General features: G+C 61.6%; 55 protein-coding genes and 2 pseudogenes (1 of these 57 running past the window's edge). 37 read left to right on the top strand and 20 right to left on the bottom strand.

The window, feature by feature from the left end; translation table 11 throughout:
- Positions 1-167: 167 nt before the first annotated feature.
- Positions 168-611 (bottom strand): carboxymuconolactone decarboxylase family protein, encoded by a 444-nt coding sequence (locus ASF66_RS15855; protein WP_056844508.1) that lies wholly within the window; start codon positions 609-611, stop codon positions 168-170.
- A 116-nt stretch (positions 612-727) separates the two neighbouring features.
- On the opposite strand from ASF66_RS15855, the gene ASF66_RS15860 reads away from it, so the two are divergent.
- Entirely contained in the window at positions 728-1,642 is a 915-nt protein-coding gene (locus tag ASF66_RS15860; protein WP_056844509.1) for a LysR family transcriptional regulator, read from the top strand.
- Between the two features lie 68 nt (positions 1,643-1,710).
- Here ASF66_RS15860 and ASF66_RS15865 read toward each other — a convergent pair whose 3' ends face one another.
- A complete protein-coding gene (locus ASF66_RS15865) occupies positions 1,711-2,625 on the bottom strand; it encodes an alpha/beta hydrolase (protein ID WP_056844510.1) in 915 nt (304 codons plus the stop codon).
- 261 nt (positions 2,626-2,886) lie between these two features.
- Here ASF66_RS15865 and ASF66_RS15870 point away from each other — a divergent pair, with 261 nt between their 5' ends.
- Positions 2,887-3,903 (top strand): SMP-30/gluconolactonase/LRE family protein, encoded by a 1,017-nt coding sequence (locus ASF66_RS15870; protein ID WP_056844511.1) that lies wholly within the window; start codon positions 2,887-2,889, stop codon positions 3,901-3,903.
- Positions 3,904-4,035: 132 nt separating this feature from the next.
- Here ASF66_RS15870 and ASF66_RS15875 read toward each other — a convergent pair whose 3' ends face one another.
- The 7 genes from ASF66_RS15875 to ASF66_RS15905 form a co-directional block, all read right to left on the bottom strand.
- Entirely contained in the window at positions 4,036-6,456 is a 2,421-nt protein-coding gene (locus tag ASF66_RS15875) for a TonB-dependent siderophore receptor (protein ID WP_056844512.1), read from the bottom strand.
- Positions 6,457-6,565: 109 nt separating this feature from the next.
- Positions 6,566-7,519 (bottom strand): FecR family protein, encoded by a 954-nt coding sequence (locus ASF66_RS15880; protein ID WP_056844513.1) that lies wholly within the window; start codon positions 7,517-7,519, stop codon positions 6,566-6,568.
- The gene (locus ASF66_RS15885) at positions 7,516-8,013 is read right to left on the bottom strand and encodes an RNA polymerase sigma factor (protein WP_056844514.1); all 498 of its coding nucleotides are present in this window, start codon (positions 8,011-8,013) and stop codon (positions 7,516-7,518) included. Before ASF66_RS15885 ends, ASF66_RS15880 begins: the two co-directional genes overlap by 4 nt.
- Before the next feature lie 109 nt (positions 8,014-8,122).
- The gene (locus tag ASF66_RS15890; protein ID WP_056844515.1) at positions 8,123-8,962 is read right to left on the bottom strand and encodes an alpha/beta hydrolase; all 840 of its coding nucleotides are present in this window, start codon (positions 8,960-8,962) and stop codon (positions 8,123-8,125) included.
- A 173-nt stretch (positions 8,963-9,135) separates the two neighbouring features.
- Positions 9,136-9,423, bottom strand: coding sequence for a type II toxin-antitoxin system RelE family toxin (locus tag ASF66_RS15895; protein WP_056844516.1), 288 nt, complete (start codon positions 9,421-9,423; stop codon positions 9,136-9,138).
- Positions 9,413-9,652, bottom strand: coding sequence for a type II toxin-antitoxin system RelB/DinJ family antitoxin (locus ASF66_RS15900; protein WP_056844517.1), 240 nt, complete (start codon positions 9,650-9,652; stop codon positions 9,413-9,415). The genes ASF66_RS15895 and ASF66_RS15900 overlap by 11 nt, the downstream gene beginning before the upstream one ends.
- A gap of 83 nt (positions 9,653-9,735) precedes the next feature.
- A complete protein-coding gene (locus ASF66_RS15905; protein ID WP_056844518.1) occupies positions 9,736-9,969 on the bottom strand; it encodes a DUF1127 domain-containing protein in 234 nt (77 codons plus the stop codon).
- Positions 9,970-10,064: 95 nt separating this feature from the next.
- Between ASF66_RS15905 and ASF66_RS15910 the strand changes: the two genes are divergently transcribed.
- A complete protein-coding gene (locus ASF66_RS15910) occupies positions 10,065-10,919 on the top strand; it encodes a LysR family transcriptional regulator (protein ID WP_049861623.1) in 855 nt (284 codons plus the stop codon).
- Positions 10,920-10,953: 34 nt separating this feature from the next.
- Here the strand turns inward: ASF66_RS15910 and ASF66_RS23290 are convergent.
- Both ASF66_RS23290 and ASF66_RS23295 read right to left on the bottom strand, forming a co-directional pair.
- Positions 10,954-11,373: pseudogene (locus ASF66_RS23290) on the bottom strand (methyl-accepting chemotaxis protein); the annotation flags it as partial.
- Between the two features lie 447 nt (positions 11,374-11,820).
- Positions 11,821-13,026, bottom strand: a pseudogene (locus ASF66_RS23295) (FIST signal transduction protein); the annotation flags it as partial.
- A 208-nt stretch (positions 13,027-13,234) separates the two neighbouring features.
- Between ASF66_RS23295 and ASF66_RS23050 the strand changes: the two are divergent.
- On the top strand, positions 13,235-13,834 hold the full coding sequence (locus tag ASF66_RS23050; protein ID WP_082484690.1) for a type II toxin-antitoxin system HicB family antitoxin: 600 nt from the start codon (positions 13,235-13,237) through the stop codon (positions 13,832-13,834).
- A 271-nt stretch (positions 13,835-14,105) separates the two neighbouring features.
- On the opposite strand, the gene ASF66_RS15925 is transcribed toward ASF66_RS23050, so the two are convergent.
- From ASF66_RS15925 to ASF66_RS15935, 3 genes are all read right to left on the bottom strand, one after another.
- A complete protein-coding gene (locus ASF66_RS15925; protein WP_056844520.1) occupies positions 14,106-16,061 on the bottom strand; it encodes a hypothetical protein in 1,956 nt (651 codons plus the stop codon).
- Between the two features lie 57 nt (positions 16,062-16,118).
- Entirely contained in the window at positions 16,119-16,451 is a 333-nt protein-coding gene (locus ASF66_RS22510; protein WP_156463203.1) for a hypothetical protein, read from the bottom strand.
- A 268-nt stretch (positions 16,452-16,719) separates the two neighbouring features.
- Complete coding sequence (locus ASF66_RS15935; RefSeq protein ID WP_056844522.1) at positions 16,720-17,664, bottom strand: hypothetical protein; 945 nt, start codon at positions 17,662-17,664, stop codon at positions 16,720-16,722.
- A 432-nt stretch (positions 17,665-18,096) separates the two neighbouring features.
- Between ASF66_RS15935 and ASF66_RS15940 the strand changes: the two genes are divergently transcribed.
- Positions 18,097-18,366 carry a hypothetical protein gene (locus ASF66_RS15940; protein ID WP_056844523.1) on the top strand — a complete coding sequence of 90 codons (270 nt, stop codon included), beginning with the start codon at positions 18,097-18,099 and terminating at the stop codon, positions 18,364-18,366.
- Positions 18,367-18,507: 141 nt separating this feature from the next.
- Positions 18,508-19,632, top strand: a complete 1,125-nt coding sequence (locus tag ASF66_RS15945) for a Fic family protein (RefSeq protein WP_056844524.1) — start codon at positions 18,508-18,510, stop codon at positions 19,630-19,632.
- Between the two features lie 32 nt (positions 19,633-19,664).
- Here ASF66_RS15945 and ASF66_RS15950 read toward each other — a convergent pair whose 3' ends face one another.
- A complete protein-coding gene (locus ASF66_RS15950; protein ID WP_056844525.1) occupies positions 19,665-20,444 on the bottom strand; it encodes an IclR family transcriptional regulator in 780 nt (259 codons plus the stop codon).
- Between the two features lie 214 nt (positions 20,445-20,658).
- Here ASF66_RS15950 and ASF66_RS15955 point away from each other — a divergent pair, with 214 nt between their 5' ends.
- The 7 genes from ASF66_RS15955 to ASF66_RS15980 all read left to right on the top strand — a co-directional run bounded on the left by ASF66_RS15955 (position 20,659) and on the right by ASF66_RS15980 (position 25,188).
- Positions 20,659-21,423 carry an ABC transporter substrate-binding protein gene (locus ASF66_RS15955; RefSeq protein ID WP_056844526.1) on the top strand — a complete coding sequence of 255 codons (765 nt, stop codon included), beginning with the start codon at positions 20,659-20,661 and terminating at the stop codon, positions 21,421-21,423.
- A gap of 14 nt (positions 21,424-21,437) precedes the next feature.
- Positions 21,438-22,106 carry an ectoine/hydroxyectoine ABC transporter permease subunit EhuD gene (ehuD, locus tag ASF66_RS15960; protein WP_049861617.1) on the top strand — a complete coding sequence of 223 codons (669 nt, stop codon included), beginning with the start codon at positions 21,438-21,440 and terminating at the stop codon, positions 22,104-22,106.
- Entirely contained in the window at positions 22,103-22,855 is a 753-nt protein-coding gene (locus tag ASF66_RS15965; protein ID WP_056844527.1) for an amino acid ABC transporter ATP-binding protein, read from the top strand. Before ehuD ends, ASF66_RS15965 begins: the two co-directional genes overlap by 4 nt.
- Before the next feature lie 5 nt (positions 22,856-22,860).
- On the top strand, positions 22,861-24,129 hold the full coding sequence (locus ASF66_RS15970; protein ID WP_056844609.1) for an NAD(P)/FAD-dependent oxidoreductase: 1,269 nt from the start codon (positions 22,861-22,863) through the stop codon (positions 24,127-24,129).
- Between the two features lie 95 nt (positions 24,130-24,224).
- The gene (locus ASF66_RS22150; protein ID WP_134722775.1) at positions 24,225-24,500 is read left to right on the top strand and encodes a hypothetical protein; all 276 of its coding nucleotides are present in this window, start codon (positions 24,225-24,227) and stop codon (positions 24,498-24,500) included.
- A 184-nt stretch (positions 24,501-24,684) separates the two neighbouring features.
- Positions 24,685-24,921, top strand: coding sequence for a colicin E3/pyocin S6 family cytotoxin (locus tag ASF66_RS22155; protein WP_082484692.1), 237 nt, complete (start codon positions 24,685-24,687; stop codon positions 24,919-24,921).
- Positions 24,922-24,930: 9 nt separating this feature from the next.
- The gene (locus ASF66_RS15980) at positions 24,931-25,188 is read left to right on the top strand and encodes a hypothetical protein (RefSeq protein ID WP_056844529.1); all 258 of its coding nucleotides are present in this window, start codon (positions 24,931-24,933) and stop codon (positions 25,186-25,188) included.
- Positions 25,189-25,220: 32 nt separating this feature from the next.
- On the opposite strand, the gene ASF66_RS15985 is transcribed toward ASF66_RS15980, so the two are convergent.
- Positions 25,221-26,243 carry an ABC transporter substrate-binding protein gene (locus tag ASF66_RS15985; RefSeq protein ID WP_049861612.1) on the bottom strand — a complete coding sequence of 341 codons (1,023 nt, stop codon included), beginning with the start codon at positions 26,241-26,243 and terminating at the stop codon, positions 25,221-25,223.
- A 184-nt stretch (positions 26,244-26,427) separates the two neighbouring features.
- Between ASF66_RS15985 and ASF66_RS15990 the strand changes: the two genes are divergently transcribed.
- From ASF66_RS15990 to ASF66_RS16000, 3 genes are read left to right on the top strand one after another with little or no spacing between them, the layout of a single operon-like run.
- Positions 26,428-27,801, top strand: a complete 1,374-nt coding sequence (locus tag ASF66_RS15990; RefSeq protein ID WP_082484693.1) for a CHASE2 domain-containing protein — start codon at positions 26,428-26,430, stop codon at positions 27,799-27,801.
- Positions 27,798-28,157, top strand: coding sequence for a hypothetical protein (locus tag ASF66_RS15995; protein ID WP_056844530.1), 360 nt, complete (start codon positions 27,798-27,800; stop codon positions 28,155-28,157). The genes ASF66_RS15990 and ASF66_RS15995 overlap by 4 nt, the downstream gene beginning before the upstream one ends.
- Positions 28,158-28,165: 8 nt before the next feature.
- The gene (locus tag ASF66_RS16000) at positions 28,166-29,752 is read left to right on the top strand and encodes a M48 family metallopeptidase (RefSeq protein ID WP_082484694.1); all 1,587 of its coding nucleotides are present in this window, start codon (positions 28,166-28,168) and stop codon (positions 29,750-29,752) included.
- 12 nt (positions 29,753-29,764) lie between these two features.
- On the opposite strand, the gene ASF66_RS16005 is transcribed toward ASF66_RS16000, so the two are convergent.
- On the bottom strand, positions 29,765-30,391 hold the full coding sequence (locus ASF66_RS16005; RefSeq protein WP_056844531.1) for a glutathione S-transferase family protein: 627 nt from the start codon (positions 30,389-30,391) through the stop codon (positions 29,765-29,767).
- 320 nt (positions 30,392-30,711) lie between these two features.
- Here ASF66_RS16005 and ASF66_RS16010 point away from each other — a divergent pair, with 320 nt between their 5' ends.
- Entirely contained in the window at positions 30,712-31,347 is a 636-nt protein-coding gene (locus tag ASF66_RS16010) for a TetR/AcrR family transcriptional regulator (protein WP_375143239.1), read from the top strand.
- A gap of 141 nt (positions 31,348-31,488) precedes the next feature.
- Here the strand turns inward: ASF66_RS16010 and ASF66_RS16015 are convergent, their stop codons facing one another.
- On the bottom strand, positions 31,489-34,224 hold the full coding sequence (locus tag ASF66_RS16015) for a beta-glucosidase (protein WP_056844533.1): 2,736 nt from the start codon (positions 34,222-34,224) through the stop codon (positions 31,489-31,491).
- A 483-nt stretch (positions 34,225-34,707) separates the two neighbouring features.
- On the opposite strand from ASF66_RS16015, the gene ASF66_RS16020 reads away from it, so the two are divergent.
- The 20 genes from ASF66_RS16020 (at position 34,708) to ASF66_RS16115 (ending at position 54,077) form a co-directional block, all read left to right on the top strand.
- Positions 34,708-34,938, top strand: a complete 231-nt coding sequence (locus ASF66_RS16020) for a hypothetical protein (protein ID WP_056844534.1) — start codon at positions 34,708-34,710, stop codon at positions 34,936-34,938.
- A gap of 78 nt (positions 34,939-35,016) precedes the next feature.
- The gene (gspE, locus tag ASF66_RS16025) at positions 35,017-36,741 is read left to right on the top strand and encodes a type II secretion system ATPase GspE (protein WP_236707115.1); all 1,725 of its coding nucleotides are present in this window, start codon (positions 35,017-35,019) and stop codon (positions 36,739-36,741) included.
- Positions 36,742-36,743: 2 nt separating this feature from the next.
- On the top strand, positions 36,744-37,946 hold the full coding sequence (gspF, locus tag ASF66_RS16030; RefSeq protein ID WP_056844535.1) for a type II secretion system inner membrane protein GspF: 1,203 nt from the start codon (positions 36,744-36,746) through the stop codon (positions 37,944-37,946).
- A 10-nt stretch (positions 37,947-37,956) separates the two neighbouring features.
- Positions 37,957-38,382 (top strand): type II secretion system major pseudopilin GspG, encoded by a 426-nt coding sequence (gspG, locus tag ASF66_RS16035; protein WP_056844536.1) that lies wholly within the window; start codon positions 37,957-37,959, stop codon positions 38,380-38,382.
- 2 nt (positions 38,383-38,384) lie between these two features.
- Positions 38,385-38,822, top strand: coding sequence for a GspH/FimT family pseudopilin (locus tag ASF66_RS16040; protein ID WP_049861602.1), 438 nt, complete (start codon positions 38,385-38,387; stop codon positions 38,820-38,822).
- The gene (locus ASF66_RS16045) at positions 38,819-39,187 is read left to right on the top strand and encodes a prepilin-type N-terminal cleavage/methylation domain-containing protein (RefSeq protein ID WP_156463204.1); all 369 of its coding nucleotides are present in this window, start codon (positions 38,819-38,821) and stop codon (positions 39,185-39,187) included. The genes ASF66_RS16040 and ASF66_RS16045 overlap by 4 nt, the downstream gene beginning before the upstream one ends.
- Positions 39,184-39,807, top strand: a complete 624-nt coding sequence (locus tag ASF66_RS16050; RefSeq protein ID WP_056844537.1) for a prepilin-type N-terminal cleavage/methylation domain-containing protein — start codon at positions 39,184-39,186, stop codon at positions 39,805-39,807. Before ASF66_RS16045 ends, ASF66_RS16050 begins: the two co-directional genes overlap by 4 nt.
- A 14-nt stretch (positions 39,808-39,821) precedes the next feature.
- A complete protein-coding gene (locus ASF66_RS16055; RefSeq protein WP_056844538.1) occupies positions 39,822-40,544 on the top strand; it encodes a type II secretion system protein GspK in 723 nt (240 codons plus the stop codon).
- The gene (locus ASF66_RS16060) at positions 40,541-41,572 is read left to right on the top strand and encodes a type II secretion system protein GspL (protein ID WP_056844539.1); all 1,032 of its coding nucleotides are present in this window, start codon (positions 40,541-40,543) and stop codon (positions 41,570-41,572) included. Before ASF66_RS16055 ends, ASF66_RS16060 begins: the two co-directional genes overlap by 4 nt.
- Positions 41,562-42,182, top strand: a complete 621-nt coding sequence (gene gspM / locus ASF66_RS16065; protein ID WP_056844540.1) for a type II secretion system protein GspM — start codon at positions 41,562-41,564, stop codon at positions 42,180-42,182. Before ASF66_RS16060 ends, gspM begins: the two co-directional genes overlap by 11 nt.
- On the top strand, positions 42,179-42,694 hold the full coding sequence (locus ASF66_RS16070; protein WP_056844541.1) for a DNA utilization family protein: 516 nt from the start codon (positions 42,179-42,181) through the stop codon (positions 42,692-42,694). Before gspM ends, ASF66_RS16070 begins: the two co-directional genes overlap by 4 nt.
- Positions 42,691-44,967 (top strand): type II secretion system secretin GspD, encoded by a 2,277-nt coding sequence (gene gspD, locus ASF66_RS16075; RefSeq protein WP_056844542.1) that lies wholly within the window; start codon positions 42,691-42,693, stop codon positions 44,965-44,967. The genes ASF66_RS16070 and gspD overlap by 4 nt, the downstream gene beginning before the upstream one ends.
- 225 nt (positions 44,968-45,192) lie before the next feature.
- The gene (locus tag ASF66_RS16080) at positions 45,193-46,245 is read left to right on the top strand and encodes an ABC transporter substrate-binding protein (protein ID WP_082484695.1); all 1,053 of its coding nucleotides are present in this window, start codon (positions 45,193-45,195) and stop codon (positions 46,243-46,245) included.
- A 274-nt stretch (positions 46,246-46,519) separates the two neighbouring features.
- Positions 46,520-47,440, top strand: a complete 921-nt coding sequence (locus ASF66_RS16085) for an ABC transporter permease (protein WP_049861595.1) — start codon at positions 46,520-46,522, stop codon at positions 47,438-47,440.
- Positions 47,440-48,237 carry an ABC transporter permease gene (locus ASF66_RS16090; RefSeq protein WP_049861594.1) on the top strand — a complete coding sequence of 266 codons (798 nt, stop codon included), beginning with the start codon at positions 47,440-47,442 and terminating at the stop codon, positions 48,235-48,237. Before ASF66_RS16085 ends, ASF66_RS16090 begins: the two co-directional genes overlap by 1 nt.
- 253 nt (positions 48,238-48,490) lie before the next feature.
- Positions 48,491-49,951, top strand: coding sequence for an NAD-dependent succinate-semialdehyde dehydrogenase (locus ASF66_RS16095; RefSeq protein ID WP_056844543.1), 1,461 nt, complete (start codon positions 48,491-48,493; stop codon positions 49,949-49,951).
- Positions 49,952-50,102: 151 nt separating this feature from the next.
- On the top strand, positions 50,103-51,191 hold the full coding sequence (locus ASF66_RS16100) for an ABC transporter ATP-binding protein (RefSeq protein ID WP_056844544.1): 1,089 nt from the start codon (positions 50,103-50,105) through the stop codon (positions 51,189-51,191).
- 264 nt (positions 51,192-51,455) lie between these two features.
- Positions 51,456-52,748, top strand: a complete 1,293-nt coding sequence (gene gabT, locus ASF66_RS16105; protein WP_056844545.1) for a 4-aminobutyrate--2-oxoglutarate transaminase — start codon at positions 51,456-51,458, stop codon at positions 52,746-52,748.
- 112 nt (positions 52,749-52,860) lie between these two features.
- Positions 52,861-53,547 carry a hypothetical protein gene (locus ASF66_RS16110; protein ID WP_056844546.1) on the top strand — a complete coding sequence of 229 codons (687 nt, stop codon included), beginning with the start codon at positions 52,861-52,863 and terminating at the stop codon, positions 53,545-53,547.
- Between the two features lie 38 nt (positions 53,548-53,585).
- Positions 53,586-54,077, top strand: a complete 492-nt coding sequence (locus tag ASF66_RS16115; protein WP_043191751.1) for an Lrp/AsnC family transcriptional regulator — start codon at positions 53,586-53,588, stop codon at positions 54,075-54,077.
- Between the two features lie 31 nt (positions 54,078-54,108).
- On the opposite strand, the gene ASF66_RS16120 is transcribed toward ASF66_RS16115, so the two are convergent.
- Together ASF66_RS16120 and ASF66_RS16125 are read right to left on the bottom strand one after the other, a co-directional pair.
- Entirely contained in the window at positions 54,109-54,819 is a 711-nt protein-coding gene (locus ASF66_RS16120) for a cupin domain-containing protein (RefSeq protein WP_056844547.1), read from the bottom strand.
- A gap of 30 nt (positions 54,820-54,849) precedes the next feature.
- A protein-coding gene (locus tag ASF66_RS16125) for an NAD(P)/FAD-dependent oxidoreductase (protein ID WP_056844548.1) crosses the window boundary here: on the bottom strand, positions 54,850-55,835 show its 3' portion. 298 nt of this gene lie beyond the right edge of the window; only the last 986 of its 1,284 coding nucleotides appear in the window; its start codon lies off the right edge, out of view — the gene reads right to left on this strand; its stop codon occupies positions 54,850-54,852.

Here is a 55,835-nt window from a genome sequence, read left to right on the forward strand (position 1 = left end):
TGGTCAACGCTCTGCTACGCTTTTTGCCTAGCAAAAGAATTGCTTTGACCACCGCCTTAGTTAGCTCCCTGTAAAAAGTGCCTCTGCAGCGATTCTCCTCGCGAGAGCCAGCCTGACAAACACCCAAATCACCGTAACAAGCGCCACTCACCCCAAAGCGAAAACAATCACTCCGCCGGCTGCATACCAAACCCAACGCCAAAACGATTCCAAGCATTGATAGTGGCAATGGCAAAGGTGAGATCGGTTAACTCACGATCGTCGAACTGCTCGGCCACCACCGTGTAGATTGTTTCCGGGGCGCCCTTGTCAGCCAGCAGGGTCAGGGTCTCGGTCCACAGCAAAGCAGCGCGTTCACGGTCTGTGAAAAATGGAGTTTCATGCCAGGCCGAAAGGGCAAAGATACGCCGTGGGGTTTCTCCAAGCGCGATGGCATCGCTGGTGTGCTTATCGATGCAGTAGGCGCATGCGTTGAGTTGGGAAGCGCGTATCTTGATCAACTCGTGCAGCGACTTTTCCAGCGACGATTCGCCCATCGCTTTTTCCAAACCCAGCAGGGCTTTGTAAGTGTGTGGGGCAACATGTGCATAATTCACGCGTGGAGCGGTCATGGTGATGTCCTTTAAAGTGGCCCGGTGGATGACCGGGAGCACGCTCACTTTATTGGTCAGGATATAATCCATAAATCGGCTAAAATCGTAAGCATTAGACGACTATCCGGACAATCATGGCCTTTGACCGACTGGAGGCGATGCGTGCGTTTTGCCGCATTGTTGAATTGGGCAGCTTTACCCGCGCCGCAGAGGCGCTCCCCATAGCAAAGACTACGCTGTCGGGCCAGATTCGGGCTTTGGAGGATCAGCTGGGCCTAAAGCTGCTGCACCGCACTACTCGTCGTGTGACTGCCACCACGGACGGCGCTGCCTATTACGAACGGGCACGCAGGGTGCTGGAAGACATCGACGAGTTGGAAGCCAGCGTCTTGCAAACGCGCTTCGTCGCGCGCGGCAAGGTCAAGGTCGATATGCCTTCGCCCGTAGGCCGTTTCTTATTGATCCCCGCGCTGCCGAGCTTTGTGAGCGACTACCCTGATATCCAATTGGATCTGGGCTGCAGCGAGCGGGTGGCTGATTTAGTTCAGGAAGGCATCGACTGCGCTATCCGCGGCGGCCTGGTGACGGATCCGGACCTGGTGTGCCGACCTATCGGGCAGATGCGGTTTGTGCTGTGCGCATCGCCTGGCTATTTGAATGAACATCCGCCGGTAAACAGTCCGCAAGACCTCACGCAGTTGCGCTATCTGGCTTTTGTGTTTCCCGCCAGCGGCAGGCAAAACCTGGTGCGTCTGGAATGTAGTGGTCAAAGCGTGCTGATCGAGCAGACTCCAGCTATGCGATTCAACAGCGGTGGTGCCTACGTGGCGGCGGCGCAAGCAGGATTGGGCTTTGTGGCCTTGCCGCTGTGCGAGGCACAGGCGTTGTTGGCAGATGGCAAGCTGGTGCAGCTACTGCCGGAGTGGCACTTGCCAAGCATGCCAATGAGTTTGGTATATCCCTATTCAAGGCGCCTGTCCGCCCGGGTGCGTGCGTTTGTAGAATGGGCAACGGCAACGATGGGGCAGGATCCGCTCTGGCGTTTGTAGGGCTTGAGCCCGGCAGGAACCGCGGGTGGCCACAAGCTTAGTTACAGCCACATCCTGATCACCGTAGGTCAACCCGTTCCCAACCTCCCCAACCACTCTTCATACCGCCCCGGCCACTCTCCAGTCGCCGTCCCCCTCCTCCCCAACCCAAATCCATGCCCCCCTGTCGCATACCGATGCATCTCCACAGCCACCCCACGCTGCTCACACGCCGCAGCCATGATCAGCGTATTGTGCGGATCCACAACCGAGTCATCCTCCGCCTGTACCAAGAACTCAGGCGGTGTAGTTCCAGTCACCCGATTCTGCACAGACCACTCAGCCTCCTCTTGCATCGACGCGTCTGGCCCCACCAGCACCTTGTGAGTCGAGGTATGTGTATAAGGCCGTTCCAACGTGATAGGTGGATAGATCAACGCCGCTCCTTCAACCACGGCGGCTATCGAATCGATGCTGTCCTGCGCTGCATAGGTCTGAGAATCGCCCAGCGTTGCGGTCATGCCCATCAGATGTCCACCGGCTGAAAAGCCCAGTAGCGAGACGTGGCTTTCCCGGCTGCGGACTATGCGTAGCGCGCGCTGCGCATCTTGCAGTGCGACGATGTTGCCGGCGTTCCAGCCTTCACTCGGCAAGCGGTACGCCAGCACATACGCGGTGTACCCGCGCTCCGTGAGCCAATCCGCCAAGGGCCATCCCTCGATCCCCAGTTCGATTCGTTTGTACCCGCCACCGGCAGCGACAATCACCGCTTTTCCGTTGGGTTTGACGGGTCTGAAGATCTGTAGGTATGGACGGGTGACGTTGCTTAGCGAGCCATGGGATGTGAGCAGGTGGTTGCCCGAGGGTCCGCCGCCCCCTGGCGGGACGTCGCTCCACAGCTGGACTGTTTCACTGTTGGCCGTTGGATCTTTGGCCTGAATGGCCGCTACTTTCAACATCAACACTGCCGTGCCGGCGCCTAGAATGAAATTGCGGCGATTCATGAAAGCTCACTCGGTCTATGAACAAGGGTTTTGCTTTTCCAGCCTGGGGGCTTGTCTGGTGCGTTAGAAACACTACCTCAAATTTGACCAACCTACCTGCTCCGGAAAGTTATTCCTGCTGTGATGTGTCGGCGCTCGGTCCCTGACCCGCACCGTAGGCGATGAACCCAATGTTCAGTTGATCATCAAACTCAAGCCAGATGCGGCTGAAAAGCGCACCAACGGCAGCTGTGCCTACTGATTTCCAACGGACCTGAACACATGAATCCAACCTTTAAAAAACTGTTCCTGAGCCCTTCGTCCTGGTTGTTAGGCAGCGCGATTCTGGTCGCAGGTTCTGCCAGCGCAGCCACTGCAGCGGCGCCTGTCCGGCAAGTGGTCACGGATCCGGCGTTCAGCCAGTTGGTCGACGCCAAGGCCCGGGTCGAGCTGCTCACCGATCAGGCGAAGTGGGCCGAGGGGCCGCTGTGTCTGCAGGATGGTCGTTTGATATGGAGCGATATCAAGGCGAACAAGGTCAGCGGTTGGCAAGCGAAGGATGGCGTATCGACCTGGCTGGAACCGGCCGACTTCCAGAACGGGCATACGCTGGATGCGCAGGGCCGTGTGGTCGCGGCGTCTCACGGCAAGCGCGGTATCGTGCGGCAGGAGGCCAACGGTGAGTGGCGGACCTTGGTCGACACGTACCAGGGCAAGCGGTTGAACAGCCCGAACGATGTGGTGGCCGATAACAGCGGCACTCTCTGGTTTACCGACCCCACCTTCGGGGTGCTGAGCAAAAGCGAAGGCTATGGCGGCACACCCGAGCAGGGTGGGGAGTTCGTCTATCGCTATGTGCCCGATACCGGTGAGATCACCCGTCTCGAGACGCCAGAAGTGCACTCACCCAACGGGCTGGCCTTCTCGCCGGATCAACAGCTGTTGTATGTGGCCGACTCGCAAATGGCCCATGACTTCAGCAACAAGACGTTGGCCCACCGCATCATGGTCTATCAGGTCCGCGACGGTCGTTTGAGCAACGGCAAGGTCTTTGCCGAGATCGAATCCGGCATTCCCGACGGTATCAAGGTGGATGCCCTTGGCAACGTCTGGAGCAGCAGCAAGGAAGGCATCCAGGTCTTTTCCGCAGCCGGCAAGTCGCTGGGCAAACTTTTGGTAAGCGCGAGCGATACCAGCAACTTGACGTTCTGCTCGGATGAACAAGGCAGTTGGGCCTATATCACCGCTGCCAACAAGGTGCTTCGCGTGCAAGTGGCGAAGGGTGTTATCGGGCGCTAGGCCAATGGCGAGGAGCGGGTGGTGACCGTCCTGTTGCAGACGCTCACCACATCCCTCGAAGAAGTCCGTTTAGCCCACCGATAGCGTCGACGGGTTAGCTTGCCGGGTGATGACCAAGCGGTCCCCCGCAGCTCAATACTTCCACGTCACCGACGCCGTCAAATTGCGCGGCGCCCCGTAGTTGGTGGAACCGGACGATTGATACAGCGACAGCAAGTACTTGCGATCGGTGACGTTGTTCAGGTTCAGCGACGTGCTCCAGTTGTCGTCGATGTCGTAACTGGCCATCAGGTCCATCAGCGCATAGGCGTCTTGTCGCACATTGCGGTTGGTGTCCACTTCGGTTGCGCTTTGCCATTGAAAACGGGTGCCCACTCTGACACTGGGCATCTCGGGCAGGCGGTAGGTCAGGCTGCCGCGCAGGCTATGGGTGGGGATGTACTTGCGGGTTTCATCGCCATTGGCGTCTTCGATCTGCACGAAGGTATAGCCACCTGCTATGTCCAGGCCTGGTAACGCTTCTCCCGATGCACCCAGCTCGAAGCCACGGCTTTTGAGGTTCGTGCCGCGATACAGGTACTGACCGCCGACGATTTCTCCAGTGAGTTCGGCAACGTTCTGCTGATCGGTTTTGAACGCCGCGGCGGTCAGGGTGAGTCGCTCGTCGAGCACGAGTCCCTTGATACCGACTTCCAGGCTCTTGCCTTCAAGTGGAAGGAGCAAGCCACCGCCGGTACTGCGCAGGTATTGCGGTTTGAAGATTTTCGTCCAGCTGGTGTAAAGGCTCCACTGTGGGGTGAGGTCGTAGACTAGGCCGGTGTAGGGGGTGACTTTGCCGTGCACTCGCGTATCGTGGGGCGATCCATACCCGGCGCCATCGCCGTCGGCGCTGAGCATGCGCGCGCCGGCAATCCAGTGCAGGTCATCGACAACGCTGAAGCGGGCGCCGGCGAACAGGCTTTTTTGGCGGTCGGTGAACAGCTGGGTATTGCGGTCGTCGGTGTAGTTGAGCGGCGGTTGCACGACATTGCCGGACAGCGCGTCGGCCAGGCTCACCATCTGGTAGCCGGATGAGTCCCTGTAATGGCCGACCTCGTCGTGGTGGGTTCGCCCGTAGTTGGCACCCAGAGTCAACTCATGTTGCCTGCCGAACAGCGCGAAGGGGCCGGACAGTTTCGCTTCAGCCGTGACCTGCTCTTCCTTGCTGGTGGTGCGGTTGATATAGGCGTAGGCCTCGTCGGCGGTGGCGGGGATGGCGTAGAGCATCTTGGTGTCGGAATCTTGCTTCATCCCAGCCACGGTAAGGGTGCTGTTCCAGCCGTTGTCGAAAGCATGGGTCAGCTCGGCGAATGCACGCTGAGTCTTCACGTCCCAGGAGGTCCAGGGCTGGCCGACACTTGAACTGCGGCTGCTGTAGTGAATGCGGTTACCTTGGTAATCGGCGATGGGCAAGGCGCCCCAGGTGCTGCCGTTGGAGTAGCTGTTCTGCTGGGTGAAGCCTACGGTGAGGGTGTCGGCCTCGGACAGGTCGAAGGTCAACAGGCCCGCCGCCACGTTGACCTCATGGCCGTACTGGTCGAGGTAGGAATTGCCTTTGTCATGGGAGGTGATGAAGCGTCCGCGAACATTGCCGCTTTGACTGAGTGGACCGGACACATCAAAGCCCAAGCGGCGGTTGTCCCATGAACCCACGCTGCTATCGACCCGCGCCTGGAACGTATCCGTAGGGCGCTTGCGCACCAGGTTGACTGTGGCGGACGGATCGCCGGTGCCGCTCATCAGCCCGTTGGCGCCATGCAGCACGTCGACCTGCTCGAACTCGGTCATGTCCTGATCGCCGACCAGCACACCGCCGGAGAACGGCAGGCTCATGCCGTCGAACTCGAAGTTTTCGATCTTGAAGCCGCGCGAAGTAAAGGCGGTGCGATCGGTTTCGAACTGTTCGACGGTCACCGACGGCGCGTTGCGTAGCGCATCCTTCACGCTATTGAGCTGGAAATCGTCCATCTGCTGGCGGGTCACCACGGTGATCGCCTGCGGCGTTTCCTTGTCGCTCAGGCCTAGGCGAGTGGTGCTGGATACAGGGTTTGCCCGGTAGCTCTGGCTTGGGCTGACGCCTGCGTTGTCTTGATACTGGATCTGCGTGGGCGCCAGCAGGATTTCGCTGTTGGCCTGCCCGGCTTGAACCGGGACCAGGTAAACGGTCGTGGCATCGGTTCGGGCGAAGGTGTAGCCACTGCCCTGCAACAACCTGGCGAGGGCCTCTTCCGTGGAGTAGCGACCTTCCACTGCGGTGCTGCGCAGGGCACTGTCCAGGTTGCCGTCGAGCAACACGTTCTGGCCCGACTGCTGACTGAACAGTAGCAAGGCCTGACGCAGAGGTTGGGCAGCGATATTGAGGGGTAGACGCTCTACGGACGCCGTCGCCGGATGGACCTGTGCCCCATGAGCCTGAAGCGCGCCGACGAACAGCGTGCACGCCAATGCGGTGCCCAGTGCGTGACGCTGCCAGCGGCTGTCGATTCTGGATTCATGGTTGAGTTGCGTTGCCATTGCGGTCGTTCCCCAGGAAGTGCTTCGAAGATGCGAATACCAATCAGTCAGGCTAAGACGCATGAGCGAGCGCAATTCCCTAAGGTCGCGTGAATTATTTACAGCGGGATCAGGTGGGATAGATCAGGGTGATCAGGTCGGTGTAGCGATCCACTCGAACGGCCAAGGCTTTGGTGATGGCGTCGAGCATCTGCTCGGGCTTGTTCAGGTTGAGTATCAAACTGACTCGGCGCATGGCCAGTTGCTTGTCCATGATGAAGATTCGGCCTTCGCGCCAGCGTTGCAACTCATCGATGACGGTGAGCAAAGGCTTGTCGAAAAACACCAATCGTCCGCTGCGCCAGGCGAGGATCTGCTCAAGCTCGGCATGCTGGATGGCGCCGGTACGATCACTGCTGAAGCGCACCGACAGGCCCTCTCCCAAATCGACCTGCTGGTTGGCCGTCACCACACGGACCGTCTTGCGGTTCACCGCCAGCAGCGCCGAACCTTCATCGCATGACAGACAGAATCCAGCGTCGGCGGCCACCACCTGCCCCGATCGGCTGTTGACCGTGAACTCGCCGGCCGCCGAGGGCAGCACATTGAAATAGGCCTCGCCGTGAAGCAGTTCCACGGCGCGCCGGGTCGGTGAAAAATCCACATTCAATGCAGTGTTGCCGGCGAGATCGACAGAGGACCCATCGGGCAACGTGACGGTACGACGCTCGCCCACGGCGCTGCGGATATCGGCGAACGGCAGGCCCATATCGTTGAGCCATAGCGCCGATGCACAAGCGGTGACGGCGACGGCACTGGCGGCGATGCCCAAGCCGACGAAACGTCGGCGGGAAAGTTGTGGGGCGGTCGGTGCTAAGGTCTGAGGGTACAGCTGCGCGGAAGCGGCCCACAGGTGCTCGAGCTGGGCGTAGGCCTCGGCATGCCGGGGGTCGGCATCGAGCCATGCTGCCAACTCCGCCCGCTCGGCGGCAGTGGGTGAGCCGCCCTGAACCAAAGCGAACCAGGCGCTCGCCTGATGGCTGATGTCGTCAACACGCGACACTGATGGAGGTTCGACGCTCATTCGGACATACCGATCTTGATCAAGTCCAAGGCACGAACCATGCGGCTGTAAGCGGTCTTCGACGGGATCCCCAGGCGCTGGCCTATTTCCACGTAGGTCAGGCCTTCCACGCGCACCATCAGAAACACTTCGCGACACGGCGCGGGCATATTCTGAATCACGTCGTTCAACGTATTCAGCTGTTGATGGGCAATCGCCGCTTGTTCAAGGGTGGGCGTGGACGGCTCGAAACTGGAGGTTGTCTGGGGATCGAGGGTCTCGCCTTTGCGATGTTCCTGGCACCGGGTGTGATCGATGAACAGATTGCGGGCGCTGGAGAACAGATAGGCGCGAAAATTGGCAATCGGGGTGCGACCCATTTGCTCGGACAGGCGAATGAAGGTGTCCTGAGTCAGGTCGGCGGCGGTCTCTTTGCAACGCAAGCGACGATCCAGGTAATCCTGGATTTCGCTGCGGTGGGCGAGGTACAGCGCCTTGAGATCTGAGCCGGACATGAACGCAACCTTGAAAGGCGGAGTGGCAAGGGCAGGAAAATATCACAAAGAGAATCATTTGCGCTTGCGCGCTCCTGCCCGCACTCACACAACCATGTATATCCCTGCCTTAAAAGCGCCTAGCCCCGATCAGCTCACCCAGCACCTGGTTGGGGATGCGAAAGGGTATGGACGCATGGTCTTCGCCAGCTTCGACCCTAAAGCCGCTTCGCAGTCCAAAGCCTGACAATGCTTGCAGGCGTGAATACAACGCGCTGGCATCCTGGATCGCCTGAACCGAATCGCGCTCGGCCATCACGATGCTCAGGCTTGTCTGCGTCATATCGAGTTGTGCGGCGCGGACGCGCTCGGCGAAAGCGCGTTCAGACGCTAACAGGAACTGGTCACGCCACCACAGGCTGGGGCTGACCGCTACAACGTGTTGAAACAGGGTGGGCCGAGTGAACACCGCGTACACACCCAGCATGCCGCCAAATGAGTGCCCGACCAGGCTGCGTTGATCCTCGTCGACTTTGAAATGCTCGGACACTTTGGGCATCAAGCGTTTCTGGATGAAGTCGAGAAACAGATCCTGGCCACCCTGTGCCGGCGTGTTGCGATCTTGCGGTGCAGGCGGTGTCAGATCGAACGCGCGTCTGTTGAAGTCCAGCGGCGTGTCACTCGGATACCCGATCGCCACCAGGATCGAGCCGCGCAATTTGGCCTGCGCGCGCTTGGCGGCATGGAACGCGGGGAAATAGGCATTGCCATCCAACAGGTAAATCACCGGGTAACCACCGGTATAAGGAACATCGCCCTCGGGCAGGCTGATCATGATGCGGTATTCCAGCCCTCCTTCGCTTTTCATCGCCCATTGCTCGGTGCCGTCCAGCGCAACCGGCTGCGCCTGAGCGGCCATCGTTGCACCGAGCAACCATGCGCTCAATACGGTAAATACTCTGCGGATCATGTTTCTGGGTGTTCCTTACTGTGCAGGCACGTGAGCGTAGGGCGTTGACCTCAGAAGAAGCCGAACGGCAAACCTACGCGGTGGAGAATGCGCTCGGTTGCCAATAAGACGGATGACGGCGTCGTTTGTCTTGATCTGGCGATGGCCGAGCGGATTATCCCGTTTCCTGCTCGCTAACTCAGCCGCTCAGCCGCCTTGCGATATACGGCCTCCCGCTCACGCTTATCAACGGCCACGATAAACACCACTACCTCTTGGTCGATAACTTGGTAAACGAGGCGGTATCCACTGCTGCGCAGTTTGATCTTATAGCAGTCGGGCAAGCCATGCAGACGGTTGGCTTCATTGCGGGGATTGAGCAGAATCGCGACCAGTTTCTTCTTGAGTTGCTGGCGTACGGTATCCCCCAACTTGTGCCATTCCTTTAGCGCCCGCGCGTCGAACTCGAGGCTATAGGTCATCCAGCGAAACCTTGACTCGCTGAGGATTCGCCAACCGTTCCCGCACCGTTTCAAGCAAGGCTTCATCGTCCTCGGTCATCAAAACCGACTTGAAGGGCAACTGGCCTCGCTCCGCCACGTACTGCAGGGTTTGCCGCATCAGTTCAGATGGGGTGACGCCGAGTTTTTCCAGCTCGTGGTAAGCGCGCGCTTTCAGCTCGTCGTCGATACGTATGTTGATAGACGCCATGGGAAGTTCTTCTGTAATGACAACGGTCATTACAGTGAAGCAAAAAGTGCGTTTGGGCAAGCTACCCCCGGTCGACTTTCTCCTCACTTGCAAAACGGATCATCCCAAAACGGGCGCTCGATCTCCTTGTAGATATCCGCCCGGCTCAAACCCAGGTCCTTGAGCCCGGCGTCACTCATCTGCTCCAGTTGATGCCGTTGCCGGGCCAGTTCATACCAGCGCGCGATGCGCTTCCATGGATTGGCAAAAGATCTCGCTGATTCACTTTGGGTGCAGCAGCTATGCGAAGCACAGGCACTCACTGTTTGACCTTTCATCTGCTCATCCTCCGGGTTGATGGCTTGATTCTCGGTTCAGGCTTAACATCAATCCAACGAATGTTTTGAATGCAGTGCATCTCAGAGATTGATCAATGTCCCACTACCAGAGCATCGATTCGGAAGTCCTGCGTACTTTCGTGGCCATCGCCGATGAGGGCGGTTTCACCAAGGCCGGTGAGCGGGTGAATCGCACCCAGTCGGCGGTGAGCATGCAGATGAAGCGGCTCGAGGAAGACGTGCTGTGTCGGCAACTGTTCGAGCGCGATGGCCGGCAGGTGAAGCTGACGGCTGAAGGGCAGATTCTGTTGGGTTACGCGCGCCGCATTCTCAAATTGCACAGCGAAGTGTTCACCACCTTGCGCGAGCCGCACATGGTCGGCACGGTGCGCATCGGTACTCCGGACGACTACGCCATGCGCTTTCTGCCGGGGATCTTGTCCGGCTTCGCTCAGGCATTTCCGCTGGTGCAGGTGGAAGTGCATTGCGAGAGCTCCCGGCAGTTGATGCAACGCAAGGATCTGGATCTTACGATCGTTACCCGTGAGCCAGGGCGCGAGGTAGGCCAGTTGCTGCGTCAGGAGCGCTTCGTGTGGGCCGAAGCCGAGGGCTTTTTTCTTCACGAACAAACGCCCGTGCCACTGGCGATGTTCAATACCGATTGTTTTTGCCGGATATGGGCGTGCAATGCCCTGGACGCCGGGCAGAAGCCTTACCGGATCGCCTATTCCAGCCCCAGCCTCGCGGCGATAATGGCCGCGGTCGGCGTTGGCCTGGCGGTCACCGCGCAGCTGCAAAGCCTGATCACGCCGGGGCTACGGATCATCGGCGAAGCCGAGGGCATGCCCTTGTTGCCATTGGCGAGCATCATGCTGCTGCGCAACCCCGATACCCGGTCGCCGATGATCGATGCGTTGGCCGAGCATATCGTCGAGGGGTTCAGGCTTTGAGCGGTGGGCCCATCGCTTACCTGCTGGAACTCCCCTACCGCCGCGTCAACTCGGTCAAGGTATCCGCAATCCCCTTGGTCCGTCTCGCCGTCCCCTCGGTTGCCTGGCTCGACGCCTCCAAGGTGTCCAGCATCTCCCTCAACGCACTCACTCCTGTGGACTGATCTTCGATCTGCTGAGCCACTCGCTGGATCTCGCTCGACAGCAGATCGACATCCACGCCGATGTCCGCTGCATTCTTGCGGGTGATTTCCGCCAGTTTGCGGACCTCGTCGGCCACCACGGCGAAGCCCCTTCCCAGATCGCCCGCGCGGGCTGCTTCGATGGCGGCGTTGAGCGCGAGCAGGTTGGTCTGGCCGGCGATCTGCTGAATCACCTGGACGATGGATTGAATCTGCAGGCTCGAACTGGCCAGGGCGCGCGCGCCGATCACCGCTTGGTCGGCCTGCCGGGCGAGATCTTCGACGGTGCTGCCGGCCTGGGTTGAAACGGTATTCTGCCGGTTGATGGTGGCCGCCAGGTCGTCCATGGAGAGGTGCAGCTCGCCGGAATAATGGTTGATCTGGGTGGCCATCTGCTGTTGGTGTTCGCCAGCGTCGGCGAGCACCTGGCCCAGAGCGGCGAGGCCTTTGAAAACGGGGAGGATGCCGGTGTCCAGGCCCCGGGTGTCGAGGGCGCTGGTGAAATCGTTGCGTTTGAAGGCTTCGATCTGTTTCACCACCACGTGGTTGAGGCCGATCATCTTCTTGAGCTGGCGGCGCAGGAAGAAGGCTTTGAACTCGCCATAGTGGGCGATGAAGTTATCCACATACTCGTCGGTGAAGGATGCGCCCTTGGCGACGCGGAAGAAGAAAATCGCGGTCAGGGTCTGGTTGAGATTCAAGCCGAGGATTTCACCGAAGGTAGAGAAGCCCACCACTGGCACGTCGCCAAACAGGCCGCGCATGCTGCCCAGGTCATTGGCGTTGTTGAGCCTGCGCAGGATGCAGTCGTTGAGAATGGCAGCCACCGGTTGGCCGCCCTTGCCTTGCAGGAACTGTCGGTAGTCTTTTTCCGTGGCCTGACGCAGCGGCGTGCGCTTGACCATGACCAGCTCTTCGCCCGGCGCAACGTCGCAGAACAACTGGATGATCTGTTGGGTATGGTCGATACGGGCAATGGAACGCACGAACAATTCGCTGCCGACGCGGATGGCAAAAGAGTACTCGGCGAGGTTCTTTTCCAGGGAATGGCTGTCGCACTTGAACGCGTTGCACAGGGCCTGGACCATGCTCATGATGTTGCCGCTGCTGTCGATCACCTGATCGATGGTGCGGTCTTCGACGGAGGCGGTGAGCACGCTGAACGTCAGCCCGGCCGGCTCGAAGTTCTGGCTCTTGAACACACCGAAACGGATATCCGATGCGGTCTTGAGAAAGACGATCTGGGCGTGATTCTGGTAGCTGCGCTTGCCATCGTGGATCAGGGTTTTCTGGAAGTCCGACTTGCCGCCCGCAGAGCCGCCGACGAACAGGCAGGGGAAGCGGCCCGACTCGTAAAGCGCTTCCATGAAGAACGATTCGGAAGCCGACAGCCCGTCGAAAACCACGTAGGCCAAGGTATCGCGGTGGTCGATGGGCGTACTGACCTGGACGCGCTTGATGTTGGCGACCAGCTTCGCGATGCGCTCGCGCATCTCCATGCGTTTGCCACCGTTGCGGATGTCTTCGCACTCCAGCGGCACCATGACCACTTCCGCCGAGGCAATCACATTGCGCTCGAAACACTGCAGCACGATGCGGTCCCAGTGCTCGCCCGCCGCGCAGTACAGACCATCCGCGCTGTTGCACAGCTCGCCTGAAGTGGTGCACAGACTGATGGTGCCATTGGGGAAGCGCTGCCGAACGCTGGCCGCGACCTTGTCGATGTCCAGGTGAGGCGAGACGAAGCCTGTCACCAGCACAGGATCCGCGCGCAAACCGGCCAAACCGCGGTCCAGCTCATTGGCCGTGCAGCTCAGGCTCACGGCACCCTGGCTGAGTGCGCGGGTGGGGTTGAAGCGTTTGAAGAGGTTCATCACATGGCTCGCTGGAAAGGTTGCACAGCGCACGCGGGGCGTGGCTTGCATTGCTGTCGCTATCGGCCATGGGGAGGTGGACTTGATGCAGGTGGTCGGGTTTGTGGGGATCTAGGCTGCTGGTTGGACATTTCTGGAAACGCCAGGGTTTTCAGGCGAAACGGCATACCCGTTATCTTGAAAAGGCTTGGGGCAAATCAGGGAAGCCCAAGCGCATTCAATTCTAAAAACCTATGTACAAAAAGTGTCTGGAGATGCCATGCGCTACCCAATCTGCATCGAGTGGGGCGATGAAACTACGGCCGTCGGAATTCAGGTGCCCGACATTCCTGGCGCCATCACCGCTGGCGACACATTCGAAGAGGCCTACAGTGCTGCGGTTGAGATCGCCCATATCATGTTGGAAGAAATCGCGGCTCGTGGAGAGCGTATTTCTCTCCCAAGCGCGACTGCAGTCCTTCGTAACGAAGCCGAATACACGGACATGAGCTGGGGAATGCTCGATATCGATATAACGCCTTACTTGGGCAAGACCGAAAAGGTCAACGCCACACCGCCTGGATTTGTAATTACAAGAATAAGTCACGAAGAAAAGAACGGAGATAATAGTTCTATGCGTCGTGTAATGATAATTGGCCAGCCTGGCTCAGGTATAAGTACCTTGGCTCACAAGATGGGTACACTCACGGGCCTACCTGTTTTTCACATCGACACCATTCATTGGCAGTCAGGCTGGATCGAAAGAAGCACGCAGGAGAAACACGCCTTTGCAACGAAATCGCGGCCAAGGATCTGTGGATATTCGAAGGCGGGCACTCTACGACATGGGATAACCGAATCGCTCGAGCTGATCTGTTGATATGGATTGATCGCGCGCCAGCACTTCGGTTCTGGCGTGTGGTACTCACAACGTTAGTCCAACGAGGTCATACCCGTCCCGGCCTGCCTGAGAACTGTCCTGAGTCCGTAAGCAATCTTCCGACTTTTCTGACCTTCATGTGGAAAACTCGGTACAGCGCACGCCTCAAGATGAAGCAGGTCTCAGCCACCGCTCCTATGACCTGCCGGGTTGTGTACCTGCGTTCCAACCGCCAAACCGAACGCTTTCTTGCAAGCATTCACAAGCATCATCAATAACCGTGAAGCTCCCGAAATGCCTGGCCCTTATGGTATTCAACCCACTCCTCCACATCGTAAGGAATGTACAACTGGTGCCGAGCGCGGGAAATTGCGACATACACTGCACAAATTCGCTCATCGAATTCGGCGGCATCCTTGAAGGTTTCGGTGGTAAGCAGCTCGGGGGTAAGCAGCACCTGGTCGAACTCCATTCCGCCAGCGTCTTTGGCCATCATCAGCATACAACTGCTGCCGGGCTGACCTTGCAAGCGGTTCAGCCGCGTTATGTCCGCAACGTTGAACCCTTTCTCCAGTATTGCTTCTACCCATAAGAACGCATTGTCGTATCGATTAGCTTCGCGGACTTGGGCCCAGTCAAGCAATTCGTTAAGTTCCGGGTGTACGCCTTTGCCATTGTGGTCAAGGCTGTAATATTGGGGCTTGTAGAGTGCGACGGCCGTGGACATGAATTGCTGAAGGTCGTCCTGAGCCTTTTTGTTCAAGAAACTGAAGCAACAGTTGGCATCGTGAAGCTGCATGACCCATTTCATGGTGTCCCAGTGCGAAGCCGTCAACACCGCACAGCTTTCGGGCGGCACGAAGCCCTCGTGATAATGTTCTACTCGTACATCCGCATTACGAGCCCCCTCGAAATACACTTTGCTCTTGGCCGAGTGCCGAGAGATAAGCGGGTTGACCAACCGCTCCACGTTGCGCCCCGAACGTACCGAATAGCTAATATCGCTGCGCCGTACTCCACGACGGCGTGGCACCGTTGCACCCTTGATCTGCTGATACTCGTCGCCAAGGGTGATTAACACTTGTTTGCCACGCTCAATGATCTGCAATAACGACGCAGGTATGTCCTGGCTTTCATCGATGAGCACATGGGTAAACCGTGCCGGTACAACGCAGTCCGCCAAGCTGGCACGTTTGATCATCAACAGCGTTGCGAAAACTCCATGACCCGCCCATGCCGGAGTTGAGTCCAGGTACCGCCATAGGCGTCTGGCATACTCGAGCAGCACCTTGGTATCCTCACTGGCCAGTTCCTGCTGGAAATGCGGAAGATGTGCAGCGCTCAAGCTGTAGTCTCTGGAAGCGCTGTAGTTTTCCAGTATCTTGAGGCAAAGGCCTAAGGTAGTAAGCCCGTCATATTGGCGCATTCCCAGGATGTTGAGCTCCAGAGCAAGTGCCTGCTTCGTAGGCAATCTGGCCGGAGCCGTTGCCGTGTTGAACCTGGAGTGCTTCAGCAGCGCGTGCGCAAAGCCCTGGAAGGTGGAACCGGCTTGTCTGTCGCGATCGCCGCCCATGTGCTTGCGCAACACTTCAAGCTTGCTCTTTGAGCGCGCCAATACCAAGGTGGTTTCGGGGCGCAGGAACTCTAGCAGTGCACCCAGCAAATGGCTCTTCCCGACGCCGGCATAACCTTGAACGTGCAGGTCCTCATTCAGATTGGCGCGGAAGGTACGCAACAGTTTGTCCTGCTCGTCGCTCAACCAGCGCTCCCGATGCCGTGGCGTAATCACATGCTCGCGGTAAGGGTTGTTCGCTCGGTAGTGTCGAATACTGAAGCTGCTATCCCACTCCCCCCCAGGCAAGAGGTAATCCTGGGTGGCGACCTCTTCGGCTTCAAGCAAACGCAGTTTCAGGGGTTTGATCGCCTCAAGGCCGTAATAAAGCTTACCTTGGTCGAACAACCGTTGTGCTTCAGATAACAGACCGGTCGGTTGTCTAGAGGCCACGGCCCATCCGATCAGCCTGGCCAATATTCTTTCGGCCCCAGCAGCGTTCAAGTCTTTCTCAGCGGCCTGTACCAGGTTTTGAATGACGAGCACGGCAGCCAACTCTGGATTGCTCAGAGATTCGAGCTGGGCGGCACCATCCTCGGCGAGCAGGCGTACACAGGTTTCCTCGGCGACAGGCAGGAAAACGGGATGGGATAAATCAACATGTTCGGCGTGCATAGACTCTCATTGCCAGGCGGTACATTTCATGAGGGCCGTTGTTGCGCCACACATCACTCATCGTGCAAACGTCACTATACGGGTAGTACCGTAACTGACGTGCCAACCGGTTCGGGGGCCGCTCCCATGCGCAGAATCGTAGCAGGTGCGCCGAACGTCTTTGAGCCAGTTTAACTGCATCAGCCTGGACCCTACCTCCGATGTCGATACACCCAAAGTGATGCTTAAATCGGTCACAATGCGTTGCGCCGTTTCGATATTGTGGCGTTGGTGGTCGACGTAGAGGCGGCCATGCCCACGCCATTTGACATCGTAGTGCTTGAGCAAAGGCGTCAGATGACGATCAAGAACGTATTCGTCACTCCACTGGTCGATCTTGCTTTCGTCCATTCAATGCACCTCCCACAGGTAGGCACAGGAGTATGCCACCTTGATTGGATCGATGCCCGGATCCGCAGGTTGGAGAGGGAGAGAATCTTTAACGGACGTTTCAAGCGGCGTCGCCACGTGGGCTAAGCACTAGACAGTCTCAAACCTACACGATCTTTTCACTAGCCTGTGTTGGACCAACACAGGCTGTGCACTGGAGCCAACCGGACGCCCGCTTGTAGCTTTTAAACCTAACAGGACAATCTTTCCGGATGGCGCGCTGAATTCGCTATTTCTGCTGTAGGTGATGCGTATAGCAGGGCCGATGAAGCCGCTTCGCGCGTCGAATACCCCGACGAATTTTGGGCAGTTCATGTATAGGTGAGACGAGGACCCGCACGCTCCAATATACCCATCCTACCGTTTTTCGAAGCAATAGGCGGTCGCCGAGATCGTGTAACTCCAAGACTTCCGAAATAAACCTATAGAAGGCTGTATTACTAAGGTACTGATCATTTATGGACTCCAGCAATACATCGCCAACTGACTTCAGCGAGCCAAGGATGACTGCGCAGGGCAACACACAAACGGCAATAATGATAACCAGCCAAAACAGCTCAGTCATCGCCAAAGCGGTATCAACATATTCATTGATAGAACCAAACACGGCATCGGGCGTCATAGTTGCAATGACGATACCTGCCACTACCGCAAGGATACCAGTGACATAAGCTGCAAAGTTAGACGCCGAAGGAAACTTAAAAAAACCAGAAGCACGTATCAGCCAGGTTTCTTTGCACCGAAGCTTGATTTTCTCGCGCCACTCCCATTCATCGACTAGCTCAGCGGCGAATCTCATCAAATCATCTTCAATACGAAAAACCCCCTTCAAATAAACCGTTTTTTCATTGGTAAAATTCGAAAAAGATCGCCGGAAGCCGAATAATACGGCATTAGGATTGTATAGCCGAAATCGGCGCACGCTGCCCGCATAATAAGCCTGTCCAATGCCAAACATTACAGGTATCTCTGCCGAAAGCAGTGAAAATTGGAAGCCTGTACTTAGGAGAAAATTGTCATGCGCAATCCTGATGTAAAGATCGCCGAAGAACAGCAAAAGGATAAGCATTGTGAGAGCTATGGAAAGCCATAGGACCAAGCTTCCCATAGCATAGGAGACTGGCGGACGAAAGGTTTTTCGGTAGTGACGAATCTTATCGCTAATGGCTTGCATGACAACTCCTGTGATCTGGCTACTCCATCTGTTGGTCATCATACTACCAAAGCGTCTCGCCGTAGCCGGTGATAAATTTATCTGACTGGCTCTCGCAGGGGCGGCCAGTGTACACACCGCTATGCGACTCTCTCCTCAATAGGTAACACCTAGGTAGTTCGTGAATTTTATTAGTTTGGCCAGCCCTGATAGAAACTTTCACACGCATAAAACATCAAGCTGAGTACTTGTTGCACTTCATAGGTAGCAGCCTTTGCTCTTAACTTCCATCACGTCCTTCAACCCCAAAAACTAAGTACTCCTTAGTATGCAGGGTATAGGGCTATGGCAGACTGAACAGGTCAATCGCCGACTGCAAGGAAGGATCCTTGCAGATAGTTTGACCCACTTAGCCCAAGATCAAACACCCACCTCTTCGCAAGGAACGCCTCAATGCTCAAACACCTGGACGTCCCAAACCCAGTGTCCCAAGCCACGCTTGAGCAATGGCTGAGCGGACTCAATGCCCTCAGTCAGGCACTGGAAAGCATCCAGCCTGCGATTCAGCAGGTGGTGGATGTCACCGATGCACTGGCATTGACCGGGCAGTTACTCGGTGCGGACCATACCACGGCACTGGATGCCGACAAGATGCGCTGCCTGCTCGACCCGCTGTGCGAGCGGTTGGAGTGTGCGGGCGAGCGGATTTGTCAGGTGTTTTGAAGACGAACTGTGGATCGGCGGGCTAAAACAGCGCCTCGACGAAGATCCTTGATATTCAGCGTGAGCCGAATAGACTCAACATTCGGCTCACCATATGAGCCGAATAAGTTTATCAACCGGCTCATCAAGGCAAAAACGCTTATGCCCCAGTGGATCTGGCAGCAACCTCAATGGCCGCAGTTCTCCTGGCAATCCGACAAGCTGGCTGACCTGCTGCGTCAGTGCACGAGTGAGCAGGGGCGGCTATTGGGCAGGCTTGGCGCCGTTGGTGATGAGAGCAGCCGACAGGGCATGCTCGATACGCTGCTGCAGAACATCATCACGTCCTCGGCGATCGAGGGCGAGACGCTCAATGCAGGCTCGGTGCGGTCTTCCCTGGCTCGCCGGCTTGGCGTGCATGAGCCGGAAGAGGCACAGCGCACTTCACGCAGTGAAGGGTTGGCGCAATTGATGGTCGATGCAACGTGCAATCACGCTCAACCTTTGAGCGTGGAGCGTCTGTTGCAGTGGCATTCGTTGCTGTTTCCAGCGGATGACTCGCGTTGGCTGCACAGGCCAATGCGCGTGGGCGAGTGGCGTGGCGATGAGCCGATGCAGGTGGTGTCGGGCCGGCTGGATCGGCCAACGGTGCATTTCGAAGCCCCGCCCCGGCATGGGTTGGAGCAGCAGCTGGAAACGTTCGTTGACTGGTTCAACGTGGAGTCGGCCACGCTGGATCCCCTGTTGCGCGCTGGTATCGCTCATTTGTGGTTCGTCACTCTGCACCCTTTCGACGACGGTAATGGTCGTTTGACCCGCGCGCTCACCGACCTGGCGCTTGCTCAGGGCGATAACCAAGCCGTACGTTTCTACGCGATGTCAGCGAGCATTCTGGACAACCGGGCGGGTTACTACACGGTTCTGGAACAAACGCAGAAAGCCGACATGGACGTCACGTCTTGGCTGGTGTGGTTTCTTCGGACGTTGTTCGCGGCAATTGCCGAGGCGATCAGGAACATCGATCGAGTGCTGGCCAAGGCCCGCTTCTGGCAGGCGCACCGTGCGCTGCCGTTGTCGAAGGAGCAGTTGAAGGTAATCAATCGGCTGCTCGATGGTGGTGCCAAGGGATTCGAAGGAGGCATCAGCGCCGCGCAGTATCAAGCGGTGGCGAAGGTCAGCAAGGCAACCGCCACACGCCACCTCGCGGATCTATTGGAAAAGGGGCTGCTGCAACGGTTGCCAAGTGGGGGTAGGAGTACGCGCTATCAAATCACTCTGCCTCGCTGAGGCTGACGTCTGTATCTATCCTCTTCCACCCCCTACCCCAAACTCCGCGCCGAATTGCTCAACACCTGCACGCACTGCATCAAGGCCGGTGCCAGTTGGCTTTCGGCGTCGGCGCGGGTCCAGCGGCTGGTGGGGGCTACCACGTGCACCGCGGCTACGGGTCGGCCGTTGCCGCCGATGACGGGTGCGGCGATGGTCATGTCGCCCAGGAAGAGTTCCTGGGTGTTCACGGCGTAGCCGCAGTCACGCACGGTTTGCAGCGAGGCCATGATGTCGTCCACCTCGGTGTGGGTATGCGGGGTGTGGGCGACGCGGGTGCTGCTTTGCACCAGGGCCAGCGCTTCGGCTTCGGGCAGGGCGCTGAGGTAGGCGCGGCCGGAGCCGGTGCAGTACATCGGCACGCGGCTGCCGATGGGCATGTGCACGGGTACGAAACGGGCGCTGACGAAGCGCGCGATGTAGGTCATTTCCACGCCGGTGGGTTCGGTCAGGCAGGCGGTCTCGCCAGTGAGTCGGGTGAGTTCGGCCAGGAACGGGTTGCCGACTTCGATCAGGGAATGAGCATCGAGGTAGCTGAAGCCCAGTTCCAGCACATGGGGTGTCAGCTGGTAATGCCGAGTGCGCGAGTGTTTCCGAAGGTAACCCAGGCTTTCCAGGGTGAAGACCATGCGCTGGGCTGAGCTTTTGGTCATGTGCGAGGCTTCGGCAATCTCAGCAAGGCTCATGCTGCGGCGCTTGGCGCTGAATGTACGCAGCACGGCCAGGCCTTTTTCCAGGGATTGATTGAACAGGCTGTTGCGATCTTCGGACATGGAAGCCTCAAGGCAATATTCTGCGAATGGACCCGGACAACAGCAAAGAGACAGCAATTTACGCGCCTGAAAATCGGATACCGATACGAACGTCATGTTTATCGATTTCCAATCACTGAAAATCGATGATTGCGGTGTGAAATGGCATAGAGCTTGCGACTTCGGTCATGTCCGCCTGGCGGTCCCACCTTCCGATTCCTTCTGGAGTGACCCGATGAACAGCCTCTCCCCTCTGTTTCGCCGTTTCGCGTTCGGTATCTGCCTGACACTCGGCGCATCCCTCGTGCACGCCGCCGAGGCACCGCTGTACAAGGTTGGTGCAACCGCCACGGGTTCGCCGTTCACCTTTCTGGACATCAAGAGCAACAGTATTCAGGGGATGATGGTGGACATCGCCAAGGCGGTCGGTGAGGCCGGTGGCTTCGGCACGCAGATGGAACAGACCAACTTCGCGGCGCTGATCCCGTCCCTGACCTCGGGCAAGCTGGACTTCATTTCCGCAGGCATGCTCAAGACCGACGAGCGGGCCAAGGTGGTGGACTTCAGCGCGCCGGTCTATTCCTACGGCGAAGGCCTGATCGTCAGTGCCGACGATAACACCGCCTACCCCGACCTGGCTGCGTTGAAGGGCGAAGTGATCGGCGCCCAGGCGGGCACCGCGTTCTACGACCTGGTCAACAAGATGGGCATCTTCAAGGAAGTACGCACCTACGATTCGATCGCCGAGATGGTCCGCGACCTGTCCCTGGGCCGCATCAAGGCGGCCGTGGCCGATCAGCCGATCGTGGCCTACCAGATTCGCCAGAACACCTTCAAAGGGGTGAAGCTGGCTGCCGACTACAAGGCGGCCAAGGTGGGAGATGTGTGCTTCGTGGTGCGCAAGGGTGACAGCGAAACCCTGGAGCGCTTGAACAAGGCCATCGACACCATCAAGGCCAACGGTACGCTGCAGGGCATCGTGCAGAAGTGGGGCGTGTAGGCTGAGGAGCGACCATGAAGCTTGCTGACTTCTTGCAGAACGCGCAGGACTTCCTGCCGATTCTGCTTCAGGGCGCGTGGGTGACCATCCAGATCACTGTGCTGTCGTTCCTGCTCAGCAGCGCGATCGGGCTGGTGCTGGCGCTGCTCAAGCTGTCGCCGATCCGCGCGCTGTCGTGGGCGGCGAGCACGGTGATCAACGTGATCCGTGGGCTGCCGATCATCGTGCAGCTGTTCTACATCTATTTCGTGCTGCCGGACATGGGCATTCACCTCACGGCCTTCCAGGCCGGGGTGATCGGCATGGGCATCGCCTACTCGGCCTATCAGGCGGAGAACTTTCGCACCGGCATCATTGCCGTGGACCAGGGCCAGCGCGAGGCGTCGGAAGCCTTGGGCATGCGCTCGTTCATGATGATGCGCCGGGTGATTCTGCCCCAGGCGTTTCGCATCGCGCTGCCGCCCTACGGCAACACGCTGGTGATGATGCTCAAGGACTCGTCGCTGGTGTCGACCATCACCGTGGCTGAAATGACCCGCCAGGGCCAGCTCATCGCCTCGTCGACGTTCCAGAACATGACCGTCTACACCCTGGTGGCCTTGCTGTACCTGCTGATGAGCCTGCCGCTGGTGTACGGGTTGCGGCGCATGGAGCAGCGTCTGAGCCGGAGGAAAAAGGCATGATCCAGATCAGTGGACTGCAGAAGAACTATGGCGACCACCGCGTGCTGCACGGGGTGGATCTGCAGGTGCAGAAAGGCGAAGTGGTGTGCCTGATCGGCCCGTCGGGGTCGGGCAAGTCGACCTTGCTGCGCTGCATCAATGCGCTGGAAACCTATGAAGGCGGCTCGATCCTGGCTTTCGGCGAAACCGTGCAGCGCGGCAGCAAGACGGTGCATACCTTGCGCAGCCGCATGGGCATGGTGTTTCAGCGTTTCAATCTGTTTCCCCATCGCACCGTGTTGGAAAACGTGATGGAGGGGCCGCTCTACGTGAAAAACGAGCCGGCCGCGCAGGTGCGCCGCGAGGCACTGGCGTTGCTCGACAAGGTCGGACTGGCGGAGAAGGCCGATGCCTATCCGGAGCAGTTGTCCGGTGGCCAGCAGCAACGCGTGGCGATTGCCCGCGCGCTGGCGATGAAGCCCAAGGCGATGCTGTTCGATGAACCGACCTCGGCGCTGGACCCGGAGCTGGTGGGCGATGTGCTGCAGGTGATGCGCACCCTGGCCGACGAGGGCATGACCATGATCGTCGTCACCCACGAGATGGGCTTTGCCCGGGAAGTCGCCGACCGCGTGTGCTTTCTGCACGGTGGTTACCTGGTGGAAACCGGACCGGCCGAAGAAGTGCTGGGCAATCCGCAACATCCGCGTACCCAGGATTTCCTGCGTCGGGTGTTGCATCCGACCACCAGCACGCGGAGCCAGCCATGATCGACGTGCCTTCGCTGTGGGCCGCGACCGCGCCGCCTGCGCGGGTGACACCGCCACTGCGCGAATCGGGCACGTACGATGTGGTGATCGTCGGTGCCGGGTACACCGGCTTGTCCACTGCCCTGCACCTGGCCGAGCGTGGTGTCAGCGTGTGCGTGCTGGAAGCACGGGAGGCGGGCTGGGGGGCATCGGGACGTAACGGCGGGCAGGTCAATCCGACCTTGAAGCATGACCCGGACGAACTGGTGCGGCTGTACGGCGCGGCCGTGGCGGAACCGTTGATCGACACCGTGTCGCGCTCGGCCGACCTGGTGTTCGACCTGATCGATCGCCATGGCATTGAGTGCGCTGCGGTGCGCAAGGGCTGGATGCAGGTGTCCTATTCGCATAAGGGCGTTGCCGGCCTGCACGCGCGGGCCGCGCAGTGGGAACGTCGCGGGGTGCCGGTGCAGTGCCTGGATGCCGCCGACGTGGCGGCGCGCATGGGCAGCCAGGCATTTGCCGGGGGCTGGCTGGATGGCCGTGCCGGGGCCATTCAGCCGTTGGCCTATGCCCGTGGGTTGGTAAGGGCAGCCCAGGCGGCCGGTGCCAGCATTCATGGGCAGAGCCCGGTGATCGGGCTGCAGCCGGTCGCGTCGGGCTGGCAGGTGCAGACCGCCAGCGGCCACACGGTCAACGCAGCCCAGGTGGTGCTCGCCACCAACGGTTACAGCGATGGCCTGTGGCCGGGCATGGCGCAAAGCGTCCTGGCGGCGAACAGCTTCATCGTCGCCACCCGCCCGCTGCAGGGCGCTGCGGCTCAGAGCATTCTGCCCGGACAGGAGACGGTGTCCACGGCGCAGCGGCTGTTGCTGTACTTTCGCAAGGACAGCCATGGGCGCCTGCTGATGGGCGGCCGCGGCACCTTCGCCGATCCCGGTGCACCCCAGGATTTCGCTCATCTGGAACGCTCGCTGGCCTTGCTGTTTCCGCAGTTGGGCAGGCTGGATTTCGAGTACCGCTGGGCCGGACGCATCGCCATCACCCGGGACTTCATGCCGCATGTGCATCAGCCCGCGCCGGGCCTGACGTTGGCGCTGGGCTGCAACGGCCGTGGCATTGCCCTGTGTACCAGCATGGGGCAGCAACTGGCGATCAGCCTGTGCGACAGCCAGGCTGACTTCGCCTACCCGGTGAGCCCTCTGCAAAAGCTGCCGATGCACGGGCTGCAACGTTTCTACATCGGCGCCGGCGTGGCCTGGTACAGCCTGCTGGATCGCCTGAACGTGAGCTGATGGCCTGCGGCAGAGCGTCGCGCCCGGCGTTGGCGGTGAACCAATCGCCGTGCGCCGGTTTCAAAGGGATTCATTCAGAACAATGGTTGCGTCCCATGCCCAAGAAACTTTCCCTCGCTCTGCTGATGATTTCTGCCCTGGGCCTGGCGGCCTGTGACAAGACGTCCGAAGACCACGTGCAGAAAGCCAACGAGCACACCGAAGCCGCCGCCCAGAAGCAAGCCGAGGGCAAGCCTGAGCAAGCCGCCGAGGAAAAAGCCGAAGCCGCCGAAGAACACGACAAGGCCCGCGAAAAGCGCGTGACCGAAGACCGCCATCAGGCGCTGTCCTCGGACGTACCGGACGAGATCAAGGCGCCCGAGAAAAAGTAATTCGCAGCGCGAACAACCCAGGCCCCGCCAGTGATGGACGGGGCTTTTTTTATTTCTGGGCAGCGCGACGTACATCTTGAAACCATTGGCCTGAAGCGGCCAGCTACTGGTTACAGCACTCACCGCCATAGTTCCGCCCGTTGCCCGTGCTGCTGCACCGTGGGACCGAGACAGGGAGTGTTCAATGGCAGGCAAGTCGAAGCCAGATCCGTCAATCGTCAGCGGCTTCAGAGTCGCCTTTGTTGAAGCAGGCAGGAAGGTCTACTTTGATCCAATAGCTCAGCGATACTATTCTTGGGATTCGTTGCATGGCGAGTTCGAGGTGTTCGACCGGCGTGGGTTTCATCTGGGCTCGGTGTGTCCAGAAACAGGACGGTTGCTGAAGCCCGCAGTTCGTGGCCGACGAATCAGAACCAATTGAGAGGTAGACATGACCTTCGTAGAACTTTGCATCGAGGGGAACGCGCGCGAAGACGAGATCGACAGGTTCATCGAAGCCTGGCATGAAGGTCGGGCGGGCACCCAAATAGAACTGCACGACTATCTGGGTATGACGTGGAGCGAATATCAGCGCTGGGCTATCAGCCCAGCAATTCTGCCCCATGTGGTCAGCGCCCATAAATTTGGCACCTCCCTTGAATACCAGCTTGCTCAGCAGGCCAATGAAAACGTCATGCCACATGCATGAACGTCGGCGTTAGGGGCATAGGGCATCAGATCTCAACTCCCCTGCAACGGCTTGGCATCCTTGAAGAAGTAATCCTGCCAGGAGGCCGGTTTGTTCTTGATCGCGCCGACGCGGTGCATGAACTCGGCCAGGGGGTAGGTGTTCTTCGGTGTGATCGAGAATTCGAACTGCGGGTTGTCGATGATTTTCAGCAGTGCGGCCCGGTCGATCTTCGCGCCGGTCACGCGGATGTAGGTATCGGCAGCGGCGCCTTTGTCTTTCTGGGCGAAGTCGGCCGCCTCGGCCAGGGCCTCGACGAACGCGTGGTAGGTCTTGGGGTTTTCCTCGCGGAATTTCTCGGTGGCGAACAGCACGGTGGGTGAGTTGGGGCCCAGCAGGTCGTAGGTGTTGAGCACCACGTGCACATTGGGATTGGCCAGGGCTTGATCCTGGAACGGCGGGTTGGAGAAGTGCCCACTGAGTTCGGTACCGCCGGCAATCAATGCCGCAGTGGCATCGGGATGAGGAACGGCGATGGTGTACTTGTCCAGACGGTTGTATTCCTTGTCGCCCCACTGCTTGGCCGCCGCGTATTGCAGAAAGCGTGATTGCACCGACACACCGACGGCGGGCACGGCAATGCGATCCTTCTCGGTGAAGTCGGCGATGGTCTTGACCTTGGGGTTGTTGCTGAGCAGGTAGTAAGGGAAGTTGCCCAGTGAAGCGACAGCCTTCACGTTCTGTCGTCCATGGGTGCGATCCCAAATGGTCAGCAGCGGACCCACGCCTGCCCCGGCAATGTCGATCGCGCCGGACAACAACGCATCGTTCACCGCAGAGCCGCCGGACAGCTGGGTCCAGTCGACCTTGATGTCGATGCCTGCCTCCTTGCCGTGCTTCTCGATCAGATGCTGATCGCGCACCACGTTGAGCAACAGATAAACGATACCGAACTGCTCGGCGATACGGATTTCGCCCTCGGCATGGGCCTGCGCGGGTGCAACCACGGCACCGGCCAACAGGCTGAAGCCTAGCCCGACGGCGGTAGCCAGACGGCTGAAAGTGGATCTAGACATAAGCGCTCCAGGCAAGGCATCAGGGATGTATGGGAGCGACTATATGTGCATAAGAAATTTATTTTAAATACGATTACAGAATAACCATATTCAACCGTTCGCAGCGCCGCCTGCCATCGCCTTGACATCATCCGTCCACTTCCTTTACAAAGCCGACACACAAGGAATCGCTATCAGGCCACGGATGAAGGCTAATTATTTTCGCTTCTGGCTGGGGCAAGTGTTGCTCGGCCTGGTCATAGGCTGCATTGCACTGCTCGATCCTTTCGGGCTGTCCAGTGCCAGCGATGCTGCGTCTTCGCAGTGGATCAATCGCATCACCGCCAGCAGTTACCCGGACACCGGTCAACAGCAGGTGGTCGTGGTGCTGATCGATGACGAATATCTCATGCACAACGCCACCTTCTGGCCCCTGCCCTATGCGCAGCAAAGCCAGTTGTTCAAGCGCCTGCTCGCCTACAAGCCACGGGCGGTGTTCGTGGACTTGATGTACAGCCACGACCATGCACCGAATGATGCCGACAACGGCAGCCAACTGCTGGTGAATGTCTTCGAGCGCTATCGGGAACAAGGCATCGCACTGCTGCTGGCCAATACCGGCGACCGGCGCGGCGTCGACGGCCAGGCCAATGCCCTGGACTCGCTGGATCGGATGACCCGTCGCGCCCTGGTGAAGTGGAGCGATGTCGGCGACAGGTACCCGCTGGCCGTCGAGACTTCCCAAGGACTGCTCGAAACGCCAGCGCTGGGCCTGTACCGCGAGTTCTGCCGCGACCGTGACTGTGCCGGGCTGCCGGTGGATGCCGCCGAGGCCGCGCAACGCCCACCCATGGCGCTGCGCTGGGGAACGACGCTGTCGCCCCTGCAAGCGCGGTCTACCTCGGTGGCGGACTGTTCGATTGACGACACTGCCTGGTACATCCAGCTGTGGCAGGCGATCTTCTGGAAGTTCGGCGACAGCGCCCCAGCCAGCTGCGCCTACACCCTCACGCTCAAGGCCAGTGCCCTGGAAGCCAATTCGCCGGAGGATCGCGCGCTGTTGCGGCAGATGCTCGGCGACAAGCTGGTGCTGGTGGGTGCCGAGATCACGTCGGCCGGTGACCTGGCCCAAACGCCGGTGCACGGCCTGCTGCCGGGGGTGTACCTGCACGCCATGGCGCTGGACAACCTGGTGACCTACCACGATGGGTACCAACGCGATCCGCAGCCTTACGCCTGGCTGTCGATCAGTTGGCTGGACCTGGTGCAACTGGGTTTTGTCATTGTCATCGTCGGCTTGCGCGCCTGGTACCGACGGCGCCGTCATCGCCGGGCCCGAAGCTGGCGCGCACCGCTGTTCTGGTGGGCCGTCGTCCAGGTGGCGCTGGCTGCGATGTGCTGGGGGCTGTGGAGGAACAACATCAGTCCGGCCAACGTGCTGGCCATCGCCGTGCTGTCCCTTTCCATCATTGCAGAGCCGATCAGCCAGTTTGTCAGGCGGCAATGGCGGTCGCTTCTGCGCGGCTTCGCTCGACGCAGGCGCGTCCGTATTTCACTTCTCAAAGGAACTCAAGGATGACCAGAACCACTTTTCTGCTATTGGCTGCGCTGTGCAGCCCTGGCGTGTTTGCCGCCACCGTGGAGGCTTTCGAGGCTGATCCGCTGACGCTGCTCGATGCGCACGGCAAATCCCAGGGTACGCTGGCCCTCAAGGACGCGCCCAAGCCGCCGCTACCGGTGCTGGAAAGCAATCCGAACCTGGAGCTGGTGCAGGTCGAACTCGGCGGACGCAAGGTCTGGCTGGACACCATGGACCTGCGCTTGAGTGAAGGCAAGATCGTCACCACGCCATGCGAGCGCCTGTCCAACAGCCAGAAAGCCGACACCCGCAATGCCTCGACCATAGGCTTCGGTTCAGGCTGCAACAAGCCATGATCCGGCCAATGAAACACCCGCGCGGTCATGGCATCGGCCTGGTATTCGGCGCCATGGCCTGCCTGCTGCTTGCCGGCTGCGGCACGCTCAAGGGTGCCGATGCGGCCTTCATGAATCTGGTCGGGCCTTCGACCCAGTCCCAGGTCCAGGGTCGCTACCTGGATACCGCCGATGTGCGCCAGTACTACAAGCTCGACCCGCAGCGGGTCACGGCGCAACGCTTGAGCTACGACGGCATGGCCATCCCGGCCGGCGAGATTCGTCAGCACAACGTGGTGCTGATTCCGCCCTTGCAGGCGTATCTGCAAGGCATCGTCACCCGCCTGGGCAAGGGGTGGCCCGGCGAGCTGCCGGCCTTGCAGGTCAAGGTGATCGACAGCTACGGCTTCGGTCCTTCGGCCGATCCGTTCGGCAATCTGTTCGTGCCGCTGGGCATGCTCGACAACGTCCAGAGCGAAGATGAAATCGCCGCGATGCTGGGCCATGAAATGAGCCATGTACTGCTGCATCACCACGACCGACGCGCGGCCTTCCAACAGCAGAACGCCATGCTGACCAACGTGGCGACCTCGATCGTGCTCGCGGCCAAGGTCGCCGATACCCGGGTCGATCATCGCTCGGACACGTTGAAGTTCGTCAGCAAGGACCCCCAGCGCACCCAGAAGACCGTCAGCAATACGGTGCTGTACACCGCCTTGATGAACAGTTTTTCGGAGAACATCTGGAGCACCGCCTGGGGCCGCACCCAGGAAGATCAGGCCGATCTGCTGGGCGCGGACCTGATGATCAAGGCCGGCTACGCGCCGCGCGCGGCCAGCCACAGCCTGCAACGCCTGAGCGACTTCCAGGGCAAGCAGCAATCCCTGCTCGGCAGCTTTGCCACGGCGCGCAAAGACGCCCTGCAGGAGTCGGTGAAAAATCTGCAGGTCGATCGCCTGGTCAAGGAGGTTGGGGTCACCCTCAATCAGGGTCTGACCACCGGCATTAGCGCCGCAGGTCAATACTTTCAGCGCTCGCATATGTCGCCGCTGGATCGCGATACCGAACTGCGTCAGTACCTGCAACGGCAGTATGACGGCCAACGCCGCGCGCGGGTGAATGCGGATGGCTGGCAGCAGCTGCGCGCCTCCACTGCCGTGGCGCCGTCGTTGCAGGCGTACAAGGATGCCTACGCCGCCACGGTGGCCCTGGAACAGCGACAGGTGCGGGAAGCTCGCCTGTTCAGCGAACGTGCGTTGGCCTCGCCGGTGCGCGACCAGCCAGGTATTCGCCGTGCGCAGTTCAGTGTGGAGATGGCCGAGGGCAAGCGCCGGGAAGCGTTGCAGGCATTGCAGGCGATCAAGGACTGGTCATTGGCCAGCCCCGAATTGTATGACCTGATGATTGCCCATCATCTGCTCAATAAGGATCCGCGTGCGGCCTTGGCGATGATCGCTCAGGCCGAACGCACGCTGGGTTCCGAGGAGCTGTTCATCACCGAGAAGCTGGCAGCGAACCAACAGCTCAAGGACGATGCGCAGGTCAAGGAACTGGCGCGCAAGTGCACCCAGTACCCGACGCGCAAGGACGGCTGCAAGAAGCTGCTGCCGGCCTGACGCGGGCTGCGGTCACTTGGCGAACTTGTACTCGCCGCCCTGCTCGATCGCTTTCTGGTAAGCCGGACGCGCCTGCAGGCGTTCGACCCAGGCCGACAGGTGCGGATAGGCATCCAGCTTGCCCTGGGCCTTGGCCAGTTCGCCGACGAAGCTCATCTGCACGTCGGCGCCGGTCAGCTCTTCGCCCACCAGGTAAGGGGTCAGGCTGAGGGCGGTATTCAGATAGCCCAGGTAGTTCTCCAGCTCCGATTCGATACGTGGATGCAGCGGCGCGCCAGCGTCGCCCAGACGGCCCACGTACAGATTGAGCATCAGCGGCAGCATCGCCGAGCCTTCGGCGAAGTGCAGCCACTGCACGTATTCGTCGTAGGTGGCGCTGGCCGGATCAGGTTGCAGCGCGCCATGGCCATGACGACGGATCAGGTAATCGACGATGGCGCCGGACTCGATGATGGTATGCGGACCGTCCTGGATCATCGGCGATTTGCCCAATGGATGAACGACCTTGAGCTCGGCGGGCGCGAGATTGGTTTTCGCATCGCGCTCGTAGCGCTTGATCTCGTAGGGCACGCCCAGCTCTTCCAGCAGCCAGATGATGCGTTGCGAGCGGGAGTTGTTCAGGTGGTGAACGGTGATCATGGGTCGAACCTGTTTTGTTGAAGAGGTAAGCAGGTGACCCTGCGCATCGGCCAGAGTGCCAATCAAGTAAGTGCCAATCGAGTAAGTGCCAATCGAGAAAGTGCCGACCCGGTTCGACGGTGCGGCGGCGGGATTCTCTGAACTTAATGTCGCTCGTCGCTGACACATCTGAACGTGGCTTGCACTGGCGCACCATTGCAGGGCGCAGGTCATCTGCATTAGGTTTGCTCGAACCGACCCCTCAGCCCCCCGCAGGATGCTCCATGTCAGGAAGCACCTGACGCAGGAAATACCCCACACAGGATGTGCCCATGACAGACATGACCGACAGTACCCCCGACATCGCCCCCCGCACTCGCCGCGCGCCCAAAGGCGAGAAGCGCCGCGAGGAATTGCTCGATGCGGCGCTGCAGCTGTTTTCCCTGGAAGGCTACAGCGGTGCGTCGATCGCCCGGATCGCCGACCGGGTGGGGATCTCGGTGGCCGGCGTGCTGCACCACTTTCCCAACAAGGTTGCATTGCTGATGGGTGTGCTGGCGCGCCGGGACGAGGTCAATCAGAAGATCAGCGACGCCTTGCAGAGCGAGCTGACGCTGAGCAGTTTTCTGGGAGGTCTGCAGCAGATCAACCGTTCCAACGCGACCGCGCCGGGTGTGATCCGCGCTTTCAGCATGCTTAATGCCGAAAGCCTGGTGGACAGTCATCCGGGCTGGGAGTGGTTCCAGTCACGCTATGCGGCCATTCACGGGCGTATGCGCACCCGGCTCGACCATCTGGTGGCCATTGGCGAAGTGCGTGGGGATGTGGACCTGGATGCGCTGATTCACCAGTTGCTGGCGATGATGGATGGCTTGCAGTTGCAGTGGCTGCGGTTTCCGGAGACTGTCGATCTGGTGGAGCGGTTCGACAGTTATATAGCTCAGGTAGAACGTGATATCCGAGCCCCCTCGGCCTGACCCTGTAGCAGCGGCGCGAGCCGGGTCCCGGTGTGTTGCGGTGCGACAGGCAGGTTGCATCCAGCGCTGACGCGGCTTGCGCCGCTGCTACAGGGGTGTTGCGATCCTCTGTGGCAGCGGTGCAAGCCGCGTCGGTTTCACTTAGTAAGCGGCGTTTTCGTACTCGCTGTTTCCGCTCGATTCGTTCTCGCTCTCGGTTTGCTCGAACACACCGCCTGTGTTGTCGTGCGACTGAGATACCTTGGTCGACTTCAACGCCGAACGTGGCAGTGGGTTGCTGGTGGTGGTCGACAGTTCCTGACGGAACGGATTGACCAAACGGCCCTTCAGACGAATGTCATCGGACGCTGCACCCAGGCTGATATCGAAGCTGTCGGCATCGACGACCCACTGCTTGCTCTTCTCGTCGAAGTACGCCAGCGAGCGATCGTTGAGCTCGATGGTGACACGACGGGTTTCACCCGGCCGCAGGAAGACCTTCTTGTAGCCCTTGAGCTCCTTGACGGCGCGCTCCACCTTAGGATGCTGCTGGCCGACGTACAGCTCGGCCACTTCGGCACCGGCGCGTTGGCCGCTGTTGGTCAGGTCGAAGGAGACCTTGATCGGCGTGTTGCCTACCGCCACACCCGGGGTCACCGAGATGTTGTTGTAGGTGAACTGGGTGTAGGACAGGCCATGGCCGAAGGCGAACAGCGGCTTGGTGCCGGTCTTGTCGTAACCACGGTAACCGAGCATGGTCAGGTCGTTCTTGTAGCTCAGGTCCTTGAGCGTGCGGGTGTTGTCGAAGTTCGGGAAATCCGCGTACAGCGGGTTGTCTTCGATGTTGCGCTCGATGCTGATCGGCAGTTTGCCCGATGGGTTGACCTTGCCGAACAGAATCTCGGCCAGGGCCTGGCCGCCGTTCTGGCCTGGGTAGAAGGCATGCAGCGCGGCCGGGACCTGATCGATCCAGTCGCTCATCTTCAGTGCGGTACCGCCGTGCATCGCCACCAGCGTGCGCGGGTTGACCTTGGCGATGTTCTGGATCAGCTCGTTCTGATACTCGGGCAGGTCGAAGCTGTGGTCGAACCCTTCGCCTTCATATTCGCTGCTGTTGCCGACGGCAACCACCACGGCATCGTACTGGGACAGGTCTTGCGGCGCGGCCAGCGAGGCCCAGGCCATCTGCACACCCACCAGGCCGCCCATGGTCGAAAGGTAGCCATCACGGCGCGAGTACTCGAGCTTCACATCGTAGGTCTTGCCAGCTTCCAGGGTGACCTTGCCGGACTCGGGAATGGTTGGCGGAATGCTCTTGTTGGTGATGTTTTCACCGTCGCCGTTATCGATGATCTTCTTGCCGTCGACCCACACGCGCACCGCACCGTCGGCACGGACCTTGAACACTTGCTCGCCGCTGATGGTCGGGGTGACCTGGCCAGTCCAGCGGATCGAGGTGTTGGCCGTGTCGCCGTTGCTGGGAATATCGTCGGTGGACCAGTCCATGTCGACGTGGCTGTCGATACGGGTGGCCGAGGGATCGCCGGACCAGTTGGCGTTGGTGAAGAACTCGGTCTTCATGCCCTTGACCGTATTGCCCTTGCTGTCGGTGGTGGTCCATTGGGACGCTGCCGGATCCAGGGACAGGCTGTCGAGGAACTCGACCTTGGCGTTCGGCGCCATCTGCTGCAGGCCGCTGAGCTCGCTGATGTAGTGCGTGGCGTCGACGTGGGCGCTGCCGAAACCGGTAGGCGGCGCGTACTTGGCCAGGTTGCCGACTACGGCGATGCGCTTGACCTTCGCCTTGTCCAGCGGCAATACGTCGTTCTGGTTTTTGAGCAGCACGATGCCTTCGCGGGCGATGTTCAGTGCGACCTTGTTGCTGGCAGCGCTGTTCATGTCGTGGGTGGTCTGCGGGTCGATCTTGTCGAACTTGTACAGGTAGATGTTCTTGAGGATGCGGCGGACCTTGTCGTCGATGGTCGCCATGTCCAGCTCGCCGCTGTCCAGGTACGGCTTGAGCACCGTGCTGTTCATCTGGCCGCCCATCATGTCGAGGTCGGTACCGGCCTGGGCCGCAGGCAGGCCGTGCACCACGGCGTTGTAGTCGCTCTGCACCAGCCCCTTGTAGCGCCATTCCTTCTTCAGGATATCGGCGATCAGGTGCTTGCTCTCACAGGCGTACTCGCCGTTCACCTTCTGGAACGAGCACATCATCATGGCCACGGTGCTGTTCTTCACCGAGGACTCGAACGCCGGCAGCGTCAGCTCGCGCAGCACGCGCTCGGGCATCGCCTGGTCGAGGATGAAACGGTTGGTCTCCTGGTCGTTGCCTGCGTAGTGCTTGGCTTCGGCCCACACGCCACGCTGCTGGATACCGTTGACCACCGCCGGAGCCAGGCTCGCGCCCAGGAACGGGTCTTCACCGGAGAGGTATTCGAAGGCACGACCACTCCACGGCATGCGATAGAGGTTCATGCCCGGGCCGGTGACGAACTGGTAGCCGCCGGTGGCGGTGTCGTAGCCCAGGGCGCGACCGAAGTCGATGGCGCGCTGCGGGTTGAAGGTCGCCGCCAGGTTCGGTCCCGAAGGGTAGACCACGCCCGGATCGTTGCCTTCGCTGGTGTAGCGAATGCCTGCACCGCCGTCGGCACCGTGGATCTGCGGCACGCCGTACTGGGTCAGTGGCTTGACGTCCCAGCCGCCGATACCGCCGATGTAGGCCAGTTTTTCTTCCTGGGTCATCTTGGCCAGGGTTCGTTCGGCGGCCTTGTCGGCGCGCAGCTCATTGGCGGCGAGTTGTTTCGGACTGATGGTCGTCGATGCGTTGGCATGGCCGACGGCCAGGCTCAGCAGGGCCAGGGCCGAATGAGCACCCAAGGTTTTCCGATTTAGCATGTGAAGACGATCTCCAAGTATCAGGTACCCCCGCGCTCATTTGTCGCAGTCGATGTGCTGCACGCCTTTATTTCAGGCAATAGTAGGCCTATACCGCAACTTCGCAGGAAGCACGGAAGATCACCGCTAGTGGCACTTCGACTTACGATAGTTCTGAGGCGATATTTCCCTGGATAACTAAGGTGAATGGCAAGTTGCCAGTAATTATCACGAGACGTGCCCGCGCCTTTAAATTAAGACAATTGTTTACAAACGAAGTCAAACGAAAAGGTGAACTTCGGTGGTTTTAGTATTTTCTCGGTATTTTTTTGTTACACATGGGGAACCATCGCTAAACCTTCCGGTCTGTAGGTTTAGCATTTTTGTCGATCGACCTTCAAAAACGCTCGTAAAGCGGCCATTTTGAGCGAAAATCGACAAACGATCGCGAGCTTCAATCCGCTGAGGCGGACGGGCTCGATACAAACCTTGGAGATGCTTGAAATGAAATTGCCACTACTGGGCACTATTGCCGCGTTCACTCTTGTTGCTGCCGGCACCACTTTCGCAGCCGAATCCAGCACTGAACAAAACGCTCAAGGCGTCAGCGACTCCACGGTCATGACACAGGAAAAGAACGTCAAAGTGGAGCAGAAACAACAGAAGCAGCAAAAGCAGTCCGATGAAAACCAGCGTGGCCGCCCCACCGAGCAGACCAAGCCTGCGGCAAACTAACGCAGCGCGCTTAGTTACTGTAGTCATTACACCTCAGGGGCCTCGAAAGTGGCCCCTGATCATTTGAAGTACACCACCGTGTCTTTATCCGTCGCCCCCATCGATAGCCATTACTTGCCGACACAAGGTGTCGAGCAGGTGTGTGCCTGGCTGTTGGACAATGGCCACCTCAAGGCCAGCGACCTGGAGCGGGCACGGTGGTTGGCGCAGGAATCGGAAGGCAGCACGCTGGTGGAATTGCTGACCCGCCTGGGGCTGGTGTCCGAACTGGACCTGGCCAAGGCGTGGGCCGCGACCTTGCAAGCGCCCTTGCTGCTGGCCGACGCCGTGCAGCTTTGCGAAGAGCCCTTGCCCACCGTCAACGAGCGGTTTCTGCGTCATTACCGCCTGGTGCCGCTGGGCATCCATGGCGACGGCATTCATGTACTGGCCGCCAACCCGGGCGACGACTATGCCTTGCATGCATTGCGCTACGCCTGTGAAAAACCGGTGTATGTGTCGGTGGGGGCGGCCAGTGAGGTCGACGCCCTGATCGAGAAGCTCTATGGCCAGGGGCGGTCGGCCATGGGTTCGTTGATAGAAACCCTCGACGAGCACAGCGGTGCCGAGGACGATATCGAGCACCTGCGCGACCTGGCGTCGGAAGCGCCGGTGATCCGCCTGGTCAACCTGATCCTGCAACGCGCAGTGGAGCAGCGGGCCTCGGACATTCACATCGAGCCTTTCGAGAGCCAGCTCAAGGTGCGCTATCGCATCGACGGCGTGCTGCACGAGGCCGAGGCCCCGCCATCGACCTCGTCGGCGGCGATCATCTCGCGCCTCAAGATCATGGCGCGCCTGGATATCGCCGAACGCCGCCTGCCTCAGGACGGCCGCATCATGCTGCGCATCCAGGGCAAGGAGCTGGACCTGAGGGTCAGCACCGTGCCCACCAGCTTCGGCGAATCGGTGGTGATGCGCCTGCTCGATCGCCAGACCGTGAGCTTCGACTTTCCCAGCCTGGGCATGGATGGCGAGCGGCTGAGCACGTTCCTGGACGTGCTGGAGAATCCCCACGGCATTCTGCTGGTGACCGGCCCCACCGGTTCGGGCAAGACCACCACCTTGTACACCGCCCTGTCGCGGCTCAACACCGCCGAGCGCAAGATCATCACCGTCGAAGACCCGGTGGAGTACCAGCTCGAAGGCATCAACCAGATTCAGGTCAAACCCAGCATCGGTCTGGATTTCGCAGGGGCTCTGCGCTCCATCGTGCGCCAGGACCCGGACGTCATCATGATCGGTGAGATGCGCGACCTGGAAACCTGCCGCATCGCCATCCAGTCCTCGCTCACCGGCCACCTGGTGCTGTCGACGCTGCACACCAACAGCGCGGCGGCCAGCATCACCCGCCTGCTGGACATGGGCGTGGAAAGCTACCTGATCGCTTCCACCGTCAAGGGCATTCTGGCCCAGCGCCTGGTCCGCCGGCTCGACCCGCTGACCCGTGTGCCGTTCGAGGCACCGCCCGAACTGATCGCCGAGCATGGGCTGGAGCGCTTCACGACGCAGCGCCCGATCATGCTCTACCGACCCGCCAGCGAGCTGCCCGGCGGCGGTTACCACGGCCGCAGCGCCATCACCGAGTTGCTGGTCATGAACGAAGAACTGCGCTCGCTGCTCATGCGCCAGGCCGATGCCGCCACCCTCGAACAGGCCGCGCGCCGCGGTGGCCTGCGTACCTTGTATGAAGAAGGTTTGCGCCAGGCCGTGGCCGGTATCACCTCGCTCGAAGAGGTGCTGCGCGTCACGCGCGGCGACTGATCATGGCCTATTTCAAGTACCGGGCAGTGGACGCCGACGGCAGCAGCCGTCAAGGCAGCCTCGAAGCCAGCGATCGCGATGCCGCCGCGCGGGTGCTGCAACAGCGTGGGCTGTTGCTGCTGAGTCTGGACAGCGATGTCCAGGCCAGCCTTGGCGGTACGCGCCAGCGCGGTGCCATGAATGCCGCCGCGCTGGTCGGTTTTACCCAGCAACTGGCAACGCTGCTTGGGGCGGGGCAACCGCTGGAGCGTTCGTTGGGCATCCTGTTGAAACAGGCTGGCGAACCTCGGCGCCGGGCCCTGCTGGAGCGCGTGCGCGAGCAGGTCAAGGCCGGCAAGCCGTTGAGCCAGGCGCTGGAGGAGGAACACGGGCAGTTCTCCAGCCTTTACCTGAGCATGGTGCGCGCCGGGGAAGCAGGCGGCTCGCTGGAGCACACCCTGCACCAGCTGGCCGACTACCTGGAGCGCAGCCAGAAAGTGCGTGGCGAAGTGATCAACGCGCTGATCTATCCGATTTTCCTTGTGGTCGGCGTGCTCGGCTCGCTGGCATTGCTGCTGGCCTATGTGGTGCCGCAGTTCGTGCCCATCTTCCGCGATCTGGGCGTGCCCATCCCCTTGATCACTCAGGCGATCCTTGGCCTGGGTGAATTTCTGAGCGGCTATGGGCTGCTCCTGCTCGCCGCCCTGGTGGCGCTGGTCTGGGGTGTTGCCGTGGCGCGACGCAATCCGCAGCGGCGCCAGCGACACGACCGTCGCGTGCTGTCGGTCAAGGTGCTGGGCCCGTTGCTGCAACGTATCGAAGTCGCGCGGCTGGCACGAACCCTGGGCACCTTGCTGAACAACGGCGTGGCCTTGCTGCAGGCCATGACCATCGTACGCCAGGTGTGCGGCAACCATGCCCTGCGCGAACAGGTGGAACAGGCCACGCAATGGGTCAAAGGCGGCGGCACTTTGGCGCAGGCCTTCGGTGAGCAGCCGCTGCTGCCGGAGCTGGCCTTGCAGATGATCGAGGTGGGCGAACAGTCCGGCAACCTCGACACCATGCTGCTCAAGGTGGCCGACGTATTCGACGTCGAGGCCAAGCGTGGCATCGACCGCTTGCTGGCCGCCCTGGTGCCCAGCCTGACCGTGGTGATGGCGGTGATGGTGGCGGTGATCATGCTCGCCATCATGCTGCCGCTGATGAGTCTTACCAGTAACATTTGAGGAAACTGCGATGTCCCGATTCAACTCTGCCCGCGGCACCCGCCAGGGCGGTTTCACCCTGTTGGAAATGCTCGCGGTGATCGTCCTGCTGGGCATCGTCGCCACCATCGTGGTGCGCCAGGTCGGCGGCAATGTCGACAAGGGCAAGTACGGCGCCGGCAAGGCCCAGCTCGCCAGCCTGGGAATGAAGATCGAGAGCTACGGCCTGGACGTCGGCTCGCCGCCGGCGAATCTGCAGCAGTTGGTGAGCAAGCCGGCCAACGCCGTCGGCTGGGCAGGCCCCTATGCCAAGCCGTCGGACCTCAAGGATCCGTTCGGCCACGCCTTCGCCTACCGCTACCCCGGCGAGCATGGCAGCTTCGACCTGATTTTCCTCGGCCAGGACGGCCAGCCCGGCGGTGACGGCTACAAGGCCGACATCGGCAACTGGCAGTAAGCATGAACCGCCCGCGCAGCCACCGTGGCTTCACCCTGTTCGAACTGCTGGTGGTGATCGTGCTGATCGGCATCGCCATCGGCCTGGTCGGCTTCGGCGTCGGCCGTGGCCTGCACGCGGCCAGCGAGCGGCGCGCGCTGAGTGAAGTGGTGCAGTCGCTGCGGGCCGCCAGGGTGCAGGCCATCGTCACCGGTCAGCCGGCGCGGACCCGCTTCGACCTGAACGCCGGGCGCTTCCAGGGGCCGCGCGAGCCGGTCCGGCAATTGCCCGGTGACATGCACGTGCAGTTGCAGACGGCCGACGGGCTGGGGCCGGCCTTCGAGTTCTACCCCGATGGCGGCGCCAGCGGTGGGCACCTGCTGCTGGCACGCGATGACAAACGCTGGCGCGTGGACATCAACTGGCTGACCGGCAACGTTCAGTTGCGCAGCCTCAATTGATCGGCCAGCGCGGTTTCACCCTGCTGGAAATGCTCGCGGCGCTGCTGATACTGGCGCTGTGCAGCACGGTGCTGGTGTTGGCTTTCGGCAACAGCGCCCGCGCCCTGCAGCAGGCCCAGCGCAGCGATGAGCTGAGCCTGGCGGCGCGCTCGATTCTGGACGAAGCCAGCGCGGGCCAATTGCAGGCAGGCAGCACCGAAGGGCGCTGGAGTGGCCTGCCTTGGCGGCTGGCGATCAGCACCCTGCCCGCCGGTGAGGCGCCGGTAGACGTCTGGCGCCTGGATCTACGCGTCGGTCAGGGTGCCCGCCAGGCTGAATACAGCACGCTGCAGGTGCGCAGCCGCGCCAGTGGCGCCAATCGATGAAAGCGCGCAGCCATGGTTTCACCCTGCTCGAAGTGCTGGTGGTATTGAGCCTGCTGGGCGTGCTGCTGAGTCTGATCGCAGGCGCCATCCTGGGCGCCAACCGCGCCATGGCCAAGGCCGAGCGCTACAGCATGGCCCTGGACGAAGTACGTGCCAGCCAGAACTTTCTGCGCACGGCGCTGGGGCAGGCCCTGCCGCTGGCGGCGGGTGCCGGGCAGAGCGCGCTGGAAGGGCAGCCTGCCGAGGCGATTTTCGAGGGCGACGGACAGCACGTGCGTTTCTATGCACCGCTGTCGCCCAGCCTGGGAGGCGGCGTGTATCGCCACAGTCTGGAACTGGCGGGCCAGCGCTTGCAACTCACGCTGGCACGGTTGCAAGGGCAGGCCTTGCAACCTCACGGCGAGCCACAGGTGTTGCTGCATCGGGTGCAGGCGCTGCAGTTGAGCTATCGCGGCCTGACGCCGCAAGGCCAGCCCACCGGCTGGCTGGACCACTGGCCATGGCCCAGCCGCTTGCCGCGTGGGGTACGCATCGATGTCCGGCTGGCAGGGCCGGTGCCTTGGCCGCTGCAAAGCGTGAACCTGCGTCTGGACCTGTCCGGCGAGGCCGGTGCGCTGTGACGGCGCGACCTGGGATGCGTCGTCAGCGCGGCGTGGCACTGCTGCTGGTGCTGTGGGTGCTGGCATTGCTCAGCGCTCTGCTGGCCGGCCTGGTGGGCTGGGTGCACCTGCAGAACCGCCAGGCGCTGTGGCAACGCCAGCATACCCAGGCGTTGCTGGCCGCCGAAGCGGGTGTGGGCATGGCGGTGGTGGCGCAACTGCAGCGCGATCCGCAACGGCACTGGCTGGCCGACGGGCAAGCCCACGCCTTGAGCTTCAACGGTGCGCAACTCGCGGTCAGCCTGCGCAGCGAGCAAGGCAAGCTGGACCTCAACGCCGGTTCCGCTGAACAGATCGCGCGGCTGTTGCAGGCCGCCGGCGCCAGCGCCGAGCAGGCGCGTCAGCTGGCCCGAGCGCTGGAACAGCGCCGGGGCGAGGGCCACGCACCGTTGCGCATGCTCGAAGAGCTGCGCGCGATACCGGGCATGGACCAGTCGCTGTACCGGCGCGCTGCGCCCTACCTGACCCTGTGGAGCGGCCTGCCGAGCCCCGAACCACGCCTGGCGGCGCCATGGCTGCGCCGCGCACTGGACCTGCCACAGGGCGGGCCGGTGGGCGAAGACGCCGGGCCGATCGTCACGATCCGCAGCCAGGCGACGCTGCCGGGTGGTTACACCACGACGCTGCGCGTCACCCTGTTACTCAACCCATCGAAGGAGGGGGCACGACCTTACCGGGTCCTGCGCTGGCAAGAATGAAGCAACGACTCATACAACGCCTGGCGCCGCTGCAGGCACGCTTGCACAGCCAGTGGCGCGCATCGCCCGCCCCTGGGCTGTGGCGGGCATGGCTGCACGAATTGCGCCAGTCGCTGCCCGCCCGCTGGCGCGATCGGCTGCTGCCGCAGGTGAGCGAGCGCTCGATTCGCTGGCCCTTGTCAGAGCCTCTCGACAGCGCTCCGGGCGAGCGCCTGGTGCTGCTGCTGCCCGCCGACACGGTGATGGCCCAGACCCTGCAATTGCCTTTGGCAGCCATTCGCGACCTGCACAGCGTGGTGGGTTTCGAACTGGACAAGTACACGCCCTTCCCCCGCGAGCGCATGCACTACGTGGCGCGCCTGCAAAGCCGGGGCAAGACCCAGGCGCAGGTGTTGCTGGTGGCCATCGTGCAGGAGCGTCTGACGCAGATGCTGGATCAGTGTCGCGACCGTGGCCTGACGTTCGTGGCCGTGGACGGCCTGGACCGTGCCGGTCAGCCTCTGGGCGTCGACCTGTTGCCGGCGGATCGCCGCCCCCCTCGCTCCGGACATTACCGCCTGACCCGCTACCTGGCGCTGGGGTGCGTGGCTTTGACCCTGGCCTGCATGCTGCTGTGGCTGGACGCCCGCAGCGACCGCCTGGCCAGCATGCAGGACAGCGTGGCCGCCCAGCGCGAGCAGGTGCAGCAAGTGCAGGCGTTGCGTCAGGAGCTGGCCAACACCCAGGGCGCTGCGCGCTATCTGGCGCAGCAGAAAGCCGCAAAGCCGACCCTGACCAGCGTGCTCGTGGACCTGACCGGTTGCCTGGGTGCCGACACCTGGATCGAGCAGTTGGAAATCGCCGAAGACGGCACACTGTCCATCAGCGGGCAGAGCGCCAAAGCCAGCACCTTGATCACCCGGGTCAAGGCCTGCCAGACCCTGGTCGATGCGCGATTCCAGGGCATCATCCAACCCGACGAAAAAACCGCCAAGGAGCGTTTTTCGCTGCGCGCCCAGTTGCGCAAGGAGCCTGCCGATGCGCCGTGAATTCACGCCACGCGAACGCCGCGGCGCCGCCTGGATAGCCCTCGCCGTGCTGCTGTGGCTGGCCTGGTACCTGTTGGTGCAGAGCTGGTTCCTGGACCCCTTGGCCGCAATCGAAGAACAGGCCGATACCTTGCGCCAGCAGCAACAACGCTACGCCGGCGTACTTGCCGAGCGCGATGACCTGCAACAGCGCCTGCAGGCCGCGCGGCGCGACCCGTCCAGCCGCAGCAGCCTGCTGCCGGGCACCGACCCCAGCGCCGTGGCCGCTGATCTGATGCAACGCAGCCTCGACCTGGTCAAGGCCCATGCCGACCAAGGCCCGGGCTGCCAGGTGACCCAGCGCATGCCCATCACCCCGGAGCAGGACACGGCCGAGCCGTACCGCCAGGTCAAGGTCAGCCTCACCCTGGAGTGCGCGCTGGAACCCCTGACCCGGCTGTTGCGGGATCTGGAGTACGGCCAGCCCTTCCTGTTCGTCGACAACCTGAGCGTTCGCCGCACCAGCACGGCGCCCTCGGTCGGCGGCGCGGGGCGTCTGCGCGTACACCTGCTGCTGCGCGGCTATCTGCAACCGGCGCCGGTAACCCTGGCCAAGGAGCCTGCCACATGAAGCTGGGTAGCGTAGGCCTGACCCTGCTGGTGACTGCGGCGGTGCTGATCGGCGTGGCCAGCAGCCTGTTGCTGGGCGCCGGCCGGACCGTCGACTGGCTGCCCGCCAGCCATCCCCATGAACAACCGCCCGCCGCCAAGCCCGTCAGCCTGGCGGCGCTGCCTGAAAACACCTTGGCCCTGACCTGGCAGCAATCGATGTTCAGCCCCGACCGCAAGCCCGATGCGGCCACCGGCAAGAGCCAGGCCACCTCCCTGGCCGGCATCCGCCTGAGCGGCGTGATCATCGACGGTCAGGCCCAGTGGGCGCTGCTGCGCCTGGCCAACCAGCGCACGCTCAAGCTGGCCGTGGGTAGCACGCTGGACAACGGCTGGACGCTGACCAGCGTCACGCCGCAAACCGCCACCTTCCTGCATCAGGGCCAGAGTCAACAGCTGAGCCTTCCCGTGCTACGCCTTCCGCCGCCATCGAAGGCCCCCGCCATCACCCTTCCAAACGTAACCACACCATGAACGATCGCTACCCTGAGCTCTTCCGTCTGCGCAGCCCCTTGCTGTGCCTGGCCACCGCCGTCGCCCTTGCGGGCTGCGCCTCCACCTCCGAGCCTTTCGAAAACGACCCGGCGCTGATGCAGGAAGCATTGAATGGCACCGGTTCGCAACGCACGGCGATGGTCGATCCGCCTGCAGCCACCGCAAGCCCGACGACGCCAGCGGCCACTACTGCAGCGCGCCGTCAGATCACACGAGGCAATCAGACGTTCGTCCGCGGCCCTGCGCCGGCGGCCAATACGCCCAAGGGGACCGCGCAAACCAGTGGCGACATCGTGTTCAACTTCACCGACCAGCCCATCGAGGCGGTGATCAACAGCGTGATGGGCGACCTGCTGCACGAGAACTACAGCATTGCTCAGGGTGTGAAGGGCAACGTCAGCTTTTCCACCTCACAACCGGTGAACAAGCAGCAGGCACTGTCGATTCTGGAGACCCTGCTGTCCTGGACCGACAACGCCATGATTCGCCAGGGCGACCGCTACGTCATCCTGCCGTCGAACCAGGCCGTGGCCGGCAAGCTGGTGCCGCAGATGCCCGTGTCCAAGCCTTCCAGCGGGCTGTCGGCGCGTCTGTTCCCGCTGCGCTATATCTCGGCCACCGAGATGCAGAAACTGCTCAAGCCGTTCGCCCGCGACAACGCCTTCCTGCTGGTAGACCCGGCGCGCAACGTGCTGAGCCTGGCGGGTACCCCGGATGAGCTGGCCAATTACCAGGACACCATCGACACCTTCGATGTGGATTGGCTCAAGGGCATGTCCATCGGCGTCTATGGTCTGCAACGTGCCACCGTGGGCGAGCTGATGCCCGAACTGCAGAAGATGTTCGGCCCCGACAGCGGTATGCCGCTGGCAGGCATGGTGCGTTTCCTGCCCATCGAGCGGACCAATTCAGTGGTGGCGATTTCATCGCAGCCGCAATACCTGAGCGAAGTCGGCGACTGGATTCACACCATCGACGAGGGCGGCGGCAACGAGCCGCAGATGTACGTCTACGACGTGCGCAACATGAAGGCCACGGACCTGGCCAAGTACCTGCGGCAGATCTACGGCAACGGCCAGATCAAGGACGACAGCGCCGCCAAGGTGGCGCCGGGGCTGCGCACGCGCTCGCTGTCGTCACTCAACGGCAACGGCGGCATGGGCGGCACTGCGTCCACCGGCATGGGCGGCATGGGTCAGGGCCAGGGCATGGGCAACGGCAACCTGCAGAGCCAGGTGCAGGACGGCGAGGAGGACAGCGGCGAAGAAGGCATGGACGAAACCACCGACGAAGGTGGTCTGGAAGGGGGCACCGCCGGGGCCGAATCGGGTACGGCCAAGAGCCTGGATGAAAGCACCCGCATCACCGCGCAGAAGAGCAGCAACCAGTTGCTGATCCGCACCCGTCCGGCGCAGTGGGCCGAGATCGAAGCTGCGATCAAGCGCCTGGACAACGCGCCGATGCAGGTGCAGATCGAGACGCGCATCCTGGAAGTCAGCCTCAGCGGCGAGCTGGACCTGGGCGTGCAGTGGTATCTGGGCCGGCTGGCGGGCAACTCCGGCAGCACCACCGTGGCCAACACCGCAGGCAGCCAGGGCGCGCTGGGCGGCGGCGGTGCCGGGCTGGGCGCCGCCGATTCGCTGTTCTACTCGTTCGTCAGCAGTAACCTGCAGTTTGCCTTGCATGCCTTGGAAACCAGCGGCCGTACCCAGGTGCTGTCGGCGCCTTCGCTGGTGGTGATGAACAATCAGCAGGCGCAGATCCAGGTCGGCGACAACATCCCAATCAGCCAGACCACGGTCAATACCAACACCTCGGACACCACCTTGAGCAGTGTGGAATACATCCAGACCGGGGTGATTCTCGACGTGGTGCCGCGGATCAATCCCGGTGGCCTGGTGTACATGGACATCCAGCAGCAGGTCAGCGATGCCGACAACAACGGCAGTGCGGACAGCAATGGCAATCCGCGGATTTCCACGCGCTCGGTGTCCACCCAGGTCGCGGTGCAGAGCGGGCAGACGGTGCTGCTCGGCGGGCTGATCAAGCAGGACAACAGCGATACCGTCTCAGCCGTGCCCTACCTGGGCCGGGTGCCCGGTTTGCGCTGGCTGTTCGGCAACACCAGCAAGAGCAAGAACCGCACGGAGCTGATCGTGCTGATCACGCCCAGGGTCGTCACCAGCAACAGTCAGGCACGCCAGGTGACCGACGACTACCGCCAGCAATTGCAGCTGATCAAACCGCTGTAGCAACACAACCAGGCGGGTGGCAGCCCGGCTGGCGGGCGTGCTGCCACCGCGCTGCAGAATGTGCTGCGCGGCCCTGCGTTTTTGCAATAAAACGCTTCCCTGACGCGAATTTGTGACCGTTTGCAGTACAGCGTTACCGGTAAATTGGATACCCAAGGTCCTGCAGAGCGACCGCATGACAACCGTCTCGCGCCTCCAACCTGCCAACTTTCGGGAGTCCTGTACATGACATCGATGACGCTGCGCGCATTCAAACTGACCGGCCTGGCTTTGCTGGTCGGCGCCTACGGGCAGGCCTGGGCCGAGGACATCACCTTCGTATCCCAGGGCGGCGCCTACCAGGAAGCCCAGAGCAAGGCGATCCTGGAGCCGGCCGCCAAGAAGCTGGGCCTGACCCTCAAACAGGACAGTTCGCCCAAGGCCTACCCGATCATCAAGACTCAGGTGGAAAGCGGCAAGGTCAGCTGGGACGTGGTCGACCTGCCCACCGGCGACTGCCTGCGCGGCGAAGCCGAAGGCCTGTTCGAAAAGCTCGACCCAGCGTTGATCCCCAATGCCGCGCAGCTTCCGGCGGAGCTCAAAGACGACTACACCGTGGGCTACATCAGCTATTCGACCGTGCTGGCCTACCGCACCGATGCCTTCAAGGGCGAAAACGTCCCCAAGACCTGGGCGGATTTCTGGGACACCAAGAAGTTTCCCGGACAACGCTCGCTGCGCAACCTGCCGCGCCCCACCCTCGAAATTGCCCTGATGGCCGACGGTGTGGCGCCCGACAAGCTGTATCCGCTGGACGTGGAGCGCGCCTTCAAGAAACTCGAGGAAATCAAACCGCACATCGCCACCTGGTGGACCTCGGGCGGGCAATCGGCGCAGCTGATCAGCGACGGTGAAGTGGACATGATCCAGGCCTGGAACGGCCGCATCACGGCCGTGCAGGCCGACGGTGCGCCGGTGGCGTTCGACTACAATCAGGGCGTGCTGGAAACCAACTCGCTGTGCGTGCTCAAGGGCACACCGCACAAGGCGGCGGCGATGAAGTTCGTCAACGAGGCCATCGATGCCAAATTGCAGGCAGCGTTGCCGATGATCATCGACTACGGCCCGCTGAACCCGGAAGCCTTCAAGACCGGCACCATTCCCGCCGAGCGCGCGGCCAAGCTGCCGTCTTCGCCGCAGAACATCTCCCGTCAGGCACTGCTGTCGGCCAAGTGGTGGGCGTCCCAGGAAGGGGTTAAGGCTGAAGAGCGCTGGCTCTCCTTTGTGCAGAAGAAGTAGCGGTGCCAGGGCGGGCCTCTTCTCGGGCAGAGGGCTCGCCGCCCGCCCCGCTCCCACAGAATTTTTGTGGGAGCGGGTCTCTGCCCGCGAAGGGGCCAACGCAGTTGCTGCTGTCGCCCGCCCTCAATACGAAACAAACCACTTGCGCGCAGGCCGTTTAAGCCCGCTTCGTTCTTTGGCTTGTCGGTACATTGAACCCTGAGGGTCGCCCTGACCGACCGACAACAAGCTGCTTGCGCTGGTCCACCGGCGCTCGGCCGTGAGGAATCGTTCCATGTCCAACGCCTATCTCGCCAAATCCCTGCCCGACGCCCACCGTGAGCCACCGGCAAGCAATGCCGATGCCCTGGCACGCGAAGAGCGTCGGGAGAACACCTCGATGTTGCTGCTGCTCGCCCCGGCGTTGTTCATGGTGGTGGTGCTGCTGATCCTGCCGATGTGCTGGCTGGCGTTCCAGTCGGTGCAGACCGAAGAAGGCTTCTCGTTGGCCAACTACGCGCGCATCTTCGAAGAACGCATCTACTGGGACACCTTCTACCTGACGTTCAAGATCAGCCTGATCGTGACCCTGTTGTCCATCGTCATGGGCTTTCCCATCGCCTACGCCGCCTCGCGCCTGCATGGCTTCTGGGCCAACCTGATTCTGATCTGCGTGATCCTGCCGTTCTGGACCAGCGTGCTGGTGCGCTCCTACGCCTGGCTGGTGTTGCTGCAACGGCGCGGCGTGGTCAATCAGACGTTGCTGGACCTGGGCATTATCGACCAGCCGTTGAACATGATGCACAACACCACCGGCACGGTGATCGGCACCCTGCACGTGATGCTGCCGTTCATGGTGCTGCCGCTGTATTCGGTGATGAAGAAAATCCCGCAAGACCTGATGCAGGCCTCCGAAAGCCTGGGGGCAAAACCCTTCTACACCTTTCGCCGGGTGTTCCTGCCGATGGCTGCGCCCGGTGTGATGGCCGGTTCCATCCTGGTCTTCGTGATCTGCCTGGGCTTCTTCATCACCCCTGAACTGCTGGGCGGCGGCCGCACCATCCTGGTGTCGATGCTGGTGCAGCGCAACGTCGAGCTCTATCACGCCTGGGGCGCCGCGAGTGCGGTGGGCCTGGTGCTGTTGTTCGTGGTGTTCCTGATCTTCTGGGGCATCAACCGCTTCATCCCCATCGAACGCATCCTGGGAGCACGCTGATGAATACGCTTGCCTACCTGCGCCAGCTCCGCCTGTCGCACGTGCTGTTCACCGTGCTGGTCGCGGCGATTCTGCTGTACCTGATCGTGCCGGTGCTGATCGTGGTGCCGATGTCGTTCTCCGAGGCGCGCTTTCTGCAGTTCCCGCCCAAGGAATGGTCGCTGCGCTGGTATGAAGCCTTCTTCCAGAGCGCCGAGTGGATGTCGGCGGCGCGGGTCAGCCTGATCACCGCGGTGGTGACCACGGCGGTCAGCCTGCCGATCGGCATGGCCGCGGCCTACGCCATCAACAACTCGAGCCTGAAGGTGATTCGCACTCTGCAGATCGTGTTGCTGCTGCCCATGATGGTGCCGATCATCCTGATCGCGGCGGGGGTGTTTTTCGTCTACGCGCGGGTGGGACTGATCAGTTCGCTGACCGGCCTGGTGCTGGCGCACATCATGCTGGCCCTGCCCTACGTGATCATCGCCCTGCTGGCCGGGCTGCGCAATTTCGACATGTCCCAGGAAATGGTCGCGCGCAGCCTGGGCATGAACCGCTTCCGCGCGTTCATGGCAGTGACCCTGCCGCAGATCAAGCCCAGCGTGGTTTCGGCGACCCTGTTCGCGTTCATTACCTCGCTGGATGAAACGGTGGTGGCGCTGTTCATCTCCGGGGGCGACAACCAGACCCTGACCAAGCGCATGTTCACCGCGCTGCGCGACGAGATCGACCCGACGATCGCGGCGATCAGCTCGATCCTGATCCTGGCGTCGCTGATTCTGGTGGTGGTGGCTGGGCGGAACAAGCAGGGGTGACTGTTCGGGCCTCTTCGCGGGCAGAGAGCTCGTCGCCCGCCCCGCTCCCACATGGATCGCTCATGCAATGGAGATCTTCTGTGGGAGCGGGCTCTGCCCGCGAAGAGGCCAGCATTGACACCCCAGCACAGCCTGCCGCCACCCCACCGCAATTCAGCATCCACACCCCGCCGCGTGCCCCATCTCGGCATCGGCCACTGTGCGGACATTTCTACACTAGGTCCATCGTTCGGACTGCAAAGGCACCCTGATCATGTTGAAGCACTCACTGCGTGACCCTTCCCTGCTCGTCGAGCAGGCCTACGCCAACGGCCAGTGGATCAATGCCGATGACGGCGCCACCCTGGCGGTGACCAACCCCGCCGATGGCAGCACCATCGCCCACGTCCCGGCCCTGCAGGGCGCCGAAACCCAACGCGCGATCGCGGCGGCCGAGGCCTGTTTCGCCACTTGGCGCGAAGTGCCGGCGGCCGAGCGCGCCAAGCTTCTGGAAAAGTGGTACCAGCTGATCATGGACAACCAGGAAGACCTGGCGCTGATCATGACTGCCGAACAGGGCAAGCCCCTGACCGAGTCGCGCGGCGAAATCGCCTACGGCGCCAGTTTCGTCAAATGGTTCGCCGAGGAAGCCCGGCGCATCTACGGCGACACCATTCCTTCACCCACCGCCGACCGCCGCATTCTGGTGCTCAAGCAACCGATCGGCGTGGTCGCGGCGATCACCCCGTGGAATTTCCCCAATGCCATGATCACCCGCAAGTGCGCGCCGGCCCTGGCCGCCGGTTGCCCGGTGCTGGTCAAGCCCTCGGAGATGACCCCGCTGTCGGCCCTGGCCCTGGCGGTACTGGCCGAGCGCGCGGGCATTCCGGCCGGGGTGTTCAACGTGCTCACCGGCCTGCCGGCCGGCGTGGGCGGCGAAATGACCAGCAACCCGGCCGTGCGCAAGCTGTCGTTCACCGGCTCCACCCGCGTGGGCCAACTGTTGATGAGCCAGTGCGCCTCGACCATCAAGCGCTTGAGCCTGGAACTGGGCGGCAACGCGCCGTTCATCGTGTTCGACGACGCCGACCTGGACCTGGCCATCGCCGGAGTCATGCAGAGCAAGTTCCGCAACGCCGGGCAGACCTGCGTGTGCGCCAATCGTATCCTGGTGCAGGACGGCATCTATGCCCGTTTCGCCGAACGCCTGAAGGCGGCCGTGGCCGAGCTGAAAGTCGGCGATGGTCTGGCCGAAGGCGTGACCATCGGCCCATTGATCAATGCCGCGGCGGTGGCCAAGGTGGCACGTCACATCGACGATGCGGTGGAAAAAGGCGCTACCGTGGCCATCGGCGGGTTGCCGCAAAACGATGGCCTGTACGTGCAGCCCACGGTGTTGCTGGACGCCAACGCCGACATGCTGCTGGCCGGTGAGGAAACCTTCGGCCCGGTGGCGCCGCTGTTCCGCTTCCATACCGAAGAAGAAGCCCTGGCACTGGCCAACGCCACCCCCTACGGCCTGGGCGCCTACTACTTCACCCAGGACATGCGCCGCGCCTGGCGCGTGGGCGAGCGCCTGGAGTTCGGCATGGTGGGCTTGAACACCGGGATCATTTCCATGGAGGTGGCGCCGTTCGGCGGCATGAAGCAATCGGGCACCGGCCGCGAGGGTTCCAAGTACGGCCTGGATGAATTCCTTGAAGTGAAAGCCTGGCACATCGGCGGGCTGGGTTGAAGGTGGGGGGTCATGGCGGGCCTCATTCGCGGGCAGAGACCCGCTCCCACAGAGTCATGTGCACGTCTTGTGGGAGCGGGTCTCTGCCCGCGAAGAGGCCGGCACTGACACCCTCCCGAAACGACATTCTTGATCTCTTGGAGCACCACAGATGAATTTCACTGAAGGTTTCGAATCGGTCAGCGTCAACCAGGTCAGCAAGCACTACGGCAGCCTCAAGGCGCTGGACAACGTCAACCTCAAGGTCGAAGCCGGCGAGTTCATGTCGTTGCTCGGCCCGTCGGGCTCAGGCAAGACCACTTTGCTGAGCATCCTGGGCGGCTTCATCCGGGTCAGCTCCGGCAACATCCTGTTCGGCGAGCGCAACGTCACCCTGATGCCGCCGCACAAGCGCGAGATCGGCGTGGTGTTTCAGAACTACGCGCTGTTTCCGCACATGACCGTGGGCGAGAACGTGGCCTTCCCGTTGCGCGCCCGCGGCGAAAGCGCGAGCAAGAGCCGCGACCGAGTCAAGCAGGCGCTGGCCACGGTCGAACTGGGCGGCTACGAAGAGCGTTCGATCGCAGCGCTTTCCGGCGGCCAGCGCCAGCGCGTGGCCCTGGCCCGGGCCATCGTCTTCGAGCCCAAACTGATTTTGATGGACGAGCCGCTGTCGGCCCTGGACAAGCAGCTGCGCGAAACCATGCAGATCGAATTGCGCGCCCTGCACAAGCGCCTGGGCGCGACCATGATCTACGTGACCCACGATCAGCGTGAAGCGCTGACCATGAGCGACCGCATCGCCATCATGCGCGGCGGGCAACTGGTCCAGGTCGACACCCCTCGCCGCCTGCACGATCACCCTTCGGACGACTTCGTCGCCAGCTTCATCGGTGAAAGCACCCTGGTGCCGTTGCAACGCGGGGCGGACAACGGCTTGACCCTGGGCGCCACGCCGCTGCGCACCACCCGGCCCGTCCCGGCTTCGGGCGATGTGTTCCTGGCGCTGCAGTCGGAAAAACTGCTGCTGGACAGCGCCAGCGCCGGGCCTGAGTGGAACCGCTTGAGCGGCCGGGTCGCCGACATCGTCTTTCAGGGCGAGAGCCTGAAGGTTTTCGTCGACCTCGACGGCGGTCCGACGGTCAGCCTGCGCCAGCCCAGCCACCACGAAGGCAACCTGAGCCTGCCACCGATCGGCTCGCCGATGCTGATGCGCCTGCACCCCGAAGACACCATCGTAGTGCCCCGCGCCGGGGTTTGAAGTGGATCAGTGCTGGCCTCTTCGCGGGCACAGGGCTCGCCGCCCGCCCCGCTCCCACAAAGACCTGCACAACTGTGGGAGCGGGTCTCTGCCCGCGAAGGGGCCAGCACTGACACCCCACCACCCAAACAACCGAATCTACCGCCCCACCCGTAAAAAACAGGCAAACACCCCACCACAACCCGCAACTTCGGTGCTTGTGATTTGCGCCACTCCTTATCCTGATCACATCACCCGCCACGCTCGGCGCTCACGGAGATCGAGATGAATTCTGCACTGACCGAAAATCAACGCCTGCTTGCCCTGCGCGAACAACACGTTCCCCGTGGCATCGCCACCGCCCACCCCGTAGTCGCCGCGCGCGCTCAGGGCGCCGAGCTGTGGGACGTGGACAACAAGCGCTTTCTGGATTTCGTCGGCGGCATCGGCGTGCTCAACGTCGGCCACAATCATCCGGCCGTGGTCGAGGCGGTGCGTCAGCAGGTGGGCAAGGTGTCCCATGTCAGCTTCCAGGTGGCGGCCTACGAGACCTACATCGACGTGGCGGCACGGCTCAATACCCTGATCGGCGGGGATGAGCACTACAAAACGGTGCTGTTCACGTCCGGCGCCGAAGCGGTGGAAAACGCCATCAAAATCGCCCGCAGCCATACCAACCGGCCGGCGGTGATTTCGTTCCGCGGTGGCTTCCACGGCCGCACCCTTTTGGGCGTGACCCTGACCGGCATGAGCCAGCCCTACAAACAGAACTTCGGCCCGTTCCCGGCGGAGATCTATCACGCCAGTTACCCCAATGCCTACCGCGGCATCAGCAGCGAGGACGCCCTGGCGCAGTTGCACGAACTGTTCGCCAGCGACGTGGCACCGGATCGCGTGGCGGCGATCCTGATCGAGCCGGTACAGGGCGACGGCGGTTTTCTGGCCGCGCCGGTCGAATTCCTCCAGGCGCTGCGCGCGCTGTGCACGCAACATGGCATCGTCCTGATCGCCGATGAGATCCAGGCCGGTTTCGGTCGTACGGGGAAAATGTTCGGCTTCCAGCATGCCGGTATCCAGCCGGATCTGGTCACCGTGGCCAAGTCCCTGGCCGGTGGCATGCCGCTGTCGGGCGTGGTTGGTCGGGCCGAGATGATGGACGCACCGACCCCAGGCGGTTTGGGCGGTACCTATGGGGGTAACGCCGTGGCCTGCGCGGCGGCACTGGCGGTGCTGGACCTGTTCGAACGTGAGGACCTGCTGGCCCAGGGCGAGCAACGCGCGGTGCAATTGCGCGAGGGCCTGCTGGCATTGCAGACACGTTACCCGCGTATTGGTGAAGTGCGTGGCCTGGGCTTCATGCTGGCGATCGAGATGGTCAAGGACGATGCCGCGCACAGCCCGGATGTCGACCTCACCCAACGCGTCATCGACGAAGCGCGCCATGCGGGGCTGCTGGTGATCAAGTGTGGTTTGTACCGCAACGTGGTGCGTTTCCTGGCGCCGCTGGTGACCACCGAGGAGCAGGTGGCAGAGGCCTTGCAGATGCTCGACAAGGCATTGGCAAAAGCCGGGGCCTGACTGTGGGAGCGGGGCGGGCGGCGCGCTCTTCGCGGCCACGGGCCGCTCCTACGCCGGAAAAGCTGTAGAAGTCTGCAGGGAAGCCACTCATACCGTCGCTCGGGAGCCAATCATGAAAGTCACACAGTACAAGGCGCTGGGGTTCTCCTATGCCACCCTGGTCGACCGTGAACGGGGCATTCTCGAAGGCCTGCGACCCCTGTCGGTGCAGAGCCGAACGCCCAGCAGCGACGAGCAACTGCTGGACGCCTATCGCGAGATCGCCCAGGAGCTGGGCCAGGCGGGCGGCAACGCCAGTGCCAGCGCTTTCCACGGCCAGCTGTACCAACGCATGGCGCACCGATTGCATGTGATTCCCGGCTGGGATGAAAGTGTTGCCTTCGGTAGCTCGTCAGCCCATTGGCCGATCTTCGAAGACGTCCCCGGTGCCCTGCAATACCTGAGCAAGTTCTACCGGTTGATACTGATCGCCCCACCCCAGGGTATCGATGTCGGCGCCCTGACCCAACGTTTGCCGGTGGCATTCGATGCGGTCATCGAGCCTTGCAACGACGCCTGGCACAGCAGCCTCGCCAGCGAGCTGCAGCGCCTGGACCTGGAGCGTTCGCAGCTACTGCCGGTGCGCAGTACCGAAACGGATGACCCATGGAACCTGCGTGTGGATTTTCCGGTGTGCACCCTGCACCGCGATCATCGCCAGCCATGGAATCTTTCGCCCCAGGCTCTGGACGGCAAGCGCTGTGAGTACGCCAGCCTTGCGGACCTCGCCCATGCCCATCAAACGGCATTGCACGCCTGAGGCCCACGTTCATGTTCTGACTTGACGAGGTCCACCCCATGGATGCTGCAACGAAACTGGATCGCATCGACATCAATATCCTGGTGCAACTGCAGAAGGACGGGCGCATGACCAACGTCAGCCTTGCCGAAGCGGTGGGCCTGTCACCCAGCCCCTGCCTGCAACGGGTCAAGCGCTTGGAATCGGCGGGCTACATCAGTGGCTACGAAGCGCACGTCAACCTGGCCAAGTTCGCCAGCTCCGTCACGGTGTTCACCGAGGTGACCCTGTCGGACCACAAGCGCGCCGATTTCGTGAAGTTCGAATCCAGCATCCGCAACATCGACGAGGTGCTCGAATGCCATTTGATCAGCGGTGGGTATGACTACCTAGTGCGGTTCCTGTGCAGCAGCATCCAGCACTACCAGGAATTGATGGAGTCGATCCTCGACAAGAACATCGGCATCGACAAGTATTTCAGCTACATCGTCATCAAGAGCCCGGTGCTCAAGAGCGCAGTGCCGTTGCGCAGTCTGGTGCGGGCGGTTTGACAGCCGCACCGCATCCAGCCAGCTCACCGTCTCAACTCAATATGCAAAATACCTTGCGCACCGTCTGCGTGCTGGCCCAGGCATTGGTCGCGCCTGCCGGCACCACCACGACCTCCCCTGCGCTTACCGTGCACGCCTCGCCCTGCTCGGGCGTGAGGGTCACGGCGCCTTCCAGGATGAACATCAGTTCGCTGTAGCCCGGCTGCACCTGCTTGCGCGCATAGGCCTCGCACTGCCACAGACCGATGCGCAGATTGGCCGCGCTGAACAGCGTTTCGCTCCAGGCCTTCGGGGTCGGCGTGAGCAGTACCGTGGCGGCCGGTGGATCGCTGGGCGGCAGTGATTGGGTGAAGTCGATCTTCAGCGGCGCGTTCGGCATGTCGTTGCTCGGCGGCAAACCGGGGAAGGCCATGAACAGGCGGCGCAACTGCCCCCGATGCTGCCAGCGCACCGCCACGCCACGGGGCACCACGAAACAATCGCCGGCCTTCAACCGCAGATCGAAACCCTCGCCTTGCAGGGTCAGCTCGCCAGCTTCCACGATCCCCAACTCGACCCAGGGAAAGTCTTCGATCAAGAGGTTGGCGCCGACACTGGTCGAGGCACCCACCACATAACCGCTGCGCGGATCATGAAAATGCACGGTACGCCCGGCCGCCAGTGGGTCGTCCTGCAAGGCAAAGGCTGCCAAGGGCAATTGGCGGTCCGCAGGAGGTTGTGAGTAATGCAGGATCGGGGGCATAAGGCTCGTCTTGGCAATGAGGTTCGCGGCTCAGCGGCCGATGGCATCCAGCAGTTGTTGCCAACCGGCGGCCAGGCGTACACCGGGCGCGCGGAAGGCATGCAGGGGAATGGGTTTGAAGGTATCGCCCGCCAGCAGCCCCAGTTGCACCGGCTTGCCGGCAGTCATGGCCGCCAGTTGCTTGCCCATGTAGGTGGACATCGCCACACCGCCGCCGTTGTAGCCGATGGCATAGAAGCTGCGCGGGTCCAGCTGACCGGCGTGGGGCAGGTAATCGAGGGTCATGGCCACCAGCCCCGACCAGCGAAACGTCACGGGCTGGTCACGCAGAATCGGGAACACCACGCCCATGCTGCGTTGCAGGGTGGCGAAGGCACTGTCCGAGTCGTTCTTGCCGAACGCACCGCGGCCACCGAAGATCAGCCGGTCGCCAACCACGCGGAACCAGCGCAGCATGCGCTTGGTGTCGCCACAGACCTGACCGCCGGGCATGAGTCTGGCCAGTACATCGGCGGGCAGTGGTGCGGTGGCGATGATGGCGCTACGAAACGGGATCAGTCGTCGATGCAGGGTGTCGGTCGCGGCGCTATGGTCGGAATAGCCATTGGTGGCATACACCACCTGTTTGGCACTGACCCGACCCTGAGGCGTTTGCACGATCACACGGTCAGCCTCTTGGCGAACCTGCAACGCCGGGCTGTTGATGAACATCTTCACGCCCCGTTCGTGCAGGCTGTTGGCCATGCCACGGGCGTAGTTGAGCGGGTGGATGCCGCCCGCCTTCGGCGTCAGCAGCCCACCGTGGAAAATGCTCGATCCGGTCATTTCCCGCACCTGGGCGGCATCGATCATCCGTGACGACTCGCCGCCGGTTTCGCGCTTGATCCACTCGGCGGTGTTGCGCAGCCCGGTCAGGGCGAGCTCGTTGTGGGCCGCGGCGATGTGCCCACCCATGTGCAGTTGGGCGTCTTCGATGCCCAGGCTTTCGACCATTTCCACCAGGCTGTCCACAGCGG

The sequence above is a fragment of the Pseudomonas sp. Leaf129 genome (assembly GCF_001423465.1).
GTDB lineage: Bacteria > Pseudomonadota > Gammaproteobacteria > Pseudomonadales > Pseudomonadaceae > Aquipseudomonas > Aquipseudomonas coleopterorum.

Coding starts and splice junctions, on each gene's coding strand:
- ASF66_RS15990 (WP_082484693.1), top strand. CDS start 26,428: ATGAAGGCTAATTATTTTCGCTTCTGGCTGGGGCAAGTGTTGCTCGGC.
- ASF66_RS16055 (WP_056844538.1), top strand. CDS start 39,822: ATGCGTCGTCAGCGCGGCGTGGCACTGCTGCTGGTGCTGTGGGTGCTG.
- ASF66_RS15865 (WP_056844510.1), bottom strand. CDS start 2,625: ATGAATCGCCGCAATTTCATTCTAGGCGCCGGCACGGCAGTGTTGATG.
- gabT (WP_056844545.1), top strand. CDS start 51,456: ATGAATTCTGCACTGACCGAAAATCAACGCCTGCTTGCCCTGCGCGAA.
- ASF66_RS16110 (WP_056844546.1), top strand. CDS start 52,861: ATGAAAGTCACACAGTACAAGGCGCTGGGGTTCTCCTATGCCACCCTG.
- ASF66_RS15935 (WP_056844522.1), bottom strand. CDS start 17,664: ATGCAAGCCATTAGCGATAAGATTCGTCACTACCGAAAAACCTTTCGT.
- ASF66_RS15910 (WP_049861623.1), top strand. CDS start 10,065: ATGTCCCACTACCAGAGCATCGATTCGGAAGTCCTGCGTACTTTCGTG.
- ASF66_RS16120 (WP_056844547.1), bottom strand. CDS start 54,819: ATGCCCCCGATCCTGCATTACTCACAACCTCCTGCGGACCGCCAATTG.
- ASF66_RS15985 (WP_049861612.1), bottom strand. CDS start 26,243: ATGTCTAGATCCACTTTCAGCCGTCTGGCTACCGCCGTCGGGCTAGGC.
- ASF66_RS15965 (WP_056844527.1), top strand. CDS start 22,103: ATGATCCAGATCAGTGGACTGCAGAAGAACTATGGCGACCACCGCGTG.
- ASF66_RS16005 (WP_056844531.1), bottom strand. CDS start 30,391: ATGATCACCGTTCACCACCTGAACAACTCCCGCTCGCAACGCATCATC.
- ASF66_RS16080 (WP_082484695.1), top strand. CDS start 45,193: ATGACATCGATGACGCTGCGCGCATTCAAACTGACCGGCCTGGCTTTG.
- ASF66_RS22150 (WP_134722775.1), top strand. CDS start 24,225: ATGCCCAAGAAACTTTCCCTCGCTCTGCTGATGATTTCTGCCCTGGGC.
- ASF66_RS15855 (WP_056844508.1), bottom strand. CDS start 611: ATGACCGCTCCACGCGTGAATTATGCACATGTTGCCCCACACACTTAC.
- ASF66_RS15900 (WP_056844517.1), bottom strand. CDS start 9,652: ATGGCGTCTATCAACATACGTATCGACGACGAGCTGAAAGCGCGCGCT.
- ASF66_RS15940 (WP_056844523.1), top strand. CDS start 18,097: ATGCTCAAACACCTGGACGTCCCAAACCCAGTGTCCCAAGCCACGCTT.
- ASF66_RS15860 (WP_056844509.1), top strand. CDS start 728: ATGGCCTTTGACCGACTGGAGGCGATGCGTGCGTTTTGCCGCATTGTT.
- ASF66_RS15870 (WP_056844511.1), top strand. CDS start 2,887: ATGAATCCAACCTTTAAAAAACTGTTCCTGAGCCCTTCGTCCTGGTTG.
- ASF66_RS15955 (WP_056844526.1), top strand. CDS start 20,659: ATGAACAGCCTCTCCCCTCTGTTTCGCCGTTTCGCGTTCGGTATCTGC.
- ASF66_RS16095 (WP_056844543.1), top strand. CDS start 48,491: ATGTTGAAGCACTCACTGCGTGACCCTTCCCTGCTCGTCGAGCAGGCC.
- ASF66_RS15980 (WP_056844529.1), top strand. CDS start 24,931: ATGACCTTCGTAGAACTTTGCATCGAGGGGAACGCGCGCGAAGACGAG.
- ASF66_RS16050 (WP_056844537.1), top strand. CDS start 39,184: ATGAAAGCGCGCAGCCATGGTTTCACCCTGCTCGAAGTGCTGGTGGTA.
- gspF (WP_056844535.1), top strand. CDS start 36,744: ATGGCCTATTTCAAGTACCGGGCAGTGGACGCCGACGGCAGCAGCCGT.
- ASF66_RS16100 (WP_056844544.1), top strand. CDS start 50,103: ATGAATTTCACTGAAGGTTTCGAATCGGTCAGCGTCAACCAGGTCAGC.
- ASF66_RS16010 (WP_375143239.1), top strand. CDS start 30,712: ATGACCGACAGTACCCCCGACATCGCCCCCCGCACTCGCCGCGCGCCC.
- ASF66_RS16000 (WP_082484694.1), top strand. CDS start 28,166: ATGAAACACCCGCGCGGTCATGGCATCGGCCTGGTATTCGGCGCCATG.
- ASF66_RS15905 (WP_056844518.1), bottom strand. CDS start 9,969: ATGAAAGGTCAAACAGTGAGTGCCTGTGCTTCGCATAGCTGCTGCACC.
- ASF66_RS15995 (WP_056844530.1), top strand. CDS start 27,798: ATGACCAGAACCACTTTTCTGCTATTGGCTGCGCTGTGCAGCCCTGGC.
- ASF66_RS15890 (WP_056844515.1), bottom strand. CDS start 8,962: ATGATCCGCAGAGTATTTACCGTATTGAGCGCATGGTTGCTCGGTGCA.
- ASF66_RS15925 (WP_056844520.1), bottom strand. CDS start 16,061: ATGCACGCCGAACATGTTGATTTATCCCATCCCGTTTTCCTGCCTGTC.
- gspG (WP_056844536.1), top strand. CDS start 37,957: ATGTCCCGATTCAACTCTGCCCGCGGCACCCGCCAGGGCGGTTTCACC.
- ASF66_RS16015 (WP_056844533.1), bottom strand. CDS start 34,224: ATGCTAAATCGGAAAACCTTGGGTGCTCATTCGGCCCTGGCCCTGCTG.
- gspD (WP_056844542.1), top strand. CDS start 42,691: ATGAACGATCGCTACCCTGAGCTCTTCCGTCTGCGCAGCCCCTTGCTG.
- ASF66_RS23050 (WP_082484690.1), top strand. CDS start 13,235: ATGCGCTACCCAATCTGCATCGAGTGGGGCGATGAAACTACGGCCGTC.
- ASF66_RS15875 (WP_056844512.1), bottom strand. CDS start 6,456: ATGGCAACGCAACTCAACCATGAATCCAGAATCGACAGCCGCTGGCAG.
- ASF66_RS16070 (WP_056844541.1), top strand. CDS start 42,179: ATGAAGCTGGGTAGCGTAGGCCTGACCCTGCTGGTGACTGCGGCGGTG.
- ASF66_RS16115 (WP_043191751.1), top strand. CDS start 53,586: ATGGATGCTGCAACGAAACTGGATCGCATCGACATCAATATCCTGGTG.
- ASF66_RS15880 (WP_056844513.1), bottom strand. CDS start 7,519: ATGAGCGTCGAACCTCCATCAGTGTCGCGTGTTGACGACATCAGCCAT.
- ASF66_RS15895 (WP_056844516.1), bottom strand. CDS start 9,423: ATGACCTATAGCCTCGAGTTCGACGCGCGGGCGCTAAAGGAATGGCAC.
- ASF66_RS16020 (WP_056844534.1), top strand. CDS start 34,708: ATGAAATTGCCACTACTGGGCACTATTGCCGCGTTCACTCTTGTTGCT.
- ASF66_RS16040 (WP_049861602.1), top strand. CDS start 38,385: ATGAACCGCCCGCGCAGCCACCGTGGCTTCACCCTGTTCGAACTGCTG.
- ASF66_RS15950 (WP_056844525.1), bottom strand. CDS start 20,444: ATGTCCGAAGATCGCAACAGCCTGTTCAATCAATCCCTGGAAAAAGGC.
- ASF66_RS16085 (WP_049861595.1), top strand. CDS start 46,520: ATGTCCAACGCCTATCTCGCCAAATCCCTGCCCGACGCCCACCGTGAG.
- gspM (WP_056844540.1), top strand. CDS start 41,562: ATGCGCCGTGAATTCACGCCACGCGAACGCCGCGGCGCCGCCTGGATA.
- ASF66_RS16090 (WP_049861594.1), top strand. CDS start 47,440: ATGAATACGCTTGCCTACCTGCGCCAGCTCCGCCTGTCGCACGTGCTG.
- ehuD (WP_049861617.1), top strand. CDS start 21,438: ATGAAGCTTGCTGACTTCTTGCAGAACGCGCAGGACTTCCTGCCGATT.
- ASF66_RS15885 (WP_056844514.1), bottom strand. CDS start 8,013: ATGTCCGGCTCAGATCTCAAGGCGCTGTACCTCGCCCACCGCAGCGAA.
- ASF66_RS22510 (WP_156463203.1), bottom strand. CDS start 16,451: ATGGACGAAAGCAAGATCGACCAGTGGAGTGACGAATACGTTCTTGAT.
- ASF66_RS15945 (WP_056844524.1), top strand. CDS start 18,508: ATGCCCCAGTGGATCTGGCAGCAACCTCAATGGCCGCAGTTCTCCTGG.
- ASF66_RS16060 (WP_056844539.1), top strand. CDS start 40,541: ATGAAGCAACGACTCATACAACGCCTGGCGCCGCTGCAGGCACGCTTG.
- ASF66_RS22155 (WP_082484692.1), top strand. CDS start 24,685: ATGGCAGGCAAGTCGAAGCCAGATCCGTCAATCGTCAGCGGCTTCAGA.